49 protein-coding genes and 1 pseudogene are annotated in these 50,832 nt (G+C 31.1%); 42 read left to right on the forward strand and 8 right to left on the reverse strand.

Going from position 1 to position 50,832, the window contains the following annotated elements:
- Both B3W71_RS14720 and B3W71_RS14725 read left to right on the forward strand, forming a co-directional pair.
- Positions 1-212, forward strand: a 212-nt coding sequence (locus B3W71_RS14720) for a hypothetical protein (RefSeq protein ID WP_346889690.1), incomplete at its 5' end; no start/stop codon positions are given.
- A gap of 783 nt (positions 213-995) precedes the next feature.
- Positions 996-2,501: a YfcC family protein gene (locus B3W71_RS14725; RefSeq protein ID WP_346889691.1), complete on the forward strand. Its 1,506-nt coding sequence runs from the start codon at positions 996-998 to the stop codon at positions 2,499-2,501.
- 338 nt (positions 2,502-2,839) lie between these two features.
- On the opposite strand, the gene B3W71_RS14730 is transcribed toward B3W71_RS14725, so the two are convergent.
- The gene (locus B3W71_RS14730; RefSeq protein ID WP_346889692.1) at positions 2,840-3,250 is read right to left on the reverse strand and encodes a hypothetical protein; all 411 of its coding nucleotides are present in this window, start codon (positions 3,248-3,250) and stop codon (positions 2,840-2,842) included.
- A gap of 567 nt (positions 3,251-3,817) precedes the next feature.
- Here B3W71_RS14730 and B3W71_RS14735 point away from each other — a divergent pair.
- The 5 genes from B3W71_RS14735 to B3W71_RS14755 all read left to right on the forward strand — a co-directional run bounded on the left by B3W71_RS14735 (position 3,818) and on the right by B3W71_RS14755 (position 12,163).
- Entirely contained in the window at positions 3,818-4,729 is a 912-nt protein-coding gene (locus B3W71_RS14735; protein ID WP_349676420.1) for a trans-4-hydroxy-L-proline dehydratase activase, read from the forward strand.
- Between the two features lie 372 nt (positions 4,730-5,101).
- Positions 5,102-7,474, forward strand: coding sequence for a trans-4-hydroxy-L-proline dehydratase (hypD, locus tag B3W71_RS14740; protein WP_346889694.1), 2,373 nt, complete (start codon positions 5,102-5,104; stop codon positions 7,472-7,474).
- Positions 7,475-7,722: 248 nt separating this feature from the next.
- The gene (gene proC / locus B3W71_RS14745; RefSeq protein ID WP_346889695.1) at positions 7,723-8,523 is read left to right on the forward strand and encodes a pyrroline-5-carboxylate reductase; all 801 of its coding nucleotides are present in this window, start codon (positions 7,723-7,725) and stop codon (positions 8,521-8,523) included.
- 25 nt (positions 8,524-8,548) lie between these two features.
- Complete coding sequence (locus tag B3W71_RS14750; protein WP_346889696.1) at positions 8,549-8,857, forward strand: pyrimidine/purine nucleoside phosphorylase; 309 nt, start codon at positions 8,549-8,551, stop codon at positions 8,855-8,857.
- A 705-nt stretch (positions 8,858-9,562) separates the two neighbouring features.
- Entirely contained in the window at positions 9,563-12,163 is a 2,601-nt protein-coding gene (locus tag B3W71_RS14755) for an SBBP repeat-containing protein (RefSeq protein WP_346889697.1), read from the forward strand.
- A 145-nt stretch (positions 12,164-12,308) separates the two neighbouring features.
- Here B3W71_RS14755 and B3W71_RS14760 read toward each other — a convergent pair whose 3' ends face one another.
- A complete protein-coding gene (locus B3W71_RS14760) occupies positions 12,309-12,845 on the reverse strand; it encodes a nitroreductase family protein (protein ID WP_346889698.1) in 537 nt (178 codons plus the stop codon).
- 759 nt (positions 12,846-13,604) lie between these two features.
- On the opposite strand from B3W71_RS14760, the gene B3W71_RS14765 reads away from it, so the two are divergent.
- The 3 genes from B3W71_RS14765 to B3W71_RS14775 all read left to right on the forward strand — a co-directional run bounded on the left by B3W71_RS14765 (position 13,605) and on the right by B3W71_RS14775 (position 15,327).
- Positions 13,605-14,198, forward strand: a complete 594-nt coding sequence (locus tag B3W71_RS14765) for a hypothetical protein (RefSeq protein ID WP_346889699.1) — start codon at positions 13,605-13,607, stop codon at positions 14,196-14,198.
- 13 nt (positions 14,199-14,211) lie between these two features.
- A complete protein-coding gene (locus B3W71_RS14770) occupies positions 14,212-14,463 on the forward strand; it encodes a hypothetical protein (protein ID WP_346889700.1) in 252 nt (83 codons plus the stop codon).
- Positions 14,464-14,697: 234 nt separating this feature from the next.
- On the forward strand, positions 14,698-15,327 hold the full coding sequence (locus B3W71_RS14775; protein ID WP_346889701.1) for a site-2 protease family protein: 630 nt from the start codon (positions 14,698-14,700) through the stop codon (positions 15,325-15,327).
- A gap of 141 nt (positions 15,328-15,468) precedes the next feature.
- On the opposite strand, the gene B3W71_RS14780 is transcribed toward B3W71_RS14775, so the two are convergent.
- Both B3W71_RS14780 and B3W71_RS14785 read right to left on the reverse strand, forming a co-directional pair.
- Entirely contained in the window at positions 15,469-17,340 is a 1,872-nt protein-coding gene (locus tag B3W71_RS14780; RefSeq protein WP_346889702.1) for a cation-translocating P-type ATPase, read from the reverse strand.
- A gap of 145 nt (positions 17,341-17,485) precedes the next feature.
- Positions 17,486-17,761 (reverse strand): metal-sensing transcriptional repressor, encoded by a 276-nt coding sequence (locus B3W71_RS14785; RefSeq protein ID WP_346889703.1) that lies wholly within the window; start codon positions 17,759-17,761, stop codon positions 17,486-17,488.
- Positions 17,762-18,278: 517 nt separating this feature from the next.
- Here B3W71_RS14785 and B3W71_RS14790 point away from each other — a divergent pair.
- The 11 genes from B3W71_RS14790 to B3W71_RS14840 all read left to right on the forward strand — a co-directional run bounded on the left by B3W71_RS14790 (position 18,279) and on the right by B3W71_RS14840 (position 27,190).
- On the forward strand, positions 18,279-18,812 hold the full coding sequence (locus B3W71_RS14790; RefSeq protein WP_346889704.1) for a flavodoxin domain-containing protein: 534 nt from the start codon (positions 18,279-18,281) through the stop codon (positions 18,810-18,812).
- Positions 18,813-18,924: 112 nt separating this feature from the next.
- Positions 18,925-19,161, forward strand: coding sequence for a hypothetical protein (locus B3W71_RS14795; RefSeq protein WP_346889705.1), 237 nt, complete (start codon positions 18,925-18,927; stop codon positions 19,159-19,161).
- Between the two features lie 594 nt (positions 19,162-19,755).
- The gene (locus B3W71_RS14800; protein WP_346889706.1) at positions 19,756-20,208 is read left to right on the forward strand and encodes an Lrp/AsnC family transcriptional regulator; all 453 of its coding nucleotides are present in this window, start codon (positions 19,756-19,758) and stop codon (positions 20,206-20,208) included.
- Between the two features lie 28 nt (positions 20,209-20,236).
- Positions 20,237-21,163 (forward strand): EamA family transporter, encoded by a 927-nt coding sequence (locus B3W71_RS14805; RefSeq protein WP_346889707.1) that lies wholly within the window; start codon positions 20,237-20,239, stop codon positions 21,161-21,163.
- Between the two features lie 287 nt (positions 21,164-21,450).
- Complete coding sequence (locus tag B3W71_RS14810) at positions 21,451-21,723, forward strand: CD3324 family protein (protein WP_346889708.1); 273 nt, start codon at positions 21,451-21,453, stop codon at positions 21,721-21,723.
- A 331-nt stretch (positions 21,724-22,054) separates the two neighbouring features.
- Positions 22,055-22,966: a GNAT family N-acetyltransferase gene (locus B3W71_RS14815; protein WP_346889709.1), complete on the forward strand. Its 912-nt coding sequence runs from the start codon at positions 22,055-22,057 to the stop codon at positions 22,964-22,966.
- A 104-nt stretch (positions 22,967-23,070) separates the two neighbouring features.
- Complete coding sequence (locus B3W71_RS14820; protein ID WP_346889710.1) at positions 23,071-23,931, forward strand: RNA methyltransferase; 861 nt, start codon at positions 23,071-23,073, stop codon at positions 23,929-23,931.
- A 90-nt stretch (positions 23,932-24,021) separates the two neighbouring features.
- A complete protein-coding gene (locus B3W71_RS14825; protein ID WP_346889711.1) occupies positions 24,022-24,279 on the forward strand; it encodes a hypothetical protein in 258 nt (85 codons plus the stop codon).
- Positions 24,280-24,791: 512 nt separating this feature from the next.
- On the forward strand, positions 24,792-26,399 hold the full coding sequence (locus B3W71_RS14830) for a leucine-rich repeat domain-containing protein (protein ID WP_346889712.1): 1,608 nt from the start codon (positions 24,792-24,794) through the stop codon (positions 26,397-26,399).
- 207 nt (positions 26,400-26,606) lie between these two features.
- Positions 26,607-26,879, forward strand: a complete 273-nt coding sequence (locus tag B3W71_RS14835) for a hypothetical protein (protein ID WP_346889713.1) — start codon at positions 26,607-26,609, stop codon at positions 26,877-26,879.
- A gap of 11 nt (positions 26,880-26,890) precedes the next feature.
- On the forward strand, positions 26,891-27,190 hold the full coding sequence (locus tag B3W71_RS14840) for a hypothetical protein (protein ID WP_346889740.1): 300 nt from the start codon (positions 26,891-26,893) through the stop codon (positions 27,188-27,190).
- Between the two features lie 617 nt (positions 27,191-27,807).
- On the opposite strand, the gene B3W71_RS14845 is transcribed toward B3W71_RS14840, so the two are convergent.
- The 3 genes from B3W71_RS14845 to B3W71_RS14855 all read right to left on the reverse strand — a co-directional run bounded on the left by B3W71_RS14845 (position 27,808) and on the right by B3W71_RS14855 (position 31,278).
- Positions 27,808-28,710, reverse strand: a complete 903-nt coding sequence (locus B3W71_RS14845; RefSeq protein WP_346889714.1) for a TPM domain-containing protein — start codon at positions 28,708-28,710, stop codon at positions 27,808-27,810.
- A complete protein-coding gene (locus tag B3W71_RS14850; RefSeq protein WP_346889715.1) occupies positions 28,703-29,737 on the reverse strand; it encodes a DNA helicase PriA in 1,035 nt (344 codons plus the stop codon). The genes B3W71_RS14845 and B3W71_RS14850 overlap by 8 nt, the downstream gene beginning before the upstream one ends.
- Positions 29,738-29,811: 74 nt before the next feature.
- Positions 29,812-31,278 carry an SPFH domain-containing protein gene (locus B3W71_RS14855; RefSeq protein ID WP_346889716.1) on the reverse strand — a complete coding sequence of 489 codons (1,467 nt, stop codon included), beginning with the start codon at positions 31,276-31,278 and terminating at the stop codon, positions 29,812-29,814.
- A gap of 641 nt (positions 31,279-31,919) precedes the next feature.
- Between B3W71_RS14855 and B3W71_RS14860 the strand changes: the two genes are divergently transcribed.
- On the forward strand, positions 31,920-32,957 hold the full coding sequence (locus B3W71_RS14860; protein ID WP_346889717.1) for a fused DSP-PTPase phosphatase/NAD kinase-like protein: 1,038 nt from the start codon (positions 31,920-31,922) through the stop codon (positions 32,955-32,957).
- A 515-nt stretch (positions 32,958-33,472) separates the two neighbouring features.
- Here B3W71_RS14860 and B3W71_RS14865 read toward each other — a convergent pair.
- Positions 33,473-33,646 carry a hypothetical protein gene (locus B3W71_RS14865; protein WP_346889718.1) on the reverse strand — a complete coding sequence of 58 codons (174 nt, stop codon included), beginning with the start codon at positions 33,644-33,646 and terminating at the stop codon, positions 33,473-33,475.
- 316 nt (positions 33,647-33,962) lie between these two features.
- Between B3W71_RS14865 and B3W71_RS14870 the strand changes: the two genes are divergently transcribed.
- The 20 genes and pseudogenes from B3W71_RS14870 to B3W71_RS14965 form a co-directional block, all read left to right on the forward strand.
- Positions 33,963-35,105, forward strand: coding sequence for a 1-propanol dehydrogenase PduQ (locus B3W71_RS14870; RefSeq protein WP_346889719.1), 1,143 nt, complete (start codon positions 33,963-33,965; stop codon positions 35,103-35,105).
- A gap of 145 nt (positions 35,106-35,250) precedes the next feature.
- On the forward strand, positions 35,251-36,081 hold the full coding sequence (locus B3W71_RS14875) for a MerR family transcriptional regulator (protein ID WP_346889720.1): 831 nt from the start codon (positions 35,251-35,253) through the stop codon (positions 36,079-36,081).
- Between the two features lie 501 nt (positions 36,082-36,582).
- Positions 36,583-37,680 (forward strand): hypothetical protein, encoded by a 1,098-nt coding sequence (locus B3W71_RS14880; RefSeq protein WP_346889721.1) that lies wholly within the window; start codon positions 36,583-36,585, stop codon positions 37,678-37,680.
- The gene (locus B3W71_RS14885; protein ID WP_346889722.1) at positions 37,681-37,947 is read left to right on the forward strand and encodes a hypothetical protein; all 267 of its coding nucleotides are present in this window, start codon (positions 37,681-37,683) and stop codon (positions 37,945-37,947) included.
- A 220-nt stretch (positions 37,948-38,167) separates the two neighbouring features.
- Positions 38,168-38,464, forward strand: coding sequence for a BMC domain-containing protein (locus tag B3W71_RS14890; protein WP_346889723.1), 297 nt, complete (start codon positions 38,168-38,170; stop codon positions 38,462-38,464).
- A gap of 20 nt (positions 38,465-38,484) precedes the next feature.
- Positions 38,485-38,793: a BMC domain-containing protein gene (locus tag B3W71_RS14895; RefSeq protein ID WP_346889724.1), complete on the forward strand. Its 309-nt coding sequence runs from the start codon at positions 38,485-38,487 to the stop codon at positions 38,791-38,793.
- 46 nt (positions 38,794-38,839) lie between these two features.
- Positions 38,840-40,348 carry an aldehyde dehydrogenase family protein gene (locus B3W71_RS14900; RefSeq protein WP_346889725.1) on the forward strand — a complete coding sequence of 503 codons (1,509 nt, stop codon included), beginning with the start codon at positions 38,840-38,842 and terminating at the stop codon, positions 40,346-40,348.
- Positions 40,349-40,384: 36 nt separating this feature from the next.
- On the forward strand, positions 40,385-42,925 hold the full coding sequence (cutC, locus tag B3W71_RS14905) for a choline trimethylamine-lyase (protein WP_346889726.1): 2,541 nt from the start codon (positions 40,385-40,387) through the stop codon (positions 42,923-42,925).
- Positions 42,926-43,059: 134 nt separating this feature from the next.
- The gene (cutD, locus tag B3W71_RS14910) at positions 43,060-44,013 is read left to right on the forward strand and encodes a choline TMA-lyase-activating enzyme (protein WP_346889727.1); all 954 of its coding nucleotides are present in this window, start codon (positions 43,060-43,062) and stop codon (positions 44,011-44,013) included.
- A gap of 39 nt (positions 44,014-44,052) precedes the next feature.
- The gene (locus B3W71_RS14915) at positions 44,053-44,406 is read left to right on the forward strand and encodes a BMC domain-containing protein (protein ID WP_346889728.1); all 354 of its coding nucleotides are present in this window, start codon (positions 44,053-44,055) and stop codon (positions 44,404-44,406) included.
- Entirely contained in the window at positions 44,403-44,849 is a 447-nt protein-coding gene (locus tag B3W71_RS14920; protein ID WP_346889729.1) for a EutP/PduV family microcompartment system protein, read from the forward strand. The genes B3W71_RS14915 and B3W71_RS14920 overlap by 4 nt, the downstream gene beginning before the upstream one ends.
- Before the next feature lie 6 nt (positions 44,850-44,855).
- Positions 44,856-45,551, forward strand: coding sequence for a cobalamin adenosyltransferase (locus B3W71_RS14925; RefSeq protein WP_346889730.1), 696 nt, complete (start codon positions 44,856-44,858; stop codon positions 45,549-45,551).
- Entirely contained in the window at positions 45,533-46,378 is an 846-nt protein-coding gene (gene eutJ, locus B3W71_RS14930; protein ID WP_346889731.1) for an ethanolamine utilization protein EutJ, read from the forward strand. The genes B3W71_RS14925 and eutJ overlap by 19 nt, the downstream gene beginning before the upstream one ends.
- An 18-nt stretch (positions 46,379-46,396) precedes the next feature.
- The gene (locus B3W71_RS14935) at positions 46,397-46,693 is read left to right on the forward strand and encodes a BMC domain-containing protein (protein ID WP_346889732.1); all 297 of its coding nucleotides are present in this window, start codon (positions 46,397-46,399) and stop codon (positions 46,691-46,693) included.
- Between the two features lies 1 nt (position 46,694).
- Entirely contained in the window at positions 46,695-46,958 is a 264-nt protein-coding gene (locus tag B3W71_RS14940) for a EutN/CcmL family microcompartment protein (RefSeq protein ID WP_346889733.1), read from the forward strand.
- Positions 46,959-47,032: 74 nt separating this feature from the next.
- On the forward strand, positions 47,033-47,695 hold the full coding sequence (locus tag B3W71_RS14945; RefSeq protein ID WP_346889734.1) for a cupin domain-containing protein: 663 nt from the start codon (positions 47,033-47,035) through the stop codon (positions 47,693-47,695).
- A 20-nt stretch (positions 47,696-47,715) separates the two neighbouring features.
- Positions 47,716-48,453: a BMC domain-containing protein gene (locus B3W71_RS14950; protein WP_346889735.1), complete on the forward strand. Its 738-nt coding sequence runs from the start codon at positions 47,716-47,718 to the stop codon at positions 48,451-48,453.
- A 33-nt stretch (positions 48,454-48,486) separates the two neighbouring features.
- Positions 48,487-50,073, forward strand: coding sequence for an acetaldehyde dehydrogenase (acetylating) (locus tag B3W71_RS14955; protein ID WP_346889741.1), 1,587 nt, complete (start codon positions 48,487-48,489; stop codon positions 50,071-50,073).
- Complete coding sequence (locus B3W71_RS14960; RefSeq protein ID WP_346889736.1) at positions 50,073-50,723, forward strand: phosphate propanoyltransferase; 651 nt, start codon at positions 50,073-50,075, stop codon at positions 50,721-50,723. Before B3W71_RS14955 ends, B3W71_RS14960 begins: the two co-directional genes overlap by 1 nt.
- Before the next feature lie 38 nt (positions 50,724-50,761).
- Positions 50,762-50,832 (forward strand): annotated as a pseudogene (locus B3W71_RS14965) (ethanolamine utilization protein EutM); the annotation flags it as partial.

Genomic DNA, 50,832 nt, shown 5'->3' on the forward strand with positions numbered 1-50,832 from the left:
AAGCAAAGAACTCTGTTTATTTGGTGTATTGTATTAAAAGAAAAAAACCTGAGATAAAAACTATTTTTGCTGTGGTTACTAAATCCTTTATGAGTTTTTTAAAAGTAGTATGTAATGTTAATTATTTCAATGTTTTAATATATTATTTTATATTCTTATGTATATACTCCATGGCAATGAAGGAGGGAAAAGTATACAAAATGAGGAAATAAAAGCATTATGATATTAAAATGAAAAAATTAATAAATGGTTTTACAATTTTAAATTATATGCAATTAATAATGAACATAAAATGAACAAAACCTGAATATATAGGTGCAATGTAGAGAAAAAGAGAGAAAAAAATAGAATTTACGCAAAATAGAGCAAATTAGGAACTTTATCTTTTTGAAAGTTTGTAGTAATATTATTATATAAAATAATAAAATTTTGGTTGATAAAGTCAGATTTTATTATTTTATGTCTATGATCTTAACAGTGTATGGTTGCGGAAGTTGCTATTTATAAAATTGATGGAAAATTATTAATATGATGTACAATCTAAAATTATTATGGAATTTTTAATTTAATTAAGGTTTACTAAGCTTGAAATACAAGGAACGAAGGAGTATAAGCTTAAAAAGTTTTAAGGAATTGAAAACGTTTAAAGATGTGTGCAAGCTAAATGGGTAGATCAAGGGTATAAAAATTTATGTTTTATACATCTATTATACATAAAATATAAGTTTTAGACATTGTTTTTAGGATTAGGATGTATATTTTAGGAAATAATATTAATAAAAATTCACTTCGATTTTATGAACAAACTATGAACTGCATATGTTGAGGTGATGTAATTAAGATGAATAATTTCTCTTAAATTTTAGGAGTTTATTAAAAACTTAATTATATCAAAAGAAGAGATATGTTATAAAACATAATATCTCTTTAGATATGAATGTTTAAGCTACAACTATGTAGCCGACACTAACATTAAACTATTGGAGGGATTTTACATGGCAAAAAAGAAAAGGAAATTATCCTTTCCCACTGCATTCACAGTATTAATTATAGTACTGCTTTTAGCAGCAGCGCTAACTTATGTGATACCAGCTGGTTCATACTCAAAACTATCTTATAATGCAGATAGTACTAAGTTTGAGATTACTGCTCCTAATGGAGATAAGACAGAAATGCCTGGTACTCAAGAAACTTTAAATGAACTTAAAGTTACTGGTGACATTTCTAAATTTACTGATGGTAGTATCAACAAACCAGTAGCTATACCAGGTAGTTATGAAAGAGTTGAACAAAAACCACAAGGTATAGTGGATATAGTTCTATCTCCTATCAATGGAGTATATGATACTATAAATATCATCCTATTTGTATTTATCATAGGTGGAGTTATTGGTGTATTAAATTACATTGGTGCATTTAATGCAGGAATTGCAAGTCTTTCAAGATTAACTAAAGGAAGAGAATATATATTAATAGTATTTATAACCTTCTTAATTTCTCTTGGAGGTACTACTTTCGGACTTGCAGAGGAAACTATAGCCCTGTATCCGATAATGGTTCCCGTATTTTTAGTTGCAGGCTATGATGTTATGGTATGTATTGCATCAATATATATGGGATCTTCTATAGGAAGTATGTTCTCAACAGTTAATCCGTTCTCAGTAGTTATAGGTTCTAACGCTGCTGGAATAAGCTTTACAAATGGACTTAATTTAAGAATTGTTGCTTTCATTATAGGTACTTTAATCACTATAGTATATATCTTAAGATATGCTAAAAAAGTTAAAGCAGATCCAAGTAAATCTTTAACATTTGCAGATAAAGATGCAATAGAAGCTAAATTTGCTAGTGAAGGAGAAGCGCCTGAGTTAACTTTAAGATTTAAAATTATATTACTAATATTCCTTTTAACTTTCGTAGTTATGATCTATGGAGTTTCTGTTAATGGCTGGGGATTCGGTGAAATGACTGCTATATTCTTAGTATCTGGTATAATCATTGGATTCTTATCAGGAATTGGCGAGAAAGATTTCGTAAACCAATTCGTAGCTGGAGCTGCTGACTTAATGAGTGTTGCCCTAGTTATAGGTGTTGCTAGAAGTATAAACCTTGTATTAGAGAATGGTATGACTTCTGATACAATCCTTAACTTCTTCTCTAATGCTATAGCAGGTATGAATCCGAATATATTTATAATTCTAATGCTATTAATATTCATAGTACTTGGATTCTTTATTCCTTCATCATCAGGACTTGCAGTTCTATCTATTCCAATTATGGCTCCTCTTGCAGATTCAGTTGGACTTTCAAGAGATGTTATAGTTTCAGCTTATGTATATGGATTAGGATTAATTTCCTTCATTACACCAACAGGATTAATTCTAGCAACCTTAGAAATGGTTGATGTAACCTATGATAAGTGGCTGAAATTTATCATGCCTCTAATGGGATATATAGCAGCCTTCAGTGCAATAATGCTATTAATACAAGTAAACTTCTAATATATAATAAAAGTGTGCAAAATTCTAGGATTTTGTACACTTTTTATTTTGTATTTTAGATTTTAATCATAGTAAAATGAAAGAAGCCAGGTAAAGAATTTCATATTGATTATATTTAAACTGTAATGTAATTACACATTTAATACATAAAATAGAATTAACGGGAGTTAAAAGAGCTATATTTCTTATAAGGCTTGCATCATCTTTAATATTCATTGCTTTTTTAATTCTAAATATCAGTACTATAATAGGATAGAGATAATATAAATTTCTAATCTTATATAAAATATAAAATATAAAAATGTTGAGCTTGTTATAAGACATGCTCAACATTTATTTTATATAGCTTTAGGTGGTTTTTTCCAAAGGGTTTCATTAATAGCTCTTACGGTTCTAGTGAATTTTTCACAGGTTATCGAAATCTCTATTTTCTCTTCTGCAGATAACTTTTCTTTAGAGAATAATCTACTTATTCCATAACTAAAACCTAACGTTCCAAAGCCGAACTGCATTTCATGGATTCTGCTTTTGTTTAGATTCATATCCATAGGCCTTTGATTTTTTAATATATCTTTCTTAGTTGTTTCAGGATGTTTATCCCAAAAGTATTTGTATTCGGGGTTTAATTTATAAGCAGTTTCATGAACTTCTTTAAATAAAGTGAATCTTACATAAATATTATTCATGGCATTTTCTAATTTCCCTCTTGCTTTTGCGTTAGCTTTCTCAATCTTTTTTTCCTTTGACATTAAAACTCCTCCAAAATCTATATAAATATGTATAATAAACTACTATGTTAATTAAAAATTCAAATAAATTATAAGCTATATATATCATTATATATACAATTCTGTAGAAATGCAAACTTTTACAGTAAGGGAAAAATAAATCATATAGTCATATTAAAATTTAATTAAAGTTAAGAAAGTAAATAAAAATTTTATGAACACATAATAATTTTTTAAAAATATAACATTTGACTTTGTATGTAATAGATTTTATAATTAAAGTGAAAATATAAATAAATAAATTCATATGTGTGAAAATTGGGTTGTATATGAATTTTGTTTATATCATTAAGAGAAAATTGTATTCAAAGAGAATTTAATTTTACAATTGAGTTTAGGCATCTTCAAAAAATAAATAAGCCAGAATGCTCGTCTATTTTGTATTATACTGCGTCAACAGAACCCTTAGATAGNNATTTATTTTCAGATGCCTTAATTAAAAATATATATAAGGTCATACCACTATTATTCTAATTTTTTTGAGTATGAAGCCATAGTGGATATATAAGATAAATTGAGGGTGATATGGTGAATTTACCAAGAGTAATTAATATTCAAAAATATTCTATCCATGATGGAGATGGAATTCGTACAACAATATTTTTTAAGGGGTGTCCTCTTTCTTGTTTATGGTGTCATAATCCAGAAAGTCAAAACTATAGAGAAGAACTTATGTACAATGAAGAAAAATGTACAGGTTGTATGGCATGTATGAATATCTGTCATAAAAGAGCAATTTCAAAGGAAGAAAATCATGTGGTTACAGATAGAAGTAAATGTGACCTTTGTAAGGGTTGTATTGACTGTTGCGTAAATAATGCTCGTGAAATAGTAGGAAAAGAATATACAGTAGCACAGCTTATTAAGGAAGTAGAAAAAGATAAAATGTTCTATGAAGAGTCCAATGGCGGGATTACTTTATCTGGTGGAGAGGTTATGACTCAAAATATGGATTATATAGAGGAATTATTAAGGAAGCTAAAGAAAAAGGGTTACAACATTGCCATAGATACCTGTGGTCAAGCACCCTATGAAAACTATGAAAGAGTACTTAATTATGTAGATACATTTTTGTATGATGTTAAGCTAATGGGTAACGAGAAGCATATAAAATATGTAGGGAAATCTAATGAAGTTATTATTGATAATTTAAAAAAGCTAAGTGATGCTGGAGCAAACATCAATATAAGAATACCTCTAGTAGAAGGTATAAACACAGATGATGAGTCTATAGAAGAAATTATTAAATTTTTAAAGGAAAATGTAAGTGTGCAAAAGATAAACTTACTTCCTTATCATAACACAGGTAAAAGTAAGTATGAACGGCTTCAAAAGGTTTATGAAGGAATTGATTTTAAAGCACCTAGTGACGACAGACTTGAGGAAATAAAGAAAAGATTTGAAAATGCAGGGTTTATAAACATAAAAATAGGTGGTTAGTAACTATTTTTATGTTCACATAAAAGCAAGGGTTTAAACCAGTGTTGAAATTGTCTTATAATATTTACACTTAGTCAACTTCAAGGATTGGTTCTCCTTGAAATAGTATTCCCTTATTGCAATGTTTAGGACAGTTTCAACATTTAGCTAAAATAGAAGTTATCTCATGATAAGGTAATTAGAAGATATTAAAATAGAATTAACAAGTTTAGCTAAAGTAGAGTTTATTCTAAGGATGACATTCCTAGCAATTTATTTTATATAGATATAAATTAGAAGTGTTAAATTCATAAAATAAGTTCTTTTAAAGTCAATGGAAATGTAAGTAATTCATATAGATGAATTACTTGATATTAAAATAGGAGGTAAGTCATGGAGAGAGGTATGAATGAAAGAGTTAAAAAGTTAAGGGCACAAAGTGTAAACACGATTCCTAGCATATACATGGAGAGGGCAACACTAATGACAGAGGCCTATAAAAAGTATGAGGGTACTGTATCAGTTCCAGAAATGAGGGCTCTAGCATTTAAGCATTTCATGGAGAATAAAAGCTTATGCATTGATGAGGGAGAACTTATAGTTGGTGAAAAAGGTGATAGACCACAGGCAGCGCCAACATTTCCTGAGCTTTGCTGTCACACCATTGAAGATATGCACATAATGAATGACAGGGAATTAATTTGTTTTAAAGTAAGTGAAGAAGACTTAAAAACTCAAGAGAAAGAAGTAATTCCTTATTGGGAAAAAAGATCTATTAGAAATAAAATTATAAATTCCATGAGTGATAAATGGAAGGAGTGCTATGAAAGTGGAATCTTTACTGAATTCATGGAACAAAGGGGTCCAGGGCATACAGTAGGATCTGAGAATATATATAAAAAGGGATTTTTAGATTATAAAAATGAAATTAAGGAAGCTATAAATAAATTAGACTTCTTAAATGACAAAGAGGCATTCTCTAAAAGAGAGCAGCTAAATGCCATGAGTATTAGTTGTGATGCCATTATGATCTTGGGGGAAAGATATGCTAAGTATGCTAGAGAGCTAGCAAGTAAAGAAGTAGATGAAACTAGAAAAGAGGAGCTACTTCAGATTGCAGAGAACTGTGATGTAGTGCCAGCTCATGCACCGAAGACTTACTGGCAAGCGATACAAATGTATTGGTTTGTTCATTTAGGAGTAACAACAGAATTAAATCCTTGGGATGCTTATAGTCCAGGAAGGCTTGATCAACACCTAAATCCATTCTATGAAAGAGATGTAGAGGATGAAGTCTTAGACGAGGATAAAGCTAAAGAGCTTTTAGAATGTCTATGGGTTAAGTTTAATAATCAGCCAGCGCCTCCAAAGGTAGGAATAACTTTAAAGGAAAGTAGCACTTATACTGATTTTGCTAACATTAATACCGGTGGAATCACTTCGGATGGACAGGATGGAGTTAATGATGTAAGCTATTTAATCTTAGATTGCATGGATGAAATGCAGCTACTTCAGCCAAGTTCCAATGTACAAATTAGCAAGAAGACTCCTAAAGGATTCCTTAAAAGAGCTTGTGAAATCTCTAGAAAGGGATGGGGTCAACCTGCTTTTTATAATACAGAAGCAATTGTACAGGAATTACTTAATGCAGGAAAATCTATAGAAGATGCTAGAAGAGGTGGTACTAGCGGATGTGTTGAAACTGGAGCTTTTGGAAATGAAGCTTATATTTTAACAGGATACTTTAATTTACCTAAGATATTAGAGCTAACGCTATTTAATGGATATGATAAAGTAAGTAGAAAACAGCTAGGTCTAAAGCTTGGATATGCTAAAGACTTTGAAACCTATGATGAGCTATTTGAAGCCTACAAAAAGCAAATAGAATATTTTGTAGATATAAAGATAGAGGGAAGCAACATCATTGAAAAAATATATGCAGATTATATGCCAGCACCATTCCTTTCAATTATAACTAATGATTGCATAAATAAAGGAAAAGACTATAATGCTGGTGGAGCTCGTTACAACACTAATTATATACAGGGTGTTGGAATTGGAACTATTACAGATTCTTTAGCTGCTATTAAATATAATGTTTATGATGAGAAGAAATTTACTATGGAAAAATTAATAGATGCCGTAGAAAATAATTTTGATGGTAATGAGGTTATTGCAAATTTAGTTAGAAATAGAACTCCGAAATACGGTAATGACGATGACTATGCTGATGAAATTATGATATCCGTGTTTAATGTATATAATAAAATCGTCACAGGTAGACCAAATGTTAAAGGTGGCTGTTATAGAATTAATATGCTACCTACAACTTGTCATGTTTACTTCGGAGAGGTAATGATAGCAAGTCCAAATGGTCGTCTTGCTCATAAGCCTGTATCAGAAGGAATATCTCCTGAAAAAGGTGCAGATATATATGGACCAACAGCAGTTATAAAATCAGCATCTAAGATGGACCATCTAAGAACTGGAGGAACTCTTCTAAATCAAAAGTTCACTCCAAGTGTAGTCGCTGGAGAAGAAGGACTAAATCATATGGCAAACTTAGTAAGAACTTACTTCAATATGGATGGACACCACATTCAATTCAATGTAATTGATAGAAAAACTTTAATAGAGGCACAAAAACATCCAGAAGACTATAAGGATTTAATAGTAAGGGTTGCAGGTTATAGTGATCACTTCAGAAACCTAAGCAAAGAACTTCAAGACGAAATAATAAACAGAACAGAGCAAGCATTTAACTGACACTCTAAATCTTTGATTTAGCTAGTGGAAGTTACTCCTTAGAACGCGGTGAAAAGGAGTGTCCTTTTAAACACTCTAAATCTTTGATTTAGCTAGTGGAAGTTACTCCTTAGAACGCAGTGAAAAGGAGTGTCATTCTAAGAGTCCAAATCTTTGATCTAGTGACTCGAAGTTATTCCGATCAGTGAATATGAGTCGAAATGCTTTGCTCAGTTTCATAGAAAAATAAAAATAAAGGGGTCTTTAAAATGAAAATGAAGTTAGGATTTATTGGTTGTGGAAATATGGCAAAGGCTATGATAGGAGGAATTATTTCTTCTAAAATCTTTGATGCAAAGGAAATTATAGCCTCTGATTCATACACTAAAGGTTTATTAAAGACAGAGCAGGATTTAGGTATTAACGTAACTACTGATAATAGAGAAGTTGCTATGAATAGTGGTGTAGTAGTTTTATCCGTGAAACCTCAATACTATGATAGCGTAATTAAGGAAATTTCTAATGTAATCAAAGATGATACTATTGTAGTAACTATAGCTCCAGGCCAAACTCTTGAAAAATTAGAAGGTCAATTTGGAAAAGCAGTAAAAATAGTTAGGACTATGCCAAATACACCAGCTCTTGTGGGCGAAGGAATCACTGGAGTTTGTAAAAATGCTTTAGTTACTGATGAAGAAATAAATTATGTATGTAATATTCTAAGTGGCTTTGGTAAAGCGGAAATCATTGAAGAAAGAATGATGGATGCGGTTGTAGCCGTAAGTGGAAGTTCACCAGCTTATGTATTTATGTTTATAGAAGCTATGGCAGATGCAGCCGTAATGGAAGGAATGCCAAGAGATAAGGCTTATAAGTTTGCAGCTCAAGCAGTCTATGGAAGTGCAAAAATGGTAATGGAAACAGGAAAACATCCAGGCGAATTAAAGGATATGGTATGTTCTCCAGGAGGCACAACTATAGAGGCAGTAAGAGTATTAGAAGAAAAAGGCTTACGAAGCAGTGTAATTGAAGCTATGAAGGCATGTACAGAGAAAGCAAGAAAAATGTAAATAGATATAGCAGGAGGAAAATAATATGGAGTTTACTAATGCAAAAATAGTAAAAAAAGCTAACGTATATTTTGATGGTAAGGTAACTAGTAGGACAGTTTACCTTGAAAATGGAGAAAGAAAAACTCTAGGTTTTATGCTAGCTGGAGATTATGAATTTAACACAGCTGCAGAAGAGCTAATGGAAGTTCTAGGTGGAGAAATGGACATAATGCAAAAGGGTGAAGACAGGTATACTACTTATAAAGAGGGCCAAAGCTTTATAGTACCAGAAAACTCAAGCTTTAAAGTTAAAGTAAACACCATAGCAGACTACTGTTGCTCATATAAGTAACACTCTAAATCTAAGATTTAGCTAAGTGTTACTTACTCGTTCGAATGTATATGAGAAGGAGTTACAAATTAAATGATTAACAAATCTATGATTTGGTAATTCGAACTTACTCCACTGAATGAATATGAGGTGGAGTTACATTAAAAAATCACAAATCTATGATTTAGACTTTCCAAATTAAAAGCTACCCCCTGCCCATTGCACATCCCTAGCATTTTGAATTATATAATGATTTAAGATGTTGTGTAATGGGTAGCTACCTTTATAAGTACTATAGTATAACACACAAACAATATAAAAAACTAGAGGAAGAATATATCTTTTCTCTAGTTTTTCTTTTAGAATATTAAACTGAAACTTATTATATAAGGCATCTTCAAAAAATAAATAAGTCAGAATGCTCATCTATTTTGTGTTATNNCTTGTCTAACTCAAAATATACTTTCCACCTTTGACTTACTATTTATTTTCAGATGCCTAACATTGCATTTCAATAATAATTACACTTTATAATAATTATAACATCCCCATGGTAAATAAAGTTTAAATATGATAATTAAAGATTTAAATATGATAACTAAAATTATAAAGAGCAATAACAAAATAAAAAGTTCTAAGAACTATTAAATTACTTTCACATAAAATTTTATAATAGAATACATTAATAATAATGGATTTTTAAGCATTTTTAGAAGGAGATTTAATATGTCGCATAAGAGGGATCAGAAATTAAACTTTAACAATACCCATCTCTTTGAAATTAATAATGGGCAGAATCACAAAGATGTAAAATATACAGTTACTAAAGATGGATACATGATTATGTTCCTTAAAGATGGAATAATAATGGGGCTTAATGAATCATTAAAAGATAAGGTTTCTACTAGCATTACAAAATTTAATGGGAAAGAGCAATACTTAAACATGATGAAGTCTACAGCACCGATTCATTTCTTTAAAATATCATTTAAGGATTCACTATCTGATTTAGAAATCATAGGTGAAGATGAAGGTGAAGGAAAAAGAAATTATTTTGGAGCCAATCTACCTAAAGAAGGTATTACGGACATATCTATGTATTCCAAGGTAAGGTATAAGGGCATATACCCTGGTATAGATTTAATATTCTATTTTAATAATGAAAAATTGGAGTATGACTTTATCCTTCAGCCAAGGGCAAATCCTAAAGTTATCAATATGATCTTTGAAGGTATAGATGACATTAAACTAGATTGTAATAAAAATGTAGAGATTAAAGTTAAAAATTGCAATATGTCCATTTTAAGACCTAATGCTTATCAAGTATATAATGGATTTAAAATAGATGTATCTAGCCAATTTAAGATTAATGATAGTAGTCTATTCATAGAGGTAAACCATTATGATAAAGCTATTCCTCTTGTTATAGACTCTATTCTAGGATATTCAACTTATCAAAGAGGAGTAAATAATGATGGTGGTAATGGAATAGCAAATGATAAGAGTGGAAACACTTATGTAACTGGATTTACTAATTCATTAAATTTTCCTAAAACTGTACCTACAATAGGTCAACCATGTAATAATACACAAGCAGTAATTGTAACTAAATACAATCCTTCAGGGCAGATGATATACTCTGCAGTTATAAATGGAAGTAGTGTTGATATAGGAACAGGAATAGCTGTTGACAGTATGGGAAATGCATATGTCACAGGACAAACATTTTCTCCATCCACTGACTTTCCAACTACAGTTACCATAGGTAGTGGCGGTAGTATTTCTATATTTATATTTAAGTTAAATGCTGCAGGTAATGTATTAAATTATTTCACTTATATCAGCGGTAATGGACTAGATTCAGCATCATCCATAGATTTAGATACTAATAATGATGTTTATATAACAGGAAATAGCGCCTCTACAGATTGGTCAACGTTAATACCTAGCAATTATACTAATTTTGGCTCGCCATTAACAGAAGAAAATGCTGCTTTATTTGTATGCAAGGTAAACCAAAGCGGAAATATAAATTATTTTTCAACTCTTTCTGGAAATTCTTCTACTACTGGAAATGGCATAGTTGTAGATAAATTAGGAAGTGCCTATGTGGGAGGTGGAACATCAGCTGCTATATTTGGAGCTCTAACTCCTAATATTATAGGTGTTAATGATGGTACGTCTAAATCTTTAGCAATTAAATTATCTCCAACGGGTGGAGAGCTATCCTATTTTACTCTTATTAGTGGAAGTAATTTTGAAGATGGAAGGGATATAGATATTGATACTCTTGGTAATGTTTATATAGTTGGAAATACAAGTTCAGCAGATTTTCCAAGAGTTCCAATAGGCAATATAATAGGTACTGATCAAGGAAGTATATTCGTAAGTAAATTAAATCCTACAGGAACTGCATTAATATATTCTGTTACCATAGGTGGTAGTGGTGCTGATATTACAGAGTTTGTTAATGGCGTAGCAGTGGATAGTAGTAATAGAGCGTATATAACAGGAGCTACTGACTCAAACACCTTCCCATTAGAAAATCCTATATATCCAGATAAAAAAGGGGAGCAGGATGTATTTATAAGTAGGCTTAATCAAGCTGGAACAGCCTTTGAGTTTTCTACCTACTTTGGCGGAAATGGTAATGATATTGGAAATAGTATAGCTGTAAATGCTAGTAATAATATTTATATTACTGGGTTTACTAAGTCTAATAATTTACCATTAAAATCTCCAAAGCAGTCCATATTTGGTGGTGGTGTAGATACCTTTGTACTGAAAATTCTAGATGTGGATGCACCTACAGTAGCAGATATTCAGGATGTATATAAGCTTCTTACAGATACACATTATAGCTTGACAGAAGTTAAAAGAGAGATTAGAGTGATAGAAAAAGCTCTTAAGACCACTATAATTAGACTAGAAGTTAGAAATAGAGACATTCAAAACAAGCTTGACTATATACTATCTTGTATGGAGTGTTACAATAAATTTGGATTAACAACAGGGAGGATTAGAAGAGAGAGCAGAGTAGCCACATTAGTTATAAATATAGATAATCACTCTATGAAAACAGCAGAGATAGAAATACTAAGAAAGAACTTATCTAATGAAAAAACACCTCATTCCATAAGCAACGTATTAATAGAGCCGTATTCAACAGAGGAATTAACCTTTAATAATATTCCAGAGCTCTATGAAGTAGAGATTAGAGGAGTTACATCAGATATAGAGGCAAAAGCAGGAGAAGTAGGAAGCGGAGAGAACTCTCCTTATAGATCCTTGAGAACATTTAGAATATCTGAGTCAAAACAAAGGTAATTAGCTATATAATTTTGGTGAAATTAGTAGCTGCTCAGAAAAAATAATTAAGTAAATCAAAAGTCTGTTTCAGAATTATTTACTAAGTGTATGTTCAACATCTACTTAAGATTTAGTTTATTCTAAGACAGACTTTTTTATATAATTATTCTATTATTTTTAAGATTGTATCTGCAAATTTACGCTTTGGCATTGCTACTTCTTCATCATGGTATCCAATAGGCATAACTGAAACAATTTCTTCTGTATCAGGAATTCCAATGATTTTAGCTACTTTTGCTTCATCAAAGATTCCTATAATAACTGTACCTAGGCCTAGTTCTTTAACCTTTAATGAAAAAATCATATTGGATAATCCGCAGTCATACATTTGCCAGCCTTCACCCTTAGCAGAATCAAAACTACCATCACGGGTATAACCAGATCTAAACTTAACTACACTTGATACCATTATAACAGGAGCTGTTTCACAAGAATGCTTATTAAAATCAGGCATTGCATCGATTATTCTTTGTTTTGTTGCAGTATCCTTCACTGCATAGTAACGAGTTACCTGAGAGTTTTTCCATGATGGTGCATAAGCAGCCGCATTCACTAACTCTTCTATAACCTGATTGCTTACTTCCTTTGAATTAAAGTTACGAATACTTCTTCTTGTTTCTATACACTTTTGAAATTCCATAATTAATACCCCATTCATTCTTTCTATTTATAGTAGTTTTCTAAGAATAAGATATAGTAGAAACTTTCTTTAAAATATCATTAAACCAGAGAAAACTTAACTTCATCACCTATTATAGTATAGGACACTAAGGCTATCAAGGGAAGCAATGAATCTTTAAACATATGGGCAACTAAAAAGTTAGGGGTACAGTGTAGCGGCCGAAACTTTTAGAGGAGTCCATATTTACTATGATTGGCAAGATAACCTAGCAAATGGAGTAAAGGCATTGCTAGGTTATAACGGGCTAAGTATCTATCACTGAGATTATAAACTATGGATTTTATAGTTTTAGTCTTAGAGCCATATAGACCGCTTAAAATGTCTTGGTCATGTAAAAGAAGTCTGTTTTAAAATTTTTCAATATAGTTAAAGATTTGCTGAAAGTCTTGATACTTTGTTGAAAGCTCTAAATTCATTAACATAAAGCCAGAGTTGATATAAGTACTATCTTTGTTCATGTTTAGGCGATATTTATTTATAAGTTATAATGGCTTATTAACATGGAAGACAGCAATGAAAAAATTACGTCAAGAAGTAACAAAATTTGTTTAATTAAAAGATATATATAGTATATATTGGAATATAATGATGCAAATACAATAATATGGTTGAAACGCGGGGAAAGGAATGTTAAAATAAATTTGTAGCTGAATTTGATATTGATTAGGTTACTTATAACTTTTAGTTGTAAATATGAAATATCATGGGGGGATAATTGTGAAATTTAAAGGTAGTTCAATAAGTATAAAGAAAGTTATAATCTTAGCTATCATTAGTATTTTTGTTGGCTCTGGAATTGGAATTATAGGAAGTATTCCAAAAGACGAATTTTCAAAGATAAATGAGAAAAATGAAGTAGTACTTGCTCAGATTAGTGAGCAGGAGAAGATATTAGAAGAAAGTAAGGTAAATCTAAATACCTTATCAAGCAAAGAAACAGAACTTAAAAATAAAAAAGAAGAGATTTTAAAGGCTGAAGGAGAAGCTAAAGCTGAGAAAGAAAGATTAGAAAAGGCAGAAACAGCAAGAATTGCAAAGGCAGAAGCAGAAGCAAAAGCTGAGGCAGAAAGGATAGCTAAAGCTGAAGCGGAAAGAGTAGCAGCTACTAATGATGCAAATCAAAATGATGTAAACAATAGTAATTCAGCAGTAAATCCAGAGCCAGTAGGAAAAATGGTATGGAAAACAGCTACAGGTAAAAAGTATCATAGCAGTAATAACTGTGGTAATACCAATTCTAAAAATGCTACATGTATAACTATAGAAGCAGCAGAATCACAAGGGCTAGCTCCATGCTCAAAGTGTAACTAGGAGGTATAGGTTAATGAAAAGTAAAGAATCATTAATTAGAAAGTTTGTCGTAGGATTTATAATTATTATAGGAATTATTATAGGTACTGCTGTAGGTACAACTGGTAGAGTGACATACAGTGCATCTGAATTTGATAAGCAATATGAAGAAAAGTTAAAGCTTTTAGAAGATAAATCACAAGAAGTAAATGACATTAAGAGTAAGATAACAAATACAGAAAAATCAATTGAAGACTTAGAGTCATTTTTAAAAGAAAAAGAATAGACTGTAAAATGGAAGAATGATTATCATTCTTCTATTTTTATTTGCAATCTATTTCACCATATTAATGAACATTCTATTTATAATAATACAATTGTATAAACATAGTGAATAACTTATTGAAAAACTTATAGATAAATAATAATATAGTTATATATAAATATTTATATACTATATAAAGAAGTAATAATATTCTATATTTAAAGGAAAGTCTATTTAAAGGAGTAAAGAAATACTATGGATATTAAAGAACTAATTTATTTTATTCCTGCAATTCTTATTGCAGTATCTTTTCATGAATTCGCCCATGGTTATGTATCCTACAAACTAGGAGATCCAACACCAAAGGCAACGGGACGTCTTTCATTAAATCCATTGACACATCTAGATCCATTGGGAACTCTATGTCTTTTATTCTTTCATTTTGGGTGGGCAAAACCTGTACAAGTAAATCCATATTATCATAAAGATAAAAGAAAGGGTATGGCACTGGTAGGCCTAGCAGGCCCTATGATGAACTTTTTAATAGCCCTTATATGCGCCTTTGCCATGGAAATAATCTTAAAGATGACAGGAGGATATGCTGGAGATATAACTGTGTTCATCTTTAAACTCTTTCAATACACATATATAATCAGCATAGGACTAGGAGTGTTTAACTTAATTCCATTCCCTCCACTAGATGGATCAAAGATTGTGGGAGCTTTATTACCAGAGGAAAAATACTTTAAATATATGAAATATGAAAGATATGGTCAGCTAATCTTATTTGGATTACTTATGATCAACTTGCTAGATAGACCCTTGGATATGGTAATAAAAGCAACGAATAGCATAATGTGGGGCATTGTAAATTTGTTTATATAAATTAATGTGATTTGTTTCAAACTACATTAAATATAGAGATTAGAGAAAAAGTGGTAGTAATTAAATTATTATAATTTAGTTACTACCACTTTAAAATTTAATAGTTTATGTTTATAGAGATAACGATGAAATAACCCTTAATTAACTATATTTATTCTTCCACTTTAGCAGTAGAGCCGAATTTATGATAACTAAAACTGAACCAGCATTATGAACTAATGCTCCTAAAACAGGATTTAATGTACCAATCATTGCTAACACAATGGCAAGAAAATTAAGTCCCATAGAAAATCCTAAGTTTATATGAATAGTTTTCATCATTCGTTTTGATAAGCCTAGTAGGTGTGGTAGATATTTTATATCATCTCTTACAAGGGCAATGTCAGCTGCGTCTACAGCAATATCACTACCAATACCACCCATTGCAATTCCAACATAGGCTTTTTTTAGAGACGGAGCATCATTTATTCCATCACCAACCATGCAGACATACTCATCATGGAATTCATATTCTTCTATGGCATTAAGCTTATCTTCTGGGAGACAATCAAATTTAACAGTATCTATCCCAGCAAGTTTACCTATATGATTTGCAGCTTCCTTATGATCACCTGTTAGAAGTACAGTTTTAACACCTATTGATTCTATATTTTTAATCATATCTTTAGTATCTCCACGAAGGGTATCAGATAGAGCGATAAAGCCAACGGCCTCCTTATTTATGGCAACATAAGTAATTGTGCATCCATGGGAAATAAACTCTGAAGCATATTCTTGTATTTCAGATGAAATATCAATGAAGTTACTATGAAGTAACTCTTCATTACCTGCAAGAACAATTTTATTTTCGATATTTGAATATACGCCTCTTCCTGGTAGCATTTGAAAATCCTTTGGTTCTATTAAACGTTCTTTATTATTTTCTTTATAGTAATTTAATATTGCTTTGCCAAGAGGGTGTTCAGAGCGCATTTCTGCAGCAGCAGTTAAATATAGAAGTTGATCCTTAGTCCACTGTGCAGACGAACTATAAATTTCAGCAACTTTGGGTTTGCCATGGGTTAAAGTTCCAGTCTTATCAAAAGCAATTCTTTTAACCTTTGAAAGGCGTTCTAAAGCATCACCCTCACGTACTAGGATTCCATATTTAGTAGCATTACCGATACCAGCCATGATTGCAGTTGGAGTAGCTAATACAAGAGCACAAGGACAAAATACAACAAGGATGGTAACGGCACGGATAATTTCTCCTGTAATAATCCAAGTAAGAGCAGCAGAAACAAGGGCGATTACTACAATCCAGGTTGCCCATCTATCAGCAACGCCAACAATCTTTGCCTTTCCTGCATCCGCTGACTGCACTAGTCTTATCATCCTTTGAAGGGAACTATCTTTTCCTACTTTAGTAGCCTTCATGTCAAAAGAACCAAATTGATTTACAGTGCCACTAGAAACTTGATCTCCTGGTTGTTTATCAACAGGTAGTGATTCACCTGTCATTACAGACTGGTCTATGGAAGTTTGTCCAGTTGTGATAATACCATCTATAGCAATGGTCTCCCCTGGTAGAACTCTTAAGATATCACCAACTTGTACATCTTTAGCTGGAATAATGGTTTCTACTCCATTTTTAATAGTACGAGCTGTTTGTGGTGATAGATGGATAAGATTTTCAATACCTGTACGAGCTTTTTCCACTGTAATATCTTCAAGCAGAGCACCTATTGTCATAATAAAGGCAACCTCACCAGCTGCAAAGATCTCTCCAATAATAACAGAAGCAATTAAAGCTAAGGATACAAGAACATCAGCTTTAATATCAAAACTAGTTATAAGTCCTTCTAAGGCTTCTTTAATAATAGGGATACCACATAAAATGATTGGAATCCATGCAGCATCAAAAGGAAGAATATTGATTTTTAAGAAACTAAAAATTAAAGATATTCCTGATAAAAGTAAAAATAACATGGTTCGTTTTTTATCATCTTTAAAAAAATCTATGGTTTTACTCATAAATAATACCTCCTATATACCCATGGGGGTATATGTATATTTTATTTATATGTTTATTCATTGTCAATATAGAAGTAAATATTCTAAAATAAAAAAATACAGCAGTCCTAAAAGAACTACTGTATAAAGTGTAATATTTACTTTTTTAAGACATTCGAGAAAAATGCTCCACTGCCTTTGCAAATTCTGAAATTGTTTTATCTGCATCTCCATGTTCAATGCCTTCACGAACACAGTGATTTAAGTGACCTTCTAGTACAACTTGCCCAACCTTATGTAATGCACTTTTAGCAGCATTGATTTGAATTAGAACATCTTCACAAGGTACATCTTCATCAACCATCTTATCAATGGCATTGAGCTGTCCTATAATTTTTTTAATTCTTCTATGTAAATTAGTAGAATCCATACATTGACGCATAACATTTGCCTCCTTTATATCCATGAGGGTATAGGTATATTATATTTCCTTATGAAAATTAGTCAAGGATTATTAAAATAATTAGTTTTATTTGTATATAATTATACTAAACTAAAGTATGAGATATATAGATTTAATCCTGCTATTGATCATGTGGATTTGTTCTTAGGAGTATCTTTTATTAAAGGGTAAGAAGGTCTTATATCGAATATATACCTATAAACTATTTATATAGTTTTACATATACATTTTAAAAAGTTATATATGAAAAATTTTAAAATGATAAATAGAGAAAATTTTATAAAGTTAACTTTTTAAAATGTTAAATAGTTGCTGGAGTTATAAGGTTTAAGGATTTTATGATTTAAATTAAGCATTAAAGTAGAGAAAATGTCATCTACAGAGAGTTATGAGTTGTGTGATTTTGATCAGAGATATGTAGATAGATTTTTAAGGATAATTGAGAATTACTAATCATATAACTTAATATAATTAGTTATATAATAGGAGGAAAGAAATGAATAAAACAGTTGTTGTGTATAAATCTAAATATGGTTCAACAAAAAAATACGCAGAATGGATTGCTAGTGCACTGAATGCAGATATTTTTGAGGTTTCTAAAATTGGTGTAGAAGATATGGAGAAGTATTCAACTATTATTTATGGAGGCGGACTTTATGCAAGTGGTATACTTGGTGTTTCAACAATTACCAAAGCATTTGATAGATTAAAAGACAAGAACTTGATTGTATTCACTGTTGGTCTTGCTGATCCAAAGAGCACTGAATTTGACTCTATCATTAATAAGAACTTTACAAAGGAAATGCAGCAGGGTATTAAAGTATTTCATTTTAGAGGTGCCATTGACTATAAAAAGCTTGGCTTTCTCCATAAAGCTATGATGGCCATGCTAAAGAGCCAAATAAGTAAAACTCCTGAGGATAAAAGAGATGATGAAACAAAAATGATGCTTGAAACCTATGGAAAGACAGTGGACTTTACGGACCAATCATCAATAGGCTTATTGATTGAATCTTGTAATGGGCTGTAGGAATTATTAATAAAATTATTAACATACAAAGAGTGAAGTTTTAGAGAATGAAGTGAGTAAGATTATAAAGACATTATAGTTTGAGAAGAAGAATGCTGAGAAGAACTTTGCCTTGGAGCTTCAATTCTATCGTCCAGAGGGAATTCCAAATTATAAAATAAAAATAAGCAGTAGTTCAGGTTCTTTAGAACATCTGATAAGCTTTAGGGATGGTAAACAAGTGAGTATATTAAAAGGAAAAGCAAGTGATAGATTTTTAGAGCAAATAGAGAATGGAGACCTAAAGGAAATACAATTAATTATGGCAAAAATAACAGAGAATTTTAAACATGAAATAAAAAAACAATAAAAAGTAGAAATTTTAATATTTTTTTAATGTGTATTATGTATGATAGGGTTAATGAATATTAGGAGATATATTTATGCTTTTTAACAATCAAGCCTTTAGAGAAAGGCTTAAATTTTTTAAACAATAGATTATGAGGAAAATTCTATGTAGCATATCTTATATATTCATATAATAATCATTATTTTATTGAAAAATCCATTCCATTACTAGAATTCGTGGGTATATATCTACTGTAAGAAAGTATGTGTCTTTTTATATATTTTTAGGGCGCTGAATAGTTACTAAATACAATATAAATGGTATTCTTAACATCACATACAAGATAAGGAATAAAAGAGTAGAGTTGGTAATTGATAATTGTATTTTAATGCAATATAAAGATTATTTAATGAGAGGTATTTATCAATATTATTATCATCAGTTAGTATTGATTACGAATAGTAATTAATACTAACTTTTTATATTTCACAAAGTTAGTAGATTCTTAATTTTTAATTTGAATAACTTACTATTAGTACTATTTTATTCACTTTCTACTACTAATAGTTGACGTTTTGAAAATTAAAATTATACTTAGTAATTAGGAGGGATTTTATGGACAATATTGATAAAAGTATTATTAAATCATTAGAAAATGACGGTAGAATATCTCATGAGGAGATTAGCAAACTGCTTCATATCTCAAGGCCTGCAATTCATCAAAGAGTAAATAAGTTAGAATCAGATGGAATTATAAAAGGATATAATGCTATAATTGACTGGGAAAAACTTGGAGAACCAATTAAGGCTCTCTTATATATAAAAATTAATTGTGAAAACTTTAAAGAGATTATAAATGAAATTTTGTCATTGAAGGTTAAGAATGTATTTATAGAAGAGTGTCATAGGTTATCTGGAGAGTGGTGCATAGTATTAAAAATAAGAGTAGTCACTCCAATGGATATTTCACAATTTATTGATAACGTATGGAGAATACAAGGTATTAAAGAAACATCTACTACTCTTGTTTTATCGACCATATTAGAGAGTGGAATCATCAGAGAATAAAAATAAAGTTTGGGATGGAGGAATAGAAATGAAAGATGGTATTAAGAAAGAAGAGAGACAAACAATACTGGCATATATTGCCGTTTGTATTTTTTGGGGTTCTACTTATCTTGCAATAAGAATCGGTGTAAGTGAATTACCACCAACAATATTTGCAGGGATCAGATTTATAATTGCAGGTACATTAATGCTAGGATATGCTAAATTTAAAGGGTTGGCAATGCCCCAAAATTTATCAGAAGTGTTAAAAATATCTATCGTAGGTATATTTCTTTTAGTTGGGGGAAATGGTGCAGTCGTTTGGGGTGAAACAAGGGTTAGTTCAGGTATAGCTTCTTTAGTGGTAGCCACAGTACCACTTTTTATGGCAATTATAGAATCCATATTGCCTTCTAGGACAAAACTTAATAAAAAAGGGTGGCTAGGATTATTCATTGGCTTTGCAGGTGTAGTTTTCTTAGTGCTTTCAGATTGGAATAAAGCTTCAATGGATATTATAGGTATGGCATTATTGATTGTTGGTGCATTTTCTTGGGCATTAGGTTCAGTGTATTCGAAAAGTTTTACTTCTTCTGCATCAACCATATCAAATATTGCCGTGCAAATGCTTTCAGGAGGAATCTTATTATCAATAATTGGAGGCTTCCTTGGTGAATTCCAAAGAGTACAAATCACTCCTAAGGGGTTAGGAGCATTATTATATTTAGTAGTTTTTGGTTCTATTATTGGTTACAGCTGTTATATCTATATTTTAAAAAAATGGCCTGCTGCCAAAGCTGGTACCTATGCTTATGTAAATCCACCAGTTGCAATTTTTCTAGGAGCTATTATTCTGAATGAGGTTATATCTATAAAAATAGTTTTAGCTACAATAATAATCTTATGTGGAGTAATTTTAGTGCAAAGATCAAATGTAAAAGTTGTTTCAACCACTGAAGAAAATTTAAATCATTAGGAAGATATCTTGCTAACTTTTACTTGACTCAAACTTTAGTATATGGAATTGATGAATTCTACAACATTTGGTATTATATAGGAAATAAGGTTTATTGGGGGTATTAAATATGAGATTTGAATTAGCATCAAAAGAACAACTTAAAATACTCTGTGCAAAGTCTGTAAGTATGGCTTAAGGCGACAATTGCACAGAGGTAAATATCTAGTCGCCATTACTAAATAAATTCATACTTATACAGGCTTTGTTTCCTTAATTTAAAGTATAAATTTAAGGAGCTGAGCTTTATGGGATATGTAAAGGCTGAAACAATTTTACCAGATAATTTAGTAAGAGAAATTCAAAAGTATATTCAAGGTGAATATGTATATATTCCATCTGAACATACAACACGAAAAAAGTGGGGAGAAAAGTCAGGAGCTAGGCAGCGTATACAAAGCAGAAATGAAGTTATACGTAACAAGCATAAAAGTGGTTATACCATTGAAACCCTATCAGAAGAATTTTTTCTTTCCATTGATAGTATTAAAAAAATTGTATATATAGGCTCTAATAAATAAAATTCAATAATATTTTTTAACTTAATCTAAAGTTTCAAATAATTTCAATGTAGAAACTTCGCTAAAACATTGTATATACAAAAAATAAGTATGAGAAGCTATTACTCTAATTATGAGTAGTAGCTTTTTTATGTGCAAAGAACGATAGAGAATTGTTCTTTATATATTATTTGATTACGTCCCTATATTAAAATAAATATGTTATAGGTTTAATTGCATAAAACTATTAAGTAAATATTATTTATATTTTGTGGGGTGAAATATATATGAAAATTACACATAGACGATACAAATTGTTAAGTGATTTTGATTAGGGAATGGAGGTGTAATCATGATAGATAGAACCTGGTCAGGAGATACCACCAAATATGAGTTATTTCATGGCTACAGTATTGAAAAGACGGATTGGAAGGAGTTTACCGTATATTTTGCTGTGTATGAAATATTTGATACCAATGTTTGGTTCAGGCAGAGCTTTGATATGTATTGCACAATTCTAAAGGACTGCAATTCATGTTTTTGGATTAAGAAAGATGGTTGTAGAATTGGTGGAGTTCTACTAGAACCTAATTATATGAACTGTTTATTTTTAGAGCCACCACATAATGAATATGATATTATAATAGCTAAGTTAAAAGAGATATTATTAAGTTGGTCTGATAAAAGTCAAGAGATTTATGTAGGTTGTGTTAAGCCAGATAAAATTAAATATTATCAAAGGCTTGGATTTAAATCTAGGGAATCTAGAAGATGTATGATTAGACCTACTGAAGAATTTGAAACTATTTGGAGTGACGAATATAAAATTGTTCCAGTAACAGAAGAAAGTAGAAATGAGATAAGTAAGTTATTTGTAGAAGCATTTGGTACTGAGGTTAAAAATGAAGATGAAAATTTCGGGGGACAGGATAAATCAATTCAATATTATTTTGATAATAATCCAGAAAACACCTTGGTGAATAAAGCATCTACACTAATTTATGAAAAGAAAACAAATGAACTTATAGGTGCATGCCTAATATCTATTTGGGAAGAGTGGCCTAATGTGTATGAAATAGCCGTAAAACCATCTTTTCAAAACAAAGGGCTAGCTAAAAACATGCTAAAGAGAGCATTGACCATATTAAAAGAACAATACCCTGTACTTAGGTTATTTGTAACATTAGGTAATGGCGCAGAAATGGTTTATCACAAAATGGGGTTTTTAGCAGGTGTAGAAACAACAGAGATGATTTTACAATAACATTACTGGATCTAAAGAAGTTGATAAACGTACCATGTGTAAGAAAACTTGGGGATAGGGTTTATAAATTCTTATGAGTTGAGTAGAGAGGAATAATATTTAAAATGGGGTTATATATAGAGCAATTACATGAAGAGTTTTCTCATCTAAAACTTGTTGGTAGTAAGGAGCATTCAATAAGATTAATCAATGGACTAATAAAGAATAAAAAAGTTGAAGATGAAGATTTATTTGTTATAGAAGGATTATGGGCCTATGAAAAGATAATCAAAAGTAATATTAGAATAATAAACTTTGTATTTTGTCTAGAGTTTATTAAAAATAAATTTATTCTTGATATGGCTAAGAGTATTTCTATGGTAGCAGAGAATTCATGTTTAATATCAAGTAATTTGTGTAATAGATTAAGTAGTAGAGATAGTGGGGAAGGATTTTTTCTATTATGTAGCTTTCCACAGCATAATCTTGGAGATATAAGTCTGAAGGAAAACAATTTGTTAGTAGTACTTGATGGATTAGAGAAACCAGGAAATATTGGCACAATAATAAGATCTGCTGATGGTGCTGGTGTAGATGGAGTAATTATTTGTAATAGTAAAGTTAGAAAAACAAATCAAAAGTTAATAAAATCAAGTATGGGATCTAGCTTTATGTTGCCAGTTGCAAGTAGTGATATATCATTGCTTGTGAGGTGGCTTAAAAGTAATGGATTTAAGATTATTGTTACTGATTTAAAAGCTAGTAAAAATTATTATGATGTTGATTATAAAGGAAGAATTGCTATTATTGTAGGAAATGAAATACATGGAATTTCAGAAATTTGGAATGAATATGAATGTGAATGTGAAAGAGTAATAATACCTATGTTTGGAGGAGCAGACTCTTTAAATGTAGGAGTAGCAGCTACTATGGTTGTTTATGAAGCAAGCCTTTCTCAAAAGAATTTAGTTAAAAGAATTGGCTAAATATAATGTAATTGAAGCGAAGCCGCAATTAACTGATTTAGATGTATAAAAAACATGTTAGATGATTTTCTAAATATAGGATTTAGTAAAATGCAAAATTACTCATATATAAATATATCTAATGATGATGAAAGGGATATGGTACATAGACATAATCAAAAAATTAAAGCATTGCATAATAACGATGAAGCCGAATTCTATCAATTATGTAAATTAGAAAAAGAGTCAGAGTTTCATGGATATTATAGTATTACAGAAAATGATAAGATTATGATTTTAGATATGTATCAAAGAATAATAAAAGGTATTTTAAAAGAAATGGTATTATCTTCGGAAAAGTTTTTGTAGATTAGACAATATAAAGACAATAAGACATCATTTATCAATAAAAACAGTAGGTAAGTATTTTTACAAGCAATTGATGATTATAGACAAGTATTAATAGAGAAAGATGAACCTATACCAGAGGAAGTTTTATTAGCAGGTAAAGAACTAATTGATAGTAGAAGAAAAAAGAGTAGTAAGAACAGTCAATGAAGACTGTTCTTATTTTTTACTCTGTAGGAACTTATATTCTAAAAATCTGTGGATAAATTATTTATAGCATATAAGTTATTAAAGTTAGTTATATAGAGTAAAAAGAGAATAAAGTGCGAATGTAAGATTTTCCTCAGGCAAGCTTCGGAAATGCACATGCTCAAAAAAAGTCGACAGCTCGGCAAGCTTGCCTCAGCGACTTTTTTATGTATTTAAATATAGTAGCAAACTAACAAAAATATGTTTAAAGAGTTAATTAATTCTAATTAATACAATATTATGATATAATTATCATGTAGAAAATAATAGAAGGAAGTGTTTTTATGAATAAGAGTAAAATCTATGCTTTAATATTAGCTACAGCAGTACTTACTCAAGTAACAGTGCCATCTGTAAGTGCTTTAGCTGAAGAAGTTAATACTAAAAAAATTGATGAGAAAGTAAGCTTAGAGGAGGTCAACTTAAAAATTAATGAATCATTACAAAAGAAGGATGAAATTATAAATATACCAGATATTAATTTAAAGAAAACATTAAATGAAACATTAAATCAAGCAGAAAATGCTGATATTACTAGAGAACAACTTGAAGGTATAACAAAATTAGAAGTAAGTAATGAAAGTATAAATAGCATCGAAGGTTTGCAATATTGCACGAATTTGGAGTTTTTACAAGTGATTAATAGTCAAATAAGTGATATTAATCCTTTGAAAAACTTAACTAATTTAAATATATTAGATTTACCTGGAAATAAAATAAATGATATTAAAGTTTTAAAAGACCTTAAAAATTTAAAATATCTGAGTTTAGCAAGAAATGAAATAAGCAAAATAGAAGGGTTAGAAGAATTAACAAAATTAGAAGAATTACGTTTAGATGAAAATAACATTACTAAAATAGAAGGATTAGAAAGATTAACTAACTTAAATCGACTAGTTTTATCAGATAATATTATAAATAAAATTGAGGGATTAGAAGAATTAACTAATTTAAAGTATTTATATTTAGGTGGTAATAAAATAAATCATATTGATAATATAAGCCATTTATCTAAATTATGTCTTTTAGATTTATCAGGCAATCATATTGCTGAAATACAAGGATTAGAAGGGTTAACTAATTTAGAATACTTAGATTTAACAAAAAATAGGATAGAGAAAATAGAAGGGTTAGAAGGGCTGACTAATTTAAAATTATTGACATTAAGTTCAAATCAAATAAGCAAGATGGAAGGTTTGGAGGGGTTAAAAAATTTAAATGACTTAAGTTTAAATTCAAATCATATAAGTAAAATAGAAGGGTTAGAAGGGCTAAAGAATTTAGGTTCCTTAGTTTTAAGTTCAAACCAAATAAGTAAAATAGAGGGGCTAGAAGGATTGAGTAATCTATATTACTTAAATTTAGAATCTAATAAAATAAGTAATATAAAACCATTAAGTGGGTTAACTAAATTGGGCGAATTTGATATAAGAAATCAAGAGATTAATTTATCTGAATTAGAAGCAAATGATTCAGTTGAGATAGACAATATTTTAGTAGGTTTGAATGGAGAAGTTATACAGCCTAGCGAGATTAGCAATGGTGGTAACTATAATTCAGAGACAAATAAGATTAAGTGGAATAATATATCAGAAGATGTAGTTGAGAATTATTCCTTTGTAAATGATATAAAAATAGGAAATGCTACGGGAACTTATTCAGGCTCAGTATCACAACCAATTAAGTATATAAATAATACTCAAGGAAATACTGATAGCAGTTCAAATAATGAAAATAACAATTCAAATACTAATAGTAATGGAAAATCAGATACAAAAAATAATACTTCATATACTAAACTTCCACAAACAGGGGCAGTGAGTCCATTACCATATATAGCTTCAGCATCTTTATTATTAGGTTCTGTATTAAGTATTAAGAAGAAAAAATAATATAAAAATAATTTAATATTACAAGATAAATATAAAGTTTTTTTAGGGCGGTTCAATGATAAATTTGAATCGTCTTTTTTACTTTTTATCCCACATGGTGAAAGAAGTTTATAGTAGTATGGCTCTAAATATTTGTTGAAAGTTGATATTATATATACAACACCATTACCTTACATATATTCATGTAATAAGTAAGGAAGCGATTATATGACTGAACAAGAACAAGAACAAGAGCAATGGCAAGAAATTTTTGATATGGGATTTATCATTAATGAAAAAACAGGTAAACTACTTGGTTTGAATGCGAATATGTTTGCATCATATATAGCTAAAAGGAACAAGTTAATTTACAACAAAAATAATTTTTACAATTATAAAGAAGACTTAGGAAAATGGATTAAATATGAAGACATGAAAATGAAATCTAAAATAAGAAACATTCTTCTTGCACCTTTAATAGTATTTGGACAAGAAAGCTAGAGGATGAATACATAGAAGCATTAAAAAGAACTGTATTCTATAAAGATGAATTAAATAGTAATAGAAGATATATAAATATATTAAATGGGATGTATGATTTAGAAAATCATACCTTACTAAAGCATAGTTATACATATTATAGTACTATTCAAATCCTAATAGAATATGATAAAGATGCTAAATGTCCTAATTTTGAAAAGTTTTTAGATGAATCATTTTTAGGAGATAAAGAGTCAATATGTGTAGCAGAGGAATGGCTAGGATATTCAATCAGTCCTAATTTCTACAATAATTTGACATCACATAAATAAGAAGTATAGAAAATAAAATGAGTGATATCAATAAACTATAGTATACAATTCTAATTGTTTAAGAAGCTGGTATAACTAGATTTTTGTAGCATAAAAATTTCATTGTGGTTACTACATTTGATTATTTATTCTATAAGAGATGATATAAATAGTAACATTAAATAACACTAGTAAATAATATTCAGCTATGAAATTATACTTTATGAGTATGCTATAGATATACAGAATTTATACACAGGAATAAGCTGATAAGACCTCATTTACTACCGATACGGAGAATCGTACCACAAGTAAGGGATAATAGATTAAACTGAAATCTAATATAATAATAAGAACAAGTTAATAAAAAATAGCACTTAGAAATTAGCACTAATCTTGCGGGATCGAGTGCTTTTTTAAAATAAGTGAGGTTTTTCCTTTTTATAAAAAGAAAATGATGGGATATTGGGATTATTATTAAGAGAAATCATAATAGAAGTATATAGGTTCAATTATATAAATTTGGATAAAATATAATTTAAAATGAAGAATATTTTATTATAAAAAAGGGAAAGTAGATAGATTTACTTTTACGCAAATTATCTGTTTTCCCCGAACTTTATTCTAGAAAACTAATATTAAAAACTACCACCACCACCACCATGGGTACTTCCGCTATTACTTCTATGAGTTGTGCTAGTATTTGAACTATTACTTTCATTAGATTTCTTCTCGATCTTTGTTCTAATTGTATTTTCACCAACAAATATATCTTCTTTGTTAGTTAAATTAAAAGATCCACATCCTTCGTAAGTTTTATTGTCAACAGTTACTTTCCATTTAGACTTTTGGGTAACTATTAATGTAACTACTATGGATATTATTAAAGAAAGTATATACGTAGATGGAGATGTAAGTTTATCCTTTACTCTACTAAAATATGAAATTGGAGCAGAGTTCATTTTAGTATCTGAATTTGATTCAGAACTGGAATTACCTACTGAACCTGGACTTAACTCAGGAGGTACATTCTCTGTAGAATTTGAATCTGTATTATTAGTCATTAATTTTTTATCACAATAATAATCAACCTTCTCTAAGAATTTACTACTAGCACCATTATAATCCTTATCTGATAAATATCTTGTTATATCATTTACCATAGTCTTTATTGTACTATCCGTGAATATAGTAATTGCTACTCCTTTTGTAGAAATCCAAACCTCCCTAGCATCCATATTTACTAACATTAAAATACCTGACTTTTCTGCATCTAAACCGTAATTATTATTATCATAAAAGTCATCAGCATACTGCATTGAAGATTTTCCATCTGTATTATCAGTAATAACTATTACTGTATCTAAGCTGCATTTATTTGAAATTTCATTAATCCTACTTTGTAATTCTTGTACTTCTGTTTCTGATAAATAATTTAAATAGTCTTTTACATTATCATTCTCTGCTGCTTCAACCCTAATTGGTAATAAAGCTATTAAACATACAAATAAAAAAATAAGTACTTTAAATTTTCTAGACAATTAGAGCACCTCCAAACACATAAATTAGCCAGGATATTATAAATATAAGCAATGCAAATTTAATCTGACTAGTACGGTCAATAGGAGCGTCACCTATAATTTTTCCAGTTTGCCCATTAATGATAAATTCGTATTTTTTACCTTCATACTCATTAACTAATAAGTAAATTGGTAGCATAGCATAACTATATTCCATATTAGTTATAGTGACCTTCGTGGAGTTTTGAGTAAAATTACTATAACCAGTTACTGTTTGACTTAATCTAGAGCTCATGTATTGTTTAACTCTTTCATTTGTAACAACTGATGCCTCTTTTACATCTACATCGTACTTTTCGGCCATAAATCCAGTCATATATTTCATAGAAAAACCTGTTAGTTCATTGTAATTATAGGGCTCTATTCCAATCATCAACGAATCATCTAGTTTTTTCAGTCCATCTATTGGTACTCCATTGTAGTCAGCAATACATTCTCTTAAAATGCGATAGTATTTAGTTTGCGTATATTCATAATCCATGTCTGACCAAGTATGAACTTTTGTCCCTTCACCATTAAGTTGTCCTTTTACATTGTTATCAAATATCCAAAATGGAACATATATGCCTGTGATCTTTTCAAGCTCCTTCTTATCCTTAAAATCTTTAGGTGCAAATTTCTTTTTGCTAATCCATTTAGTATAGATTTCTCGAGCTTCTTTTTTTCCTACTTTAAATGGAATAACACTTTTAGGTGTAAATTGTCCAGAAAATCTACTTTTGATTATAGAGTGACTATTGCAATAAATGCAAAATGTTGCTGCTATTGTATCATCTGCTATTAACTCTGCTCCACAACTTGTACAGCTATAACTATTTAAATCTCCTGTAGGCTCCTGACTTGGTCCTTTCTTTTCCTCATATGTAGCATCAACTTCATTTTCATTAAATTCGCTAAAGCAGTAATTACATTTCCATTTTTGAGATTCAGGGTTAAACTCTAACCCAGCCTTACAATTAGGACAAGTATATTCCTTTACAGAATTCATATTTTTTCCTCCAATAAAATAATTCTTAGTATCTTTTAAAAAAGCACTGGAATTTAGCAGTGCTTTTTTGTAAACTACTCTTTATCTAATTCATTAAATATATCTCCACAATTAGGGCAGAATTTTGGTGGGTTCGTAGAATCTTCAGGCACCCATGCACATTTATCACATTTAAATCTATCTGGCTTCTTACCGCCACACTCTGGGCAGAATAAACTAGTTACTTCATTTCCACAAACACATTTCCAAGTGTTGTTTTCAGGCTTTTTGCTTCCACAATTAGGGCAGAAATTACCATTACTAATTAAATTACCACATTTACAATTCCAAGTATTCATTTGTTTCTCTTCAGGCTTTTTAGCTCCACAATTTGAACAGAATTTTGTATCTCCACTCATATGAGTATTACAAACGCATGTCCATCCATAAGAGTTATTTTGTTCTTGATTATTGAATTGCGTTGGCTGACTATTTTCAACTTGTTGGTTTGGCATAGCTCCCATTGCACCTGCTAAATTCATACCCATATTCATGCCTGCAAGACCTAGCATAGAACCTCCTGTATTAGAACCTGCTGATTCTATTCCTTTAGCTAATCCTGCTGTCATACGTGCAGTCCTTGCATTTGAATCAAAAAGAATTGAGTCATTAGCATATTTATCAAGTAATTGTTCTGTTTTTTCATCATAAGATATACCCGCAATTCCTACACTTTGAATATAGAAACCTCTTTTTGAAAGCCACTCTTTATCTAATACCTCTGCCATGTACTGACCAAGTTCCATAGTTTTAGTAGCAATATCAGAAACACAAACATAATTAGTTGAAAGACTTGCTAATGAGGTTTGATAAGCCATTAAAAATTCATTAATATATTGTTCTGCCATATCGCTAGTACGTAAAGTTTTCTTAACTATCTTACTACATACTTCACTATAAAATAATAATGGATCACCAATCTTAATTGAATATGTTCCAAATGATGTTATTTTACAAGGAACTATTCTTCCTTGAACTAGCACTCTATCAGTATATGGAACTGGATTCCTTGTACCAAAGCGTATATTAGTAATTTCCTGCTTATTTATGTATATTACAGTTTGCTTTGCAGGGGTAGTTCCCCCAAATTTAAATCTTTCCCAAGAATCCTTTAACGTGTTTTTTATACCACCAGGTCTATTTATAGCATCTTTTCCCGTATTTCCATAACCACTTACATCGACGTCTTTGTCTGTCTGAAAAAATATAGATGGAGATCTTGAATTGTCTACCTGATAGTATCCAGCTTCATCAGTTGCTGAAATAATCTTTCCTCCATCTACTAATAACATAGTAGTATTTGCCGGAACATGAATAATAGACCCATTAGAAACAATATCCTCTGTGCCTCTCTTGTTTCCTCTACGTGAATCTTTAGCTCTTACTGTTACTCCATAAGATGCTAAAATTTCATTATCCATTTCTTCAGGTTCAATAGTTTCAAGCCATTGATCTGCTAATGTTCCACTTATGGATCCTATACCAACTTTAAAAATACCCATATTATAACTCACCTTTCATTTTTAAATACTTTTTACTTAAAGTAAACTACTTAATATACTTTATAATGTAGTTTACTTCAATTTTACCATAAACTTATAAATGATGTAATTTTGAAAATTACTTCTTATCAATTAATTATAAGTAAAGAAATTAATAAAAAGCCTCACACTTACTACCAATACGGTGAACCATATCATAAGTGATGCTCTAAATCTTTGATTTAGTTAGCAGAACTTACTCAGCGAACGAATGTGAGTCGAGTTTCCTAGATAAATGAGGTTTTTGATAATATGAGCTTGGAGCAAGCTAAAGATATCTATAAATAAAGGTAATAAGATAAAAAACAGGTTCACTTTGAGGTAATACCTATTACAACTACATTATAGCAAGATGTAACAGGTATTACGATGTGGATTAACAGAGTGTATTTTAGACGACTTGGAGATAGAAAATAGTATTGTCCTTCAACGGATAAAACTGTTTATTTTTTAATGTTTGATTTTGATGTTGAATATATATATATTAAATAGTAAAAAACATTAATTCCATAATAAAACTATAAAACTGGTAGAAGTAGCTAAGCACAATGTGAGTTAATATCATATAATATAATGTGGAAAATTATTATGGAGAATTATATATGAAACAAAATGAAATAGCTTTAGATCAATTTACAAATTACGATTCAATTGAAGATTGTTTTAGATATGACCATCATTTATGGTATTCTTATTGCCATAAATGTCCCTATCCTTATTATTTATACTATTGCCCATATAAAGCACCTACTTATCGGCATCCATCTTTATATGAATATGGATGGCATATGAATGATGGAATGATACAAGAACCCTATTATGAACCTCGAAATAATAATTTACGCCTTTCTATAAATGCTGATAATGTAAAAAGGCTACCTAGACACTTTCGCAAAACTACTGATTTATCTAATCTTAAAGATTATAGATTTATAAACTTAAATGGATTAGCTAATTTAAATGCATCTGCTAGTGGACAATTTTCAGAAAATGGTCTTATATTAGCTAAACAATCCATAGGCAATTCTATGCCAATAATTATAGTTGACTTAAGACAAGAATCACATGGATTTATCAACGGTGTAGCGATAAGTTGGGTAGATGGCCATAACAAGGCCAATAAAGGCTTGACTAAAGAAGAAGTTTTATATGATGAAAATACAAGATTACAAAGCATCTTATTAAACAAACCAATATATATTGGCGATAAAACATTAATACCTAAAAAAATTGAAAATGAAAAAAAATTAGTTAAAAGCCACAGTATGTCATATATGCGTATACCAGTAACAGATAAAGAAATACCTAATAATGACATGGTTGATTATTTTATAAAATTCGTTAATTCATTGATTCCAAATACTTGGCTACATTTTCATTGCAAAGCTGGGGTTGGAAGAACAACTACTTTTATTGTAATGTATGATATGATGAAAAATGCTAAAAATGTCAGTCTCCAAGATATAATGCATAGGCAGGTCTTACTAGGAGGAAAGAACCTACTTAGGGAGGAACAGCTCCCAATGAATCGCTCCGAGAAAAGAGCTAAATTAATAAAAAGATTTTATAGGTATTGTGTTGAAAATAATGACAACTTTAAAACTACATGGTCACAATGGATTAGACAATATAGAAATTAAACATTACCATTTGTTCGAAGCTAATTGAAAAATTGCGAGAGCACAAGTTAATTATAATTAAGTAAAGAATATTTTTCTAATTAACCCTCCACCTACGCATACGATATAGGTAAGAGCAAATATGAAAAGTTTGCTAGCCCAAGCCTTAAAATATAAACTATGACTTATCATTATATATTGTATAGATGAGTAATTTACTACATTAGAAAGAACGGCAACATATCAGGTCTAGAAAATACTATCTTAGGGCTGTTTTTTATACGAATCGTTGCTTGTATCCCTACTCCCATGATTTCTTCCTTTCATTTTGAATTTTTTAAAAAGAAATTCGCTTTTAAATACCAATACAATACAAAATATAAAAAATATAAACTCAAATTAGATGAATTTGGTATAGATAGAATAGCTGTTTTTGATGCAGAAGAAGAAGTGTGAATATCATAATAGAGTTTTAAAACATATAAATGAATATAAATATGACTGAATTAAATAAGAAGGTAGTTGGTAAAACCTTCTTATTTAATTTTATATAGAAAAGTCTCATTTATAATTGATACAGTGAGCGGTATCACAAGTAAGGGAGCACCATCAAAACCTCCAGCAGATTTCATTTCATCTGTTGCACAAATTAATATACCAGCTCTTGTTTGAATAGCTTTTTCAACATGATTTAATTCACTAGCTAACACTGGTTTAATAAGATTCCATGCAACAGCTTCTCCATGTTTATGTTAAAATATATTTTTTGAAGGGTTATGATATTTTATTTAGAAACGTTGATGTTATCGTAATTTTCTATTATTTTTATATAATAGATAAAGACAACATGTAAAACTTTAGACCTGAATGGTATTGTATTATCAATATAATATTGCTATAATACAGATAAGTAAAGTCTATAATAAACTTTACTTATTGTTATAATTGTAGGTTAATATTATTTTTAAACTAAAGAACAGCTAATTCATTCATATCTTGATACTTTTTAAAATAGGAGAAATGTATATGAAAGAATTTAGTATTAGTACAAATGTGTATTTTGGAGAAGGATCTTTAGATAGGCTAAGTGAAATTAATAATAAAAGAGTATTAATAGTATGTGATAAATTTATGGAAGTTTCAGGTATGGCTGCAAAAGTACAAGAAAGACTTGTTAATTGCGAAGTAGCTATATATAGTGATATTGTACCTGATCCATCTATAGAAGTTGTTGCTGCTGGTATTAAAAAATTACAAAGTTGTAATGCCGAGATTATAGTAGCGCTTGGTGGAGGTTCATCAATTGATGGAGCTAAGGCAATTAAAGAATATGCAAAAAGAATTACTGGAGGAAATTCTTCTATAGAAGAATTTTATGCTATACCTACTACAAGTGGTACAGGCTCTGAAGTAACTGAATATGCAGTAATTACGAATAAACAAGAAGGATTGAAGTATGCACTTACAGATAAATCTCTTCTTCCAACAGTTGCTATTCTTGATCCTGAACTAGTTAAATCTGTACCTAAGGCTATAACTGCTGATACAGGAATGGATGTAATCACACATGCTATAGAGGCTTATGTTTCAAAAAATGCTACTGACTTTTCAGATGCTCTTGCGGAAAAGGCTATTACTTTAGCCTTCAGATTTTTACCACAAGCTTATGCTGATGGAAATGATATAGTAGCAAGAGAGAAGCTTCACAATGCATCATGCCTTGCTGGTATGGCATTTAACGCAGCTGGACTTGGAATTACTCATAGTTTAGCTCACGCTATAGGTGGAAAGTTACATATTTCTCATGGAAGAAGTAATGCAATTATACTTCCTCATGTAATTGAGTATAATGCTAATTTAAGTAAAGAAACCTTCCGTGCTGAATATAGCATAGCAGCTAAGAAATATCAAAGACTTGCCAAATTATTAAAATTACATGCGCCAAATGTAAATATTGGTGTTAATAATTTAATTAGAAGCATTGTAGAACTTCAAAAAACATTGATGATTCCAACGACATTAAAAGAACAAGGTGCAGATATGGAGTTGGCTCAAGCATCAAGAGAAGAAATTATTAATGCAGCTCTTAAGGATGTGTGTACAACAGTAAATCCTAGAGAAGCATCAAGAGAAGATTTATTAAAAGTTTTAGATAAATTCTTTGAGTAAAATATTATACTATAAACCATCCATTATATGGGTGGTTTTTTTATGGCTAATTTTTGAGAAAAGTTGATAAAATATATATGATAAAATATAATTTGAAGTATAATTTAAAGTATAATTAAAATTATTTAAAAAAGGGGGCTAAAATATGAAAGAAGAACTATATTCCATAGGTAAAGTAGGTGAAATATGCAAAATAACTAAAAAGGCACTGAGATTTTATGATGAAAAGAAGATATTATCTCCTGACAAAGTATGTGATGAAAATGGTTATAGATATTATAGTAAGAAAACTTTATTGTCTGTACCAGTAATAAAGTATTATAAGCAAAGTGGGTTCACACTCGATGAAATGAGAGCTTTTTTAAAAGGAGCTACCTATGATTCTATGCATAAAAACTTTGAAAGAAAAATTAATGAATTAAAAGAGCTTCAAAATGAAATAAATTTAAAATTAAGGTCTGTTAAAGATTGGGATGATCTTATAGTTGAGGCGCAGATGGTAATTGAAAATGATGTATCTGATGTGGCTGTAAAATATATAGATAATCAAAGATTAGCTTTTTTAAACCAAGATTTTAAATATGATTATATGGACTCTATAATTAATATAGAGTTTGGCAATTATATAGATAGCATAAATAATGCAATAACAGGTCCTGTAATCATATGTTTTCCATCTTTTGAGGATAAAATTAGTGGAAAATGCAATAAGATAAAGATAATGCAGGAGGCGATTTTAAAGTGTAGGGAAGAAGAAAGTGTTGAGTTTGGTGGTTGGATGGCAGCCGCTTGTTATCATATAGGAGTTCATGAAACAATTGATGAAACATATAAAAAAATAAAGAAGTGGACCCAAGAACATGGGTATGTATGTGCTGAAGAGTCTTATGAAAGATATGTAGCAGATTACTGGACCACTAAAAACTCTGATAAATTTGTAACAGAAGTTTTGATTAAGGTTAGAAGAAAAAAATAGTTTTATTATGCTAAAAACATTGACCGTAGGGTAAGGTCCAAAAGCCGTATAATACTAGGTTTAGCGATAATGAATATTAACAAATGAGGATTATCCGTTGAAATTAAAAGAAAATTTATAAATTTATATTAATTGCAATTCAAGCCTGATTGTGTTTATTACTTAACAAACACATGCTTTGGAATTGACATACTATTCTTGATAATCGATTAACTTTTAAGTGTAAGTATGATTATAAGGTTTTAAATTTTGGTAAAGTATTCCTATAAAATATTTGTTGACCCTGCCCCAAAGGTAAAGGGATATAATCTAACTACAGAACAAATACCTACAAGATACAGATGAAAAGGTGTTCAATAGTTTCAAAATAGAATACATCAAATTATAACAATTTTAGAATCATGTTACTTAAATCAAATTAAAGTATACTCGTCGTAAATTTTTATTTAATAATATAAATTTAGAAATTATTAATCGCATAAGCGAAAGGAGTTTTAATTTATGAATGGAGTTTCAGAAGCGGTAAATTTAGAAGCAATCGCTGCAAAAAAGAAACTAACAAGTAGTTTCTTTAAAAGAGGTATATCCCTAGCTTTATTTTCAGGACTTGCCTATGGATTATATACGGCATTTCTAACTATGGGAATGACTAAAGGAGTTTGGGGAGATTGGTATGGCGCTAATACTGCTGGTTTATCTGCATTCGTGGTAGCATATTTACTTGCTGCAATCGGTAATGCAATAAACGACACATGTAGTGCTATTTGGGCTCTTTTATACTCAGGAGTTAAAGGGAAGTTTGGAGATTTTATAAGATGTATTAACACGAAACCAGGACGTATTATGATATTAGCAGCGCTTATAGGGGGACCTGTAGCTGGTACTGCTTATGTTATAGCTATTCAAATGGCTGGTTCAATAGTAGTTCCAATATCAGCACTTTGCCCTGCTATTGCTGCTATACTAGGTAAAATTTTATACAAACAAGAATTAAATAAACGTATGGCTTTAGGTATTTGTATATGTGTGTTTGCTAGTTTCTTAATTGGTAGTACAAAATTAAGTGGTGGTGCTTCAGCAAATACTTTAATTGGAATTTTAATAGCTATTGTCGCTGCCCTAGGATGGGGATTTGAAGGTTGTGTAGCTGGATATGGTTCAGCAATGATTGATCCTGAAATTGGTATTTGTATTCGTCAAGTAACATCAGGTATAGCAAATTTATTTATCTTAGTTCCAATTTTTGGAATAATGGCTGGTGGAATTAGTATTTCTACTGATCTTGTTGTACAAGCATTTACAAGTGCACCTGCAATGGGGTGGTTTGCTTTAAGTGGTTTGTTATCATTCATTACATTTATGACATGGTATGCTGGAAACAGTATGTGTGGAGCAGGACTTGGTACTGCATGCAATGCTACTTATTCATTCTTTGGACCACTATTCTGCTTACTAGTATTAGGTGTATATGGTGGAATTGACGGATGGGCATTACCTTCAGTAGCTTGGGTTGGAGCAGTGATAATGATGCTTGGTATCCTTACAATATCTATGAATCCACTTGATTTATTAAGAAGAAAAAAGATGGAGGTAGAATAGATGAAACCGCTTAACTATGCAATTTTGAAATATTTTACTAGAGTTAAAGAAGCTTGCGCTGAAGATGTTATAGAAGAACTAAAAGGCGAATATGGAAATTTTAAGGCGTTGAAAAAGAAAGCCGTAATTAATGCTTTAATGACAGCAGAAGCAAATGGACTTATTGAAGAAGCAAGACTTGAATTAGATAAGAATAAAGAGTTGAAGGTTTATTATCATGCTCATGAAGAAGGGGCAGCTACAATTAATAAATATATCAATGATTAATCAGATCAAGTAAATCTCATAAATAGTTATTTTTAGTGTATATTTTATGAATTAACTTTACTTGAAACAATATGTATGAGAGTAAAATTAATTGAAGATTTTTAAAAAAAGAATATTTTTACTTTTCTAAAAAGTGGAAATATAACAAATTAAAAACATATGAAAGTTATGTAATTGAGAAAAAGTATACTGAGCTAAGAATAGGAAGGAGAAATTATCAATGAGATATTATGGGGAAGAGGCTTTAGGCCTTGTAGAAACAATTGGATTAGTTCCCGCACTTGAGGCTGCAGATAAAATGCTTAAGGCAGCTAACGTTGAATTGATTTCATATGAAAATATTGGTTCAACTCTTGTAACAATTATGGTTAAAGGCGATGTTGGAGCAGTAAGAGCTGCTGTAGAAGCAGGTGCTGAAGCAGCTGCTGCAATTGGTAAATTAACAGCACACAATGTTATGCCACGTCCTATTAGAGAAGTTGGAGATATTGTGTCAGTACACGATATTGATGAATAGAAGGGGAAGGATATATATATATGGCAAGATATGAAGCTTTAGGATTAATCGAAACTTTTGGTCTGGTTTTTGCTTTAGAAGCAGCAGACGCTATGTGTAAATCAGCAAATGTTGAACTTATAGGATATGAAAATGTTGCATCAGGTTATATATCTGTATTAGTTAGTGGTGATGTTGGTGCTTGCAGAACAGCAGTAGAAGCTGGTGTTGCAGCTGTTGAAAATATGGAAGGTGGAAACCTTTATAGTTCAGTAGTTATACCAAGACCACACCAAGATCTTGAAAAGATAATACAACGTTATGCAATTCCAATGCCGATAACAGAGTAGGAAATAAAGATTTTTTTCTAAGTAATAGATAAAAGGAGAGAGAAGAATGAGTATTATTGATAATGATTTACTCTCCATGCAGGAAGCTAGGATTCTTGTTGAAAACGCTCGTGAAGCACAAAGAAAATTAGCAACTTTCCCACAAGAAAAGCTTGATGAAATAGTTGCATGTATGACTGAAGAAATTGAAAAACACTTAAAAGAACTTGCAAAAATATCTAATCAAGAGTCTGAATATGGAAAGTGGGAAGATAAATATATCAAAAATCAAATTGTATGTAAGTATCTAAAAGATAGGCTTAAAGGGATGAAGTGTGTAGGCATAATTGATGAAGATAAAGTAAATAGGACAAGGGATGTTGGTGTACCAATGGGAGTTATTATAGCTTTTCCGCCATCAACAAGTCCTGTATCCACAACAATATACAAGGCACTAATTGCAATTAAATCAGGAAATGCAATTATATTTTCACCTCATCCAAGAGCTAAAGAATCAATTTGTAAAACACTTGATATTTTAATTAAGACTGCAGAAAGAGTAGGACTTCCAGAAGGTGCTCTTGCATGTTTGCATATAGTAACAACAGGTGGTTCATTAGAGCTTATGAATCATAAAGATACGTCTCTTATAATGAACACAGGAGTTCCAGAAATGCTTGACTCAGCTTATAAGTCTGGCAAGCCAGTAATCTATGGAGGGAATGGAAATGGTCCAGCTTTCATAGAACGTACAGCTGATATACCTCAGGCAGTTAAAGACATTATTTATAGTAAAAACTTTGATTATGGAGTTGTATCTGCAGCTGAACAATCAGTTGTTGTTGATAGCTGTGTTGCAGCAGAAGTAAAACAAGAATTTATTAAAAATGGTGGATACTTTATGACAAAAGAGGAAGCTGAAAAGCTGGGATCTATCTTTTTTAATAAAGATGGAAGTCTTGAAGAAGAACTGATTGGCAAATCGCCACAATTCTTAGCTAAATATGCTGGATTTAATGTTTCTCAAGATGTGAAAGTTCTCATTTCAGAGCAAGAGTTTGTTTCTAAAGATAACCCTTATTCAAGAGAAAAGCTTTGCCCTGTTTTAGCCTTTTATATAGAAGAAGATTGGATGCATGCTTGTGAGAAATGCATAGAATTGTTACTTAGCGAGCGATATGGACATACACTTATTATACATTCAAAAGATGAAGAAGTTATTAGTCAATTTGCACTTAAGAAGCCAGTTGGGAGAATACTTGTTAATACTCCAGGAACTTTTGGAAGTATGGGAGCAACTACGAATTTATTTCCTTCAATGACTTTGGGTAGTGGTTCTGCTGGTGAAGGAATGACTTCAGACAATGTCTCACCTAAAAATTTAATATATATCCGTAAAGTTGGATATGGAGTTCGTACAGTAGATGAAATTGTTAAAGCAGTAGATCATGAAGAAAATTCTACTTTTACAGTTTCAAATAACAAATTAAATGCAAATGAAATAGATAACTATAAGTTATTAGAGAGTATTTTAAAAAAAATTCTAGATAACTTAAAACAAGAAAATAATATTTAAGATATGAAATACATTAAAGATTGAGAGGTAATAAATTTGGATATTCGTGAAATTTCAAATATATTTATGGAAGCTACTAAAAACATGTCTGATGAAGAACGTGCTGGTTTAATGAAAATGTTTGAGAGTGTTTCTAAAGACATAACAAAAGATGAACCAACTACTAGCTGTGTTGCATGTGACAATAATGGTCAAATTCCTGATGGAATAACAGAGCGTTTAGTTAAGTTAAAGGAAAAGTACTTAACTCATGTACCAACAATCACTACTCACAAAGCAAGAGTTATTACTCAAATAGCTAAAGAAAACCCTGGTATACCTAAGGCAATTTTACGTGGTAAGTCTTTCAAGCGTTGCTGTGAAACTGCACCATTAGTAATTCAAGATAATGAGCTTATCGTTGGTGCACCAAACGGACAACCTCGTGCTGGAGCTTTCGCTCCTGATATATCTTGGAGATGGATGAGAGATGAGATTGATACAATAGGAACTCGTCCACAAGATCCATTCTATGTTTCAGAAGAAGATAAGAAAATCATGCGTGAAGAATTATTCCCATTCTGGGAAGGTAAATCAATTGATGAATACTGTGAGAGCCAATACAGAGAAGCAGGAGTATGGGAACTTTCAGGAGAATCTTTCGTATCAGATTGTTCATACCATGCATTAAACGGCGGAGGAGACTCTAACCCAGGATATGACGTTATCTTAATGAAAAAAGGTATGCTTGACATAGTAAAAGAATGTAATGAGAAATTAGCTGACCTTAGCTACGAAAGACCAGAAGATATGGAAAAAATATACTTCTACAAGTCTTTAATCGACACTGCAGAGGGTGTTATGATATATGCTAAACGTATGTCAGATTATGCTGCAGAGCTTGCTGCAAAAGAAACTAACCCTAAGCGTAAAGCTGAGTTATTAAAAATCTCAGAAATAAATGCTAGAGTTCCAGCTCATAAGCCAAGCACTTACTGGGAGGCAATTCAAGCAGTTTGGACTATAGAATCATTACTTGTAGTTGAAGAAAACCAAACAGGTATGTCTATAGGACGTGTTGACCAATATATGTACCCATTCTACAAAGCTGATATTGAAGCTGGACGTATGACTGATTTTGAAGCATTTGAGTTATCAGGTTGTATGCTTATAAAAATGTCTGAGATGATGTGGCTTACAAGTGAAGGTGCTTCTAAATTCTTCGCAGGTTACCAGCCATTCGTTAACATGTGCTTAGGTGGAGTTACTAGAGAAGGAAGAGATGCTACAAACGAATTAACATACCTATTAATGGATGCAGTTCGTCATGTTAAGATATATCAACCAACTTTAGCTTGTCGTATACACAAAGGATCACCACAGAAATATCTTAAAAAGATAGTTGACGTTATCCGTGCAGGTATGGGGTTCCCAGCATGTCACTTTGATGATGTTCATATAAAAATGATGCTAGCCAAAGGTGTTTCTATAGAAGATGCAAGAGATTACTGCTTAATGGGATGTGTTGAGCCACAGAAGTCAGGAAGATTATATCAATGGACTTCTACAGGATATACTCAATGGCCTATATGTATAGAACTTACTCTTAACCATGGTGTACCACTATGGTATGGTAAGCAAGTATGCCCAGATATGGGGGATTTAAGTAATTTCAAAACTTACGAACAATTTGAAGCTGCTGTTAAAGAGCAAATTAAATTTATTACTAAATGGACAAGTGTTGCTACAGTAATTTCTCAACGTGTTCACAGAGATCTTGCACCAAAACCACTTATGTCTATGATGTATGAAGGCTGTATGGAAAATGGTAGAGGAGTAGAAGCGGGCGGAGCTATGTATAACTTCGGACCAGGAGTAGTATGGAGTGGTCTTGCTACTTATGCAGACTCTATGGCAGCTATAAAGAAATTAGTATTTGAAGATAAAAGATATACGCTGCAAGAAATGAACGAAGCTTTAAAAGCTGATTTCGTTGGATATGAACAACTTAAAAAGTATTGTTTAGAAGCGCCTAAGTATGGTAACGATGATGATTATGCAGATTTAATTGCTGCTGATTTAGTTAACTTTACTGAGCAAGAGCATCGTAAATATAAGACATTATATTCAGTACTTAGCCATGGTACACTATCAATCTCTAATAACACTCCATTTGGACAAATGACTGGAGCTACAGCAAATGGACGTAAAGCATGGTTACCTTTATCAGATGGTATAAGTCCATCACAAGGAGCTGATTATAAAGGACCTACTGCTATAATTAAATCTGTTTCTAAAATGTCTTGTGAAGATATGAATATAGGTATGGTTCATAACTTCAAGTTAATAGCTGGTCTGCTTGATACACCTGAAGGTGAGCTAGGAATTATTACATTATTACGTAGTGCATGTGCCCTTCAGCTTGGAGAAATGCAGTTTAACTACTTAGATAATGAGACTTTAATAGAAGCTCAAAAACATCCAGAGCAATATCGTGATTTAATAGTTCGTGTTGCTGGATACAGTGCATTCTTTGTTGAGTTATGTAAAGACGTTCAAGATGAGATCATCAGTAGAACTATGCTTACACATTTTTAATTAAAGTAATATGTAACCTGAGAATTTTTAAAAATTCTTTAAGGTCTGTAATCTACAGAGATGTTCTGTAGATTACAGATTAAAGTTGGATATATATTAAAAGTAAAAGTAAATGAAACTGGAGAATGAAGAATATGAGTAATGGAAATTTAGGTATGATCGAACGAAAAGCGACGATTTTTAATATACAAAAATATAATATGTATGATGGAGAAGGAATAAGAACTTTGGTATTTTTCCAAGGTTGTCCACTTCGATGTAAATGGTGTGCAAATCCTGAAGGAATGATGAAAAAACATAGAGTTATGTTAAAGAGCAATTTATGTGTTAATTGTGGCGCTTGTGTTTCTGTTTGCCCTGTTTCCATACATACCATCTCTAAGGAAACTCTAAAACATGAAGTTAATCATGATATAGAATGTATTGGATGCGGTAAGTGTAAGGAAGCTTGTCTTAAATCTGCTATATCAATAGTTGGAGAAACAAAAACTATTTCTGAACTATTGAAAATCATAGAAGAAGATAGAACTTTCTATGAAATGTCTGGCGGAGGAGTTACATTAGGTGGTGGTGAAGTTTTAATGCAGCCTGAAGCAGCTTGCAACCTTTTGATGGCTTGTAAGCAAGAAGGAATAAATACTGCAATTGAAACTTGTGGTTATACAAAGCTAGAAACAATACTTAAGGTTGCGGAGTTCACAGATTTATTCCTGTTTGATGTTAAACATATTAATTCTGATAGACATTTTCAGCTAACAGGAGTGAGAAATGAGCAGATTTTAGAAAATCTTCAAGAATTACTTCGCAAAAAATACAACGTTAAGATTCGTATGCCTTTACTTAAAGGTATAAACGATTCTCAAGATGAAATAGAAAAGACTATGGAGTTTTTAACACCATATAAAGATTATAAAAACTTTAAAGGAATTGATTTGCTTCCATATCATAAGATGGGAGTAAATAAATACAGCCAACTAGGAATGGAATATCCTATAGAAGGCGACCCAAGTTTGAAAAATGAGGATTTAGATAAAATAGAAGGATGGATTAAAAAATACGATTTACCTGTAAAAGTAATCCGTCACTAAATGATTTTCAAATAGATAATAAGATGGAAGGTAAAGCTTATGGGAGATTTTTCTGATAGAAATATACAGCGTGTTATACAAGAATCAGTTCCAGGAAAGCAGATTACTATAGCTCATGTTATTGCATCTCCAATGTCTGATATATATGACCGTCTTGGAATTGATGATAAAGGAGCAATAGGTATTTTAACTCTTTCACCATATGAAACTGCTATTATTGCCGCAGACATTGCCACAAAAGCTTCAGATGTTAGAATTGGATTTCTTGATCGTTTTACAGGCTCTGTTATAATAAACGGTGATGTTCAAAGTGTTGAAACGGCACTTAATGCAGTAAATGATACGCTAAAGAATATGCTTGGATTTACTCCAGCTCCAATTACAAGAACATGAGAAAAAAGCGCATAATGGTAATTGGCCCTTCAAGATCTGGCAAAACTACAATAGTTAATGCATTAAATGATTATGATGGTCCATTAAGACGAACACCAGATTTGATTTACGGTAAGAATACTATTGATGTTCCAAGCGCTTATATAGAAAATGCATGGATGTATAAACATGTAATTGCATTATCTCAGGATGCATTCCATGTGCTTATATTGGTTGATCAGTCTAATTGCACTGAAATATACTCCCCTGGGTTTGCAAAGTCTTTTAGATGCCCGATAATCGGGGTTATAACAAAATGTGACTTAACACCTGAAAATGAAGAGAAATGTTTAAGGCGGCTAAAAATCATAGGAGTATCAGAGCCATATTTTCATATTAGCTTTCCGATGGGAACAGGAATTGATGCTTTAAAGAAGTATTTATTTGAAAAAGGTGAGGAGTAAATGTCAATGATGAAATTTATTACTGAAGAGTATTTAAGAGATTTACACAGAAAAGAACCTTTTGATACCTACAAGTTACAGCAAGGACAGCGCCTTACACCTGGAGCAGCTCAGTATTTGTCTGATAGAAGAATAAAAATGAATGATGATGCTTTAAAATCAAATAAGAATGTTTCTAAAATCAACCAGGCGGAAACGATAAAAGAAGCAGTAAAAGAGACAGTAAACAATAATTCAAATTTGAATAAAAAGCTTTGTTATAAATTAAAATCTATGGAGGCAGTATTTCTTGTTACTGGTAGGGAAATATTAAAAGATGATATTATTTTAGCTCAAAATGTTATAAATTTGGGAAAGAAAATATCAAATATCAGAAATGTTGTGAATGGAGAAGGTGTTCTTGAAACTATTCATTGTAAAGAATGTACGTTTATGAATTCATCAAACTTTACAACTGAGCTTGAGGATTGTTTTGAAATAACAGAATTTCATATGCAGCTTGAAAAAAGCAATGCAATTTTAAAAATGCACACTCTTCGTTGTGGCTTAGGAGAATTGCAATTTGAAATAACTGAGAATTTCAAAAGTAATGATGAGATTTTAAAAAATAGAATTATAGAAAATGTTAATTCAATAATTAATTCATTATCTCAATTAATTTGTTTAGCGGTAGGAGGAGAAGAATGTCAAAGAAAAAAATAACTTTTGAATACTGCGATAAAATGGTTCAAAAGTTTGAAGAAGTTATAGAAAAACCAATTATTAATGATTCCTCTGTCTATTATACAGGTGTGGATCTAGGTACTGCCTGCGTAGTATTGGCTGTTTTAGATGAAAATTATAAACCAGTTGCTGGAGCATATAGATATGCAGATGTAGTTCGTGATGGTATGGTTGTGGACTATATCGGAGCAGTAGGCATTGTAAGAGAGCTTAAAAAAGAAATTGAAGAAAAACTTAATACAGAGCTTCTTTATGCAGCCGCTGCAATTCCACCTGGGACAGATGCATTAGATTCTGGAGCAATTAAAAACGTAGTTCAAGCAGCAGGATTTGAGTTGACATGTCTTTTAGATGAACCTACTGCTGCAAATAATCTACTTAAGATTGAAAATGGTGCAGTTGTAGATATTGGTGGAGGAACAACAGGAATATCAATTCTAAAGGATGGAAAAGTTATTCATGTTGTTGATGAGCCTACAGGTGGTACACACTTTTCATTAGTTATTTCAGGTGCCTATAAAATGCCTTTTAAAGAGGCAGATAAATTCAAAAGGGACAATAAAAATCACAAAGAAATTTTACCAATGCTAAGACCAGTAGTTGAAAAGGTATCATCAATTATTAATAATCAGATTAAGAATTATGATGTTAATGAAATTTCTTTAGTAGGTGGTACTTGTTGTTTGACAGGAATTGAAGAAATTATTGAGAGGCAAACAAAAATATATACTCATAAACCTAAGAATCCTATGTTTGTTACACCACTTGGAATAGCATTAAGTTGTACACAAGATATCATAGAATAATAAAAGGAGTGTTTAAAAGTGGATTTTAGAATTATAAAATCACCTTCTGATAGCACTAAAGATATTCTTAAAAGACGAATGGGTGGAAATTGTAAAACAGATTTAGAAAATGCTGATGCAATAGGACTTGTTCAAGGTAAATTTATCGATATGATTTATGCGGCAGATATTGCTGAAAAGGCTGTTGGAGTTACCGTTGAGGATATCAGGGGATTATGCCCACAGCACATGGTTCTAATTGGAATTTTAGGCGATACAGCATCAGTTGAAGCTGCATTAAATGAGATTAAATTGAAAATGAAAGAGGAAAAGTAATATGATAGCAGCAAGACTTATTGATAATATATGGGCCACTAGAAAAGCAGAATCCCTTAGCGGACTTAAATTTATGCTTGCTGAGGAAATTGGTGGAACAAATGACGGACGTAGACTTATTGTTGTTGATATTATAGGCGCAGGGATTGGCGACAAAGTTGTCGTTAGTACTGGATCATCTGCTCGCAGAATGTTAGGAGATGATAATATTCCTGTAGATGCAGTTGTTATTGGAATAATTGATCATGATTGTAATTTTGATTAGGCCACATTCGAAAAAATCATAGTATTTTATGATTTTTGCAGATATCAAATACTATATTGAAAGGATGTGAAAACATGAAAAAATTAATCTGTGCAAAAGATATTGAAGCAGTAATGTTAAAGGGTGAAAAGACGCTTTATGTAGATGGCAGTGAAATAATTACACCATCAGCTCAAGATCTTGCAAAAAATAATGGAATAGTGTTTACAGCAGAAGCTCCTGCACCTAAAGTACAGGATTTAGGAGTTAACAAAACTCCAGGTATAGATAATATTGATAGCGAAATGTTACTTGATTTCTTTAGAAAAATGATGGATAAAGGTCTTTTAGAAGAAATGCTTCAATGTTTAAAGCAAAAGAATCTTCCATTTGAAGCAGAATGTGACCCTAATGGACTTAAAGTTGTTAGAGGAAACACAGTAAAGATGGATGTATTTGATACTGGTAATCCAAATGCAAAAGCTTATTTTCAAGAATTAGTAAGTAAAGAAGAATCAAAAATGAGTGCTGGATTTTTAGTTATTGAAAATTCAAAATTTGATTGGGAATTAACTTACGAAGAGATTGATTATGTTATTGAGGGAACCTTAACGGTTGAAATCAATGGAAAGACATATACAGCTTATCCTGGAGATGTGCTATTTGTGCCATCAGGTTCTAAAGTGGTTTGGGGTTCACCAGATAAAGCTAGGGTATTTTACACTACATATCCAGCAAACTGGGCGGATCTTTTATAGAAGGTTAGGAGGATTAGCCTATGAAAGCACTTGGTTTAATAGAAACAAAAGGATTACTTGCAGCTGTTGAAGCGGCTGATACAATGGTGAAATCTGCAGATGTAAGTATTATTGAAAAAACTTATGTAGGTGGAGGGCTTGTTACAATTTTAGTTACAGGTGATGTAGGTGCAGTAAAGGCATCTATAGAAGCTGGAGTAGCAGCTGTTAAAAAACTTGATGAAGAACTTTTAGTTTCGAATCATGTAATTCCGCGTCCTCATGAGGAAGTGGAAAGCATAATTGGACCTAATACTCCACCAGAAGTTTTAGAAGTTCCATCATCTAATGAAGAATTGGAAGAAGTAGAACAAGCCAAAGAAATACGAAAAACAGAAGAAGTAAAAGAACAAACTGAAAAATTAGAAGAAACAGAACAAATTGAAGAAGTAAAAGAAATAGAAAATGCAGAACAGAAAGAAGAAGTATATGTAGTAGAAGCTGAAGATGAGATTAAAGAAGATCAAGATGCTTTGAAAATGGATTTAGATAAACTGCATAAGCTGGACTTAGAGAATTTGCATAAAGATGATGTAGATAATCTAGTAAATAAAAATGGTATAGAACAAGCCCTTTTAATACTAGATAAGTTAAAAGTTATTAAGCTTAGAAATTTAGCTCGTGAATATAAAGATTTTGGAATTATAGGTAGAGCCACCTCAAAGGCAGGTAAGAATACACTAATTACTAAATTTAAATTATATTATGAGAAAAATTAGCTATTTAAGGTTGATGAAAGGAAGTAATGAATGATGGAAAACATTGATAAAGATTTACGTTCAATACAAGAAGCGAGAAATCTTGCTAGACTTGGAAAAATAGCAGCTGATAAAATTGCTGATTATAGCGAGGAGCAAATTGATAAAATTTTACGTAATATGGTTAGAGTAGCAGAAGAAAATGCAGTTTGCTTAGCACAAATGGCAGTTGAAGAGACAGGCTTCGGTAAAGCTGAAGATAAAACTTTCAAAAACCATTTAGCATCTACTGTATTATATGATTCAATTAAAGACATGAAAACTATAGGTGTAATTAGAGAAGATGAGGTAAATAAGACTATAGAGATTGCTGAGCCAGTTGGCTTAGTTATGGGTATAGTACCTTCAACAAACCCAACTTCTACAGCAATTTTTAAATCTATGATTGCAATTAAATCTCGTAATGCTATAGTGTTCGCACCACATCCATCTGCTGCAAAATGTACAATTAAAGCAGTTGAATTAATGAGAGACGCAGCTATTGAAGCTGGTGCACCAGAGAACATCATAGGCTCTGTAACTATACCAACAATTGCAGCTACAAACGATTTAATGAAAAGCAAAGAAGTTGCTATTATAATAGCTACAGGTGGTCCAGGAATGGTTAAGGCTGCTTACAGCTCAGGAAAACCAGCCCTTGGAGTTGGAGCAGGAAACTCTCCAGCATACATTGAAAGAACTGCTAATGTAGAAAAGGCTGTTAGAAACATTATTGCAAGTAAGACTTTTGACTATGGTACAATTTGTGCTTCAGAACAATCAATAATCTGCGAAGAATGCAATTATGATGTGGTTGTTCAAGAGTTGAAAAAGCAAGGTGGATATTTTATGACAGAAGAAGAAACTAATAAAGTTTGTGAGCTGTTATTTAAGAATGGACATGCTATGAATGCTAAATTTGTTGGAAGAAGTCCACAAGTTATTGCAAATGCTGCAGGATTTACAGTTCCATCAGAAACTAAAGTACTTATAGGAAAACAAAACGGAGTAGGTCAAGGTAATCCATTATCTTTTGAAAAACTTACAACAGTTCTTGCATTCTATACAGTAAAAGATTGTCATGAAGCATGCGAATTAAGTATTGAATTACTTCAAAATGGAATTGGTCATACAATGAGCATCCATACAGAAGACAGAGATATGGTTATGAAGTTTGCTAAAAAACCAGCTTCTCGTATTCTTGTTAATACTGGTGGATCTCAAGGTGGAACAGGTGCAAGCACAGGTCTTAATCCTTCATTTACTTTAGGTTGTGGTACATGGGGAGGAAGTTCAGTATCTGAGAACGTTACTCCAGAGCACCTTATAAACATAAAAAGGGTTGCTTATGGTTTAAAAGACTGTGCAACATTAGCATCTAATGATCCAACTTTCAACCGTATAAAAACTGCTGAAAATTGCCATGCAGTACAAAATCAATTTATGAATATGAGCCCAGCTCAAATTGCAGCAGCAGCAGAAGTTTTAAATAAAGTTAATGATTCTGCTAAAAGCACTAACAATTGTACTGAAAGCGCAAAAAGTGAAGAACTTTTAGACTTAGTTAACCAAATAGTTGCTGCTATGAAGGGGGCAAACTAATGGAAAATTGCGAAGAAATATTAAGAGTTTTACTAGAAGCCATTAAAAGCAACGGAGCAAATAATGGAATTCAGAAAAATTCATCTGAGATTCCAGTAGGAATTTCTAATAGACATGTGCATCTTTCACAAAAGGATTTAGAGAGCCTTTTCGGTAAAGATTATGAGCTTACTAAGCTTAAAGACCTATCTCAACCTGGACAATATGCTTGTAAGGAAGTTGTAACAATTTGCGGACCAAAAGGTGCAATTGAAAAAGTTAGAATACTTGGTCCTGTAAGAAGTAAGACTCAAGTTGAAGTTTTAGCTGGAGATTGCGTTAAACTTGGGGTAGCATCACATGTAAAATTATCTGGAGATTTAAATGGAACACCTGGAATCACAGTAATTGGAGCAAAAGGTTCTGTTCAAATTGAAGAAGGATTAATGGTTGCACAAAGACACATTCACATGACACTTGAAGATGCTAGAAATCTAGGAGTACATGACGGAGAAGTAGTATCAATAAAATTTGAAGATTTAAGAGGCGGAGTATATAGCAACGTGGCTATTAGAGCTAATAATTCTTCACAACTTGAGTGTCATCTTGATATTGAAGAAGCTAATGCAATGGGCATTAACTCAAAATCAAAAGTGACAATAGTTAAATAATAGTTTATAAATAAAAAAATATTTAGGAGGAGTTTAATATGAAATACGATGCATTAGGAATGATAGAAACAAAAGGATTAATAGGATCAATAGAAGCTGCAGATGCTAT

This window comes from Clostridium sp. UBA1056, assembly GCA_002316385.1.
Taxonomy (GTDB): domain Bacteria; phylum Bacillota; class Clostridia; order Clostridiales; family Clostridiaceae; genus Clostridium_J.

Excerpts from the sequence above, each read along its gene's own strand:
- B3W71_RS14725 (WP_346889691.1), top strand. The coding sequence starts at position 996 with ATGGCAAAAAAGAAAAGGAAATTATCCTTTCCCACTGCATTCACAGTA.
- B3W71_RS14730 (WP_346889692.1), bottom strand. The coding sequence starts at position 3,250 with ATGTCAAAGGAAAAAAAGATTGAGAAAGCTAACGCAAAAGCAAGAGGG.
- hypD (WP_346889694.1), top strand. The coding sequence starts at position 5,102 with ATGGAGAGAGGTATGAATGAAAGAGTTAAAAAGTTAAGGGCACAAAGT.
- proC (WP_346889695.1), top strand. The coding sequence starts at position 7,723 with ATGAAAATGAAGTTAGGATTTATTGGTTGTGGAAATATGGCAAAGGCT.
- B3W71_RS14750 (WP_346889696.1), top strand. The coding sequence starts at position 8,549 with ATGGAGTTTACTAATGCAAAAATAGTAAAAAAAGCTAACGTATATTTT.
- B3W71_RS14755 (WP_346889697.1), top strand. The coding sequence starts at position 9,563 with ATGTCGCATAAGAGGGATCAGAAATTAAACTTTAACAATACCCATCTC.
- B3W71_RS14760 (WP_346889698.1), bottom strand. The coding sequence starts at position 12,845 with ATGGAATTTCAAAAGTGTATAGAAACAAGAAGAAGTATTCGTAACTTT.
- B3W71_RS14770 (WP_346889700.1), top strand. The coding sequence starts at position 14,212 with ATGAAAAGTAAAGAATCATTAATTAGAAAGTTTGTCGTAGGATTTATA.
- B3W71_RS14775 (WP_346889701.1), top strand. The coding sequence starts at position 14,698 with ATGGATATTAAAGAACTAATTTATTTTATTCCTGCAATTCTTATTGCA.
- B3W71_RS14780 (WP_346889702.1), bottom strand. The coding sequence starts at position 17,340 with ATGAGTAAAACCATAGATTTTTTTAAAGATGATAAAAAACGAACCATG.
- B3W71_RS14785 (WP_346889703.1), bottom strand. The coding sequence starts at position 17,761 with ATGCGTCAATGTATGGATTCTACTAATTTACATAGAAGAATTAAAAAA.
- B3W71_RS14790 (WP_346889704.1), top strand. The coding sequence starts at position 18,279 with ATGAATAAAACAGTTGTTGTGTATAAATCTAAATATGGTTCAACAAAA.
- B3W71_RS14800 (WP_346889706.1), top strand. The coding sequence starts at position 19,756 with ATGGACAATATTGATAAAAGTATTATTAAATCATTAGAAAATGACGGT.
- B3W71_RS14805 (WP_346889707.1), top strand. The coding sequence starts at position 20,237 with ATGAAAGATGGTATTAAGAAAGAAGAGAGACAAACAATACTGGCATAT.
- B3W71_RS14810 (WP_346889708.1), top strand. The coding sequence starts at position 21,451 with ATGGGATATGTAAAGGCTGAAACAATTTTACCAGATAATTTAGTAAGA.
- B3W71_RS14815 (WP_346889709.1), top strand. The coding sequence starts at position 22,055 with ATGATAGATAGAACCTGGTCAGGAGATACCACCAAATATGAGTTATTT.
- B3W71_RS14820 (WP_346889710.1), top strand. The coding sequence starts at position 23,071 with ATGGGGTTATATATAGAGCAATTACATGAAGAGTTTTCTCATCTAAAA.
- B3W71_RS14825 (WP_346889711.1), top strand. The coding sequence starts at position 24,022 with ATGCAAAATTACTCATATATAAATATATCTAATGATGATGAAAGGGAT.
- B3W71_RS14830 (WP_346889712.1), top strand. The coding sequence starts at position 24,792 with ATGAATAAGAGTAAAATCTATGCTTTAATATTAGCTACAGCAGTACTT.
- B3W71_RS14835 (WP_346889713.1), top strand. The coding sequence starts at position 26,607 with ATGACTGAACAAGAACAAGAACAAGAGCAATGGCAAGAAATTTTTGAT.
- B3W71_RS14850 (WP_346889715.1), bottom strand. The coding sequence starts at position 29,737 with ATGAATTCTGTAAAGGAATATACTTGTCCTAATTGTAAGGCTGGGTTA.
- B3W71_RS14855 (WP_346889716.1), bottom strand. The coding sequence starts at position 31,278 with ATGGGTATTTTTAAAGTTGGTATAGGATCCATAAGTGGAACATTAGCA.
- B3W71_RS14860 (WP_346889717.1), top strand. The coding sequence starts at position 31,920 with ATGAAACAAAATGAAATAGCTTTAGATCAATTTACAAATTACGATTCA.
- B3W71_RS14870 (WP_346889719.1), top strand. The coding sequence starts at position 33,963 with ATGAAAGAATTTAGTATTAGTACAAATGTGTATTTTGGAGAAGGATCT.
- B3W71_RS14875 (WP_346889720.1), top strand. The coding sequence starts at position 35,251 with ATGAAAGAAGAACTATATTCCATAGGTAAAGTAGGTGAAATATGCAAA.
- B3W71_RS14880 (WP_346889721.1), top strand. The coding sequence starts at position 36,583 with ATGAATGGAGTTTCAGAAGCGGTAAATTTAGAAGCAATCGCTGCAAAA.
- B3W71_RS14885 (WP_346889722.1), top strand. The coding sequence starts at position 37,681 with ATGAAACCGCTTAACTATGCAATTTTGAAATATTTTACTAGAGTTAAA.
- B3W71_RS14890 (WP_346889723.1), top strand. The coding sequence starts at position 38,168 with ATGAGATATTATGGGGAAGAGGCTTTAGGCCTTGTAGAAACAATTGGA.
- B3W71_RS14895 (WP_346889724.1), top strand. The coding sequence starts at position 38,485 with ATGGCAAGATATGAAGCTTTAGGATTAATCGAAACTTTTGGTCTGGTT.
- B3W71_RS14900 (WP_346889725.1), top strand. The coding sequence starts at position 38,840 with ATGAGTATTATTGATAATGATTTACTCTCCATGCAGGAAGCTAGGATT.
- cutD (WP_346889727.1), top strand. The coding sequence starts at position 43,060 with ATGAGTAATGGAAATTTAGGTATGATCGAACGAAAAGCGACGATTTTT.
- B3W71_RS14915 (WP_346889728.1), top strand. The coding sequence starts at position 44,053 with ATGGGAGATTTTTCTGATAGAAATATACAGCGTGTTATACAAGAATCA.
- B3W71_RS14920 (WP_346889729.1), top strand. The coding sequence starts at position 44,403 with ATGAGAAAAAAGCGCATAATGGTAATTGGCCCTTCAAGATCTGGCAAA.
- B3W71_RS14925 (WP_346889730.1), top strand. The coding sequence starts at position 44,856 with ATGATGAAATTTATTACTGAAGAGTATTTAAGAGATTTACACAGAAAA.
- eutJ (WP_346889731.1), top strand. The coding sequence starts at position 45,533 with ATGTCAAAGAAAAAAATAACTTTTGAATACTGCGATAAAATGGTTCAA.
- B3W71_RS14940 (WP_346889733.1), top strand. The coding sequence starts at position 46,695 with ATGATAGCAGCAAGACTTATTGATAATATATGGGCCACTAGAAAAGCA.
- B3W71_RS14945 (WP_346889734.1), top strand. The coding sequence starts at position 47,033 with ATGAAAAAATTAATCTGTGCAAAAGATATTGAAGCAGTAATGTTAAAG.
- B3W71_RS14950 (WP_346889735.1), top strand. The coding sequence starts at position 47,716 with ATGAAAGCACTTGGTTTAATAGAAACAAAAGGATTACTTGCAGCTGTT.
- B3W71_RS14955 (WP_346889741.1), top strand. The coding sequence starts at position 48,487 with ATGGAAAACATTGATAAAGATTTACGTTCAATACAAGAAGCGAGAAAT.
- B3W71_RS14960 (WP_346889736.1), top strand. The coding sequence starts at position 50,073 with ATGGAAAATTGCGAAGAAATATTAAGAGTTTTACTAGAAGCCATTAAA.